This is a genomic window from Pseudomonas sp. G(2018) (assembly GCF_005502415.1).
In the GTDB taxonomy this organism is placed as follows: domain Bacteria; phylum Pseudomonadota; class Gammaproteobacteria; order Pseudomonadales; family Pseudomonadaceae; genus Aquipseudomonas.
Genome location: NZ_SCOO01000002.1, coordinates 115,344 through 173,014, shown reverse-complemented (window position 1 = coordinate 173,014; position 57,671 = coordinate 115,344). Strand labels below are relative to the sequence as shown.

The window sequence follows — 57,671 nt, the reverse complement described above, 5'->3', positions numbered from 1 at the left end:
GGCGCATTGCGCATCGTCTCCCTGCCGCTGCTCGCCGCGCTGTGCAGTCTCGCCAGCCTCGGTTGGCTGGGGCAACCGTTGACCCTGTTCAGCCTGTTCGGCCTGCTGCTGGTGACGGCGATCAGTGTCGACTATGCGATCCTCATGCGTGAACAGGTGGGCGGCGCGGCCGTGAGCCTGCTGGGCACCTTGCTGGCGGCTTTGACCACATGGCTGTCGTTCGGCCTGCTGGCGGTGTCGAGTACGCCGGCGGTGAGTAACTTCGGCCTGTCGGTCAGCCTGGGCCTGGTGTTCAGCTTCATGCTGGCCCCCTGGGCCGGTCGCCAGGTGCATGCGGCCACGGTCGCGGAGCCGACAGCATGATGATCGCCCTGTTTTGGGTAATGGCCTTGACGCTGTTTGCCGTGGCGACCCGGGTCGGTCGCCACTTCGGCCTGATCCCGATCGTCAGCCAGTTGCTGTTGGCGACCGTAGGCCTGCCGCTGCTGATGTATTTCTGGATCGAACCACAATGGCAGTTGAGCGGCGCGGTACTGGTGTCGCCGCTCTGGCTGAAGAACCTCTACAGCCTGAGTTTCGCGCTGTTGCTGGGTTATATCCTCAGCGACGTGATCGACCTGCACCTGGACCGCCAGAGCCTGAAAATCGCCCTGCCGAGTTTCTGCATTCCGTTCGCCTGCGGCTTGGCCACGGCGATCTGGCTGTTGCCGCCGCAGCCCTGGATCAGCTCCCTGGCGGTGGGCCTGCTGTTCGCCATTACCGCGATCCCGGTGCTGTACCTGTACCTGCGGCATATCGATTACCCGCCCGCCGCCACCCGCCGGCTGGTGCAGACTGCGATCCTCATCGACCTCACCTGCTGGAGCCTGTTCGCCGTCGCCCAAGGCACCCTGCACCTGAGCAGCCTGTTGCTGCCACTGGCCGGAGCCTGTCTTCCGGTACTGCTGAGGCTGCTGGGCCTGCGCCAATTGTGGCTGTACAGCCTGGGCTTTTTCGCCCTGCTGGTGGTGGCCGAACACTACAAGCTCAATGCGCTGATTTTCGGCATCGGTTATGTGCTGATCATGGCCGCACTGAAGGCGCCACTGGTACTGCCGCTGCCGGCGATCTGGATGAGCCGCTTGCAGACCTACATGGCCATTCCGTTGATCCTCACCTTCGGCATCGTGCAGATCAACGTGCACAGCGCCATGGACAGCCTCGGCTGGGTGCAATTGGCGGCGCTGCTGCTGTTGCCGATTGCCAGCAAACTGCTGGGCAACTGGCTCGGACTGGGCTGGGCCGGCGCCTCGTTCCAGGGCGCCAGCCGCTGGCGCGAAAGCGTGCTGCTGAACATTCGCGGCTTGAGCGAGATCGTGTTTCTCAACCTTTTGTTGCAACAACAACTCATCAGCCCGGCGCTGTACTTTGCGTTGATGCTGATGGGCCTGATCGCCACATTGCTGCCGGCACTGGCCGGCATGCACCGGATTCCCCTGAAAGCTGCCGTCCCGGCAAGGAGCCCTCATGCCAACCGTTGAAATGGAACATCGCCGGATCGTGGTCATCGGCGCAGGCCCTTCGGGCGCCATTGCCGCCGCACTGCTCAAGCGCAAGGGACATGATGTGCTGGTCATAGAGCGTCAGCATTTCCCACGGTTTTCCATCGGCGAAAGCCTGCTGTCCCATTGCCTGGATTTCGTCGAAGAGGCGGGCATGCTCGACGCTGTCAACGCCGCCGGCTTTCAGCTCAAGACCGGCGCCGCGTTTGCCTGGGGCGAGCGGTACAGCGCCTTCGATTTCGGCGACACCTTCACCCACGGAAAACCGACGACCTTCCAGGTCCAACGCGCTGATTTTGACCAGTTGCTGGCCGATCAAGCGGCACTGCAAGGCGTGGAAATCCGTTACGGCGAAGCCATCGTCAGCGTCGATTTCGAACACGCCAAACCGCGGCTTGGCGTGCGTCGCGAGGATGGCAGCGAATACCGCGTCGAGGCCGATTTCATGCTCGACGCCAGCGGTTACGGTCGCGTGCTGCCACGCCTGCTCGACCTCGAAGCACCGTCGAACTTCCCGGTGCGCCAGGCGGTGTTCACCCACGTCGAAGACCATATCGACCAGCCGAATTTCGACCGCACCAAGATCCTCATCACCACCCATCCGACCCACCGCGATATCTGGTTCTGGACCATCCCGTTCAGCAATGGGCGATGCTCGGTGGGCGTGGTCGCGGCCGCCGAGCATTTCGAAGGTCGCACCGATAATCTGGACGACTGCCTGCGCGGCTTCATTGCCGAGACACCAAGCCTGGCCGGCGTGCTGGACAGCGCCGTTTGGGATACGCCAGCACGTACCATCGGAGGTTACTCGGCCAACGTCAAAACCCTGCATGGGCCGGGTTTCGCGCTGCTGGGCAACGCCGCAGAATTCCTCGACCCGGTGTTCTCTTCCGGCGTCACCATCGCCATGCGTTCGGCGAGCATGGCCGCCGGGGTGTTGCACCGTCAGTTGCAAGGCGAAGCCGTCGACTGGCAAAAAGAGTTCGCCGAACCACTCAAGCGCGGCGTCGACACCTTCCGCTGCTACGTCGAAGGCTGGTACGCCGGAACCTTCCAGGACGTGATTTACCATGAGGGCGGCTCGCCGGATATCCGTCGCATGATCAGCTCGATCCTGGCCGGCTACGCCTGGGACGAACGCAACCCGTTCGTCAGCGAAGCCAGGCGTCGCTTGAAAATGATCTCGGAACTCTGTGCAAGGGATGCCACATGAGCTATTCAACCTGTGGGAGCGGGCTTGCTCGCGAAAGCGGTGCATCCTTCAACAGTGATGTTGGATGTGATGTCCTCTTCGCGAGCAGGCTCGCTCCCACAAGGGTTCCGAGTATTCTGCGATTTTTGCTTCTGGGCTGTGTTCTGCTATTGAGCGCCTGCGTCAGCCAGGCACCGCTGCCCGAGCAAACACCGAGCCTGTCGTTGCCGCTGCAATTGCATATCCAGCGACTGCAAGCCGAACAACGCCAGGATTGGGTGCTGGTGATCCAGCGTGAAGGCCCGGCCATTCGCTGGTCGATGATGGACCTGCTGGGCATTCCACAGGCGCGTCAGAAACTGGTGGATGGAGCATGGCAGGCTGATGGCCTGCTGCCGCCCAACCCGGAAGCCCGGGAGCTGTTCGCGGCGCTGTTGTTTGCGCTGACCCCGCTGAACGAATTGCCCGGCAACTATCCGCAAGCCTGGCAACATGGTGCACAACGCTCCCTGCCCGCACGCTGGGACGTGCGCTATTCACAACCGATGAGCTTTGAATTGAACTTGCCCGAAGGCCCGAAATACCAAGTCACGCCGCTGAGCGGGGAGGTACCATGACCGCCTACCTGAATGCCCTGGGGATCATCTGCTCCCTGGGCCGTGACAAACAAGAAGTTGCGCGCAACCTGTATGCCGGCGACTGCTCCGGCATGCGCGGCGCAACTGGCTGGGTGGCGCAGCGTTCGCTACCGGTGGGCGCGGTGCGTGGCGAACTGGTGCCGATTCCCGCCGAACTGTCCCGGCAAAACACCCGCAACAATCGGTTGTTGATGGAAGCCGCCCTGCAAATTCGCCCGGACATCGACCAAGCGATCCAGACCTACGGCCGCGACCGCATCGGCGTCGTTCTGGGTACCAGCACTTCGGGCATCGACGAAGCCAGCCAGGGCCTGTCCCATTACATCCGCGAGCAGCAGTTCCCGGCCGAATATGATTACCAGCAACAGGAACTCGGCGCGCCGGCCAGCTTCCTCGCCGACTGGCTGCAACTGAGCGGTCCGGACTATGTGATTTCCACCGCCTGCACCTCCAGCGCCCGAGCACTGATGAGCGCCCAACGCCTGCTCGACCTCGGCGTATGCGACGTGGTGCTGTGCGGTGGCGTCGACAGCCTGTGCAAATTGACCCTCAACGGCTTTTCGGCGCTGGAAGCGGTTTCCGATCAGCGCTGCAACCCGTTCTCGGTGAATCGCAACGGCATCAACATCGGTGAAGCGGCCGCGCTGTTCCTGATGAGCAAGCAGGCTGGCGGCAATCATCCGATTGCTCTGCTCGGCAGCGGCGCCAGCTCCGATGCACACCATATTTCCGCGCCGGAACCCTCGGGCCGGGGAGCCCAGCAGGCGATGCGCAAGGCGTTGACCCGAGCCGGGCTGCAACCACAGCAAATCAGTTACCTGAACCTGCACGGCACTGCCACCCAGCATAACGACGCCATGGAAAGTCAAGCAGTGGCCGCGTTGTTCCCGACCGGCGTGCCCTGCTCTTCTACCAAACCCATGACCGGCCACACCCTCGGCGCCGCCGGTGCGCTGGAAGCGGCGTTCTGCTGGTTGAGCCTGAGCGCAGGCAACCGCGAACAGGCTTTGCCGCCGCATGTGTGGGACGGCCAACCGGACCCTGAGCTGCCCGCCCTGAAATGGGTGACCCCGGCCGATCGCCTGGCGTCCACAGGTCCTCGCTACCTGATGAGCAACTCTTTCGCGTTCGGTGGCAACAACGTCAGCCTGATTATCGGAGACGCCCCATGACTGACTGGCCGCTCGCCGAACTGATCCCCCACGCTGGTGACATGATCCTCATCGACCGGATCCTGGCGCTCGATGAGGAGCAGATTCACACCTGCCTCACCGTCAAACCCGACGGATTGTTCAACCACCCGGACGGCAGTTTGCCGGCCTGGGTCGGCATCGAACTGATGGCCCAGAGCGTTGCCGCCTTCGCCGGTTGCCATGCACGCCAGCGTGGCGATGCGGTAGAGCTTGGCTTCCTGCTCGGCAGTCGCAAGTTCGAATGCAACGTCGAAAGCTTCCCGGCCGGCACCGAGCTGACCATCCACGGCATTCGCTCGCTGGAAGACGACAACGGCATGGGCGTGTTCGAATGCCACATCAATGCGCCTGGCATTCACGCCAGCGCCCGTCTGAACGTATATCGCCCGCCTCAGGCGGCTCAGTATCTAAATGAACCCCAAGGTTCTTCACAAGGAACACAGCCATGACTGAATCCGTACTGGTCACCGGTTCCAGCCGTGGCATCGGCCGCGCCATCGCCCTGCGCCTGGCCCAGGCCGGACATGACATCGTGCTGCACTGCCGCAGCGGCCTGACAGATGCGATGGCGGTACAGGGCGAAATCGAGGCCTTGGGGCGCAAGGCGCGCATCCTGCAATTCGACGTATCCGATCGTGCCGCCTGCAAAGCCATTCTGGAGGCCGACGTGGAAACCCACGGCGCCTATTACGGTGTGGTACTCAACGCCGGTCTGACCCGTGACGGTGCTTTTCCGGCGCTGAGCGAGGATGATTGGGATGTGGTGATGCGCACCAACCTCGACGGTTTCTACAACGTGCTGCACCCGGTGATGATGCCGATGATCCGTCGTCGCGCCGCCGGGCGGATTGTCTGCATCACCTCGGTGTCCGGTCTGATCGGCAACCGTGGCCAGGTCAACTACAGCGCCTCGAAGGCCGGGCTGATCGGCGCAGCGAAGGCGTTGGCGATCGAACTGGGCAAGCGCAAAATCACCGTCAACTGTGTCGCGCCCGGCCTGATCGACACCGCGATGCTCGATGAAAACGTGCCGGTGGAAGAACTGATGAAAATGATCCCTGCGCAGCGCATGGGCACCCCGCAAGAGGTGGCCGGCGCAGTGAATTTCCTGATGTCGGCGGAAGCCTCGTACATCACCCGGCAGGTACTGGCCGTCAATGGAGGCCTGTGTTGATGAAGCGCGTCGTCGTCACCGGCATGGCCGGCATCACATCGCTGGGCAGCGACTGGGAGACCATCGCCGGCAACTTCGCGGCCAACCGCAGCGGCATCCGCCGGATGGATGAGTGGGATCGTTTCACCGAACTCAACACCCGCCTGGCCGGGCCCATCGATGACTTCAAGGTGCCGAGCCACTGGACCCGCAAGCAGCTGCGCAGCATGGGCCGGGTCTCGCGGCTGGCGGTCGGCGCGGCGGAACAGGCGTTGGCCGACGCCGGATTGCTGGGTGACGAATCGATCAAGGACGGGCGCATGGGCGTCGCTTGTGGCTCGTCCACCGGCAGCACCGACGAGATCAAGGCGTTCGGCAACATGCTGCTCAACTCGGTGGCCGAAGGCCTGAACGCCAACTCCTACGTGCGCATGATGCCGCACACCACGGCGGCCAATATCAGCATCTTCTTCGGCCTTACCGGCCGATTGATCCCAACCTCCAGCGCCTGCACCAGCGGCAGCCAAGGTATCGGCTATGCCTACGAAGCCATCAAGTTCGGGCGCCTGCCGCTGATGCTCGCCGGTGGCGCCGAAGAGCTTTGCCCGACCGAAGCCATGGTCTTCGATGCGCTCTACGCCACCAGCCTGAAAAACAACGCCCCGCAAAGCAGTCCGCGCCCGTATGACAAAGGTCGCGATGGCCTGGTGATCGGTGAAGGCGGCGGCATGCTGGTACTCGAAGAGCTGGAACACGCCCTGGCCCGTGGCGCGCACATCCATGCAGAGATCGTTGGTTTCGGCAGCAACGCCGACGGCCAGCACACCACCCGTCCGGAGCAAGTCACCATGCGCCGGGCGATGGAACTGGCGCTGGAAGACGCCGGACTCAAACCGTCGGACATCGGCTACGTGAATGGCCACGGCACCGCCACCGAACAGGGCGACATCGCCGAAACCCTGGCCACCAGCAGCCTGTTCGGCGAGCACATGCCAATCAGCTCGCAGAAAAGCTTCCTCGGCCACACCCTCGGCGCCTGCGGTGCGCTGGAATCCTGGTTCAGCATCGAAATGCTCAACCGCGACCTCTACGCACATACCCTCAACCTCGACGAAGTCGACCCGCACTGCGGCAAACTCGACTACCTGCGCGGCGAGTTCCGGCAGATGAGCAATCAGTTTGTGATGAACAATAACTTTGCGTTTGGCGGGGTGAATACTTCGCTGATTTTCAAGCGCTGGGTGTAACGCCAGAATCGAGTAGGAGACGGATTTACATCCGTCGTCCTCTCACACCACCGTACGTACGGCTCCGTATACGGCGGTTCAAATTATGCGATTAAGCCGAGTTATCGTATCCAGTATCGAGACCAGTCCGAGTTCATCCCAGAGCTTCTTCGGCAGCGCCTGATTCATATGAGGTGCCCCCGAATTCCACCAAGGGCCTCGACCATTGAACGCTGAGTGGTAAGCGCGCTGCTCGTCTATCCCCAAACGCATCAGGTTGCGCGCCCTCGCTGAGGGCCGTTTCCATTGCCGCCAAAGAGCACAACGAAGCTTGTGACGCACCCACCCATCAAGTATCTCTAAAGCGCGTTTGCCCTGAGTGAGTTTGAAGTATCCAGCCCAACCGCGCAGCACAGGGTTTATACGCTCTATGGTATAGGCCATTTTACGTCCTCGTGCTCCGCGCAGAAGCGCCCCGAGCCGGTCGCGCAAGCGAAGCAAGCTCATCGTTGCCACTCGTAACCGTGGCTGTCGATGCCAGCTCATCCCATAGCCCAAGTAATCACACATCCACGATCCGGCTACTCGGCTCTTTTCCCGGTTCAGCGTCAGTTTCAGCCGCTGCCTCAGGAAACGCTCAACGCTAGCCATCACCCGTTCGCCTGCGCGACGACTGCGCACATAAATGTTCGCATCGTCGGCATAACGTACAAAACGATGGCCCCGCCGTTCCAATTCACAATCGAGTTCGTTGAGCAGGATGTTCGACAGCAACGGCGAGAGCGGGCCGCCTTGCGGCGTCCCTTCCTGCCGGCGACTGACGAGTCCGCCTGACATCGTTCCTGCTTCGAGATAACGACGGATCAGCGTGAGCACACATCTATCTTCGATTTGACGCTCCATGTAGGCCATCAATACATCGTGGTTGACCCGATCAAAGAACTTCTCCAGATCAAGTTCCACGCACCAGCGGTGACCCGCCGCCACATGGGCGCGGGCTGTTTCGATGGCTTGGTGAGCGCTTCTACCCGGTCGAAAGCCGTAGCTGTAGTCCGAGAACAGAGGGTCGAAGATTGGCGTGAGCTGTTGCAGCAAAGCCTGTTGAATCAGGCGATCCACGACATTGGGGATACCCAGTTGCCGTGTTCCTCCTTTGGGTTTGGGGATGTCGACGGCGCGTACACCTTGCGGGTGGTACTCGCCTGCCAGCAACCGAGCCTTGAGGATCGGCCAATACTGTTTCACGTAGCCCGCCAAGTCGGCGACCGTCATGCCATCGGCACCCGGCGCCCCCTTGTTGCTGACTACGCGTTGATACGCACGCTTGAGGTTGGCGGGTGCGAGCACCCGCGCCATCAACGTGCCCGGCTCCGCGTTCGTCCCCGTCACAGACGCCGCTGATACCTGTGCGCTGTCAGCCGTCATCCTCGGATTCTGTCCGGGACTCGGAGTAACAGTCTTCTCTGGGAGAAATTTCTGCATTTCGGTATTCAACGAGACTTTGACGCCTACTGGCGGCATAACTTGTTCGGCCCTTGGTGGCGCGGTTAACCGCCACTTACTACGGCCTCGGCTGACTTCTGCACGTTCATCCCGTCGCCTCTCGACGCTCGGTAGCACAGCGGCAAACGTGCAGATCTCCCAGGGTAATTCGCGTGACCTTCCTGCTTATGCCTGTCGGATTTACGTCGTAGCGCTCCGTGCAAGTATTGGGCTTTGATGAGCATTGCCACCTGACCCCGCTACGCCGCCTGATCCGCTTCCTGTTCGTCAGGCCAGCATTTTGCCTCGGGCTTCCTTCAGATTCGCGGTCACCCGCGACACCCTTGCCTCTGGCTAACACTTCCCCTTGCCGGGTGTGTAGAGGACTTTCACCTCCAAGTCACCAGCGTGGCCACCACAGCCAAGCTGGTTGCGCTTACGCGCAACGCGCCATGCCTGGCGCACAACGACAAAGGGCGCCTTTCGGCGCCCCTTCACAAACAGGTCGGCTTGTCATCGCCCTGTACCTGCCCGGCTCTGTGATGGCTGGTTGCCCAGGATCCTCAGAGTCTCACAAACCCCTTTCGGGAACGATCGGTGCTTAATAGGGCCTAGGGTGGATCGAGGTTGTCCAACACCCGACTCACCGCCAGTTCCCCCAACATAATCGACTGCTGAATCCCCAACAGTACCTGCCCCTGCGGCCCTTCCAGATTTTGGGCGAAGTCGCTGGCCATGACACTGGCGGAGGCCAGCGATACACAGGCGTATTCAAGCAAAGTGTGATTGTCGATATCGGGGGCGATGAGGAAGATCGGGCTGGGTTGGCGTGGCGCGTCCAGATCGGTGTCCGGTGGATTGGGCGTATGGGTCATGATTCAGTGTCCTGAAAGAGGGGGAGCCGACACCGAATCGCCAGTCATCAGAAGGGTGGCAGCTGTACGCAGGTTAGTAGACCGGGTTTTGTGAGTCCGGCGCGCCCTAAGACGCCCTGCGCACAGCGGCCATCAAGGGCAGGTACGAAAATACCTGCCTATCAGGAGCGCTAATACGCTTCACAAAACTACGGGCTACTAAACCCGATCACTGACCATCAGTGACCCGATTCAAGTTAGCGACGGCCCTCGAAGCGCACAAGCCGGCGGATTCTGGAGTAGGTGTAGGCCGCGCCGCAAGGCGCTGTAGCCTATTGGACGGATTTCAGAAATGTCTTACGGTCGATGGTGAAATATCTGGTAGATCGCGGGCTGGCTGACGCTTTTTTAGTGCTTTGTGGACGCCATCGCGGGCAAGCCCGCTCCCACAGGATTATGCACTGACCTGTGGGAGCGGACTCACCCGCGAATGACGGCGCAGCCGTCAAGATTTCAAGGGCTCAACCTTTCGCGTCAACAACTCCACAAACGCCCTGGCCATTGCCGACTTCTGATCCTTACGCTGTACCAACCACACCGCCGACACCGCCGCCGGGTCGAGTAATGGCCGATAAACCACGCCATCGATGCGCATCCGCTGATAAGACGCCGGCAGCACCGATACGCCCAACCCCGCCGCCACCAACCCGATGATGGTCATCGCCTCGCCAGCCTCCTGGGCAAAGTGCGGGCTGAAGCCGGCGTCCCGGGCCAGGCTGAGCAATTGTGCGTACAGGCCACTGCCGTAGCTGCGCGGGAAAAATACAAAAGGTTCGAGGGCCAGAGCCGACAGGAACAAGCCTTCTTCACTGTCCTTCACCAGCGGATGCTTGGAGCTGAGTACCGCGACCAGCGGCTCGCGCATCAGCTCGACCACGGTGAGCGAATCGGGCAGCCCGAGCGGCCGCATGATTCCGACCTCGATGGATTCGTCGACCAATGCATCGGCCACTTGGGTGCTGCTCATTTCCCGCAGGTTCAGGTGCACCGCCGGGAAACGCTGGCGAAACGAGAAGATCGCCTGGGGGATCGTCGAATTGAACGGCGCTGACGAGGTAAAGCCGATTTTCAGTTCGCCCAACTCACCCAACTGCGCCCGACGCGCAACATCTGCCGCCTTGTCAACTTGCGCCAGCACCAGACGCGCCTCTTCCAGGAACAACCGACCGGCCTCACTCAGCTCGACCCGACGATTGGTACGCTCGAACAATCGCGCGCCGACCTCCTGCTCCAGCGCCTGGATCTGCTGACTCAACGGTGGCTGCGAGATGCCCAGCACCTGTGCGGCGCGGCCAAAATGCAGCTCTTCGGCGACGGCGATGAAGTAGCGCAGATGACGCAGTTCCATGAACACCTCATTAGGTCGTTAAAGCTATCAAACAGGTCGAACAATATATTGGATTGAATCATTAGCCAGCTATATGCTTTTTTCATTGCCTGACCGGCTGTACCCCCTCCGAGGTCCAACGTGAAAACTGCTGTCGCTCCACTTGCCCATGAAGTTTCCCCCTCAGCGCTGGACGATGTTGCCGTCGAACTGAAGGAGATCTACATCGAAAAAGGCACGCCTGCGTTCATGCGCACGGTGCTGGCGCTGTTCTGCGGCGGCTTCGCGACTTTCGCCCTGCTCTATTGCGTGCAGCCGATGATGCCGCTGTTGTCCCTGGAGTATTCAATCAACGCGGCCCAGAGCAGCCTGATCCTCTCGGTGGCCACCGGCATGCTCGCCATTGGCCTGCTGATCACCGGCCCGATCTCTGATCGCGTCGGACGCAAACCGGTGATGGTCGCGGCACTGTTTGCCGCCGCGCTGTGCACCATGGCCAGCGCGATGATGCCGAGCTGGCATGGCGTACTCTTCATGCGCGCATTGATCGGTTTGTCATTGAGCGGCCTGGCCGCGGTCGCGATGACTTACCTGAGTGAAGAAATCCATCCGCAACACATTGGTCTCGCCATGGGCTTGTACATCGCTGGCAACGCCATCGGCGGGATGAGCGGACGCTTGATTACCGGGGTGTTGATCGATTTTGTCAGCTGGCATTCAGCGATGCTGGTGATCGGTGGCCTGGCGCTGATCGCAGCGGCGGTGTTCTGGAAAATCCTTCCCGAATCGCGCAACTTCCGCGCCCGTTCGTTGCACCCGCGCAGCCTGCTCGACGGTTTCACCATGCACTTTCGCGACGCCGGTCTGCCGCTGCTGTTCCTCGAAGCCTTTGTACTGATGGGGGCGTTCGTCACGCTGTTCAACTACATTGGCTATCGCCTGCTGGCCGAGCCGTACCACATGGAGCAGGCTTTCGTCGGCTTGCTCTCGGTGGTGTACCTGTCGGGCATCTATAGTTCGGCGAAAATCGGCTCCCTGGCCGACAAGCTGGGACGGCGCAAAGTGCTTTGGAGCACCATCGTGCTGATGATCGCCGGCCTCGCCCTGACGATGTTCACGCCGCTGCCACTGGTGATATTCGGCATGCTGGTGTTCACCTTCGGCTTCTTCGGCGCCCATTCGGTGGCCAGCAGCTGGATCGGCCGTCGCGCCACCAAGGCCAAGGGTCAGGCGTCGTCGCTATACCTGTTCAGCTATTACGCCGGGTCGAGCATCGCCGGCACGGCAGGCGGGGTGTTCTGGCATTTGGGTGGCTGGAACGGCATCGGCTTGTTCATTGGTGGGTTGTTGGTGGTGGCGTTGCTGATCGCGTTGAAGCTGGCCAAGTTGCCGCCGTTGCGCTAAAGCCGCGGAAGCTCCGGTGCCACAAGGGAAATGCGCTCGGCATCACTATCTGAGTACCACCTGCGCGTGCAGCGCCGTATCGCGCTTTTCCAGAGTCAGCGATTGCAGCGCAACACCTTCGCGCTCGATCTGGTCCAGCCACGACAACAAGGCCTTGGCGTCGCCGCTGAGTGTCAGGCGCAGCAAATCGTTGTCAGTGTCCAACTGATGCAACTCCAGCCCCGCCGTGGCAGCACTTTCGCTGAGGCGTAGCGACAGGGGTTGGTCGGTTGGTTCGGGAACACTGCTTTGGGGCCGCGCCCATTGCAGCTGAGCCGCCAGTGCCAGTTGGTGTTGATACTGGCGCTCGGCGATCGCCAGCCGTTGCTGCACCGGTTGCCAGATCAGATTGAATGCCGCGACGCTCAGGACAAAAACACCAAGCCCCCGCAATGCCCATTGTTCACGGACGGACAGGCGCTGCCAACACTGCAGGATCACTGCCTTCAATGACTTCATGCGCCCTGCTCCATGCTCAGGGTCGCCTGAATCCGATTACCTTCCTTGCTCGCGTTGTCGACCCGCACAGGCAAGCCTTGCTGTCGCCCGCGCTCGCGAAGCAGTTCCAGCTCGGCAAAGCTGTTGGCGGTCAGCTGGATTTTCCAGCCATCGCCTTCACGAAACTCGATGCGCTGGACTTCGACATGGCTGGCGCCGATGACTTGCTCGACGCGTTTGACCAGGCCGGTGATATGACCGCCCTGCGACTGCGTACGCTGGCCTTGCAGAGCCTGGAGTTGCGCGGCGAGGTCGACGATGCGAGTTTGCTGCGGGTACAACGCTTTGAACTGCTGTTCACTACGGCTGTAGAGCTGACGACTTTCACTTTCCAGATAACGGATTCGCGTTTCACGGGCACCCCAGTTCAGCAGTAACAGCATCAGTATTGCCACCCCTCCAAGCCGCCACGGCAGTGGCCTTCGCTTTTTGGCAAAGTCACCGTGCAGCAGGTTGATTGCTTGCCCATGGCCGTCAATCAGCCATTGATCGACATCCCCCTCACGCTCGTCGCGCCATTGTCTGTCCAATGACAACATCGGCCTGATGGGCGCCAATCCGTCGTTCGACAATGCCAGACGAGCCGCCAGACCGCCGCCCAGCACCCAGCGACCGAACCACCAAACGCAAAGCGCCTGATCCTGCGGCAACAGATCGGCATCGACAAAAACGGAACGCACTTGCACACCTGCCTCGGTCAATAATGCGAGTACGGCGGCAAAGCGCTCGCGGCTAATCACCATCACCGGATAGCGCCCTTGTGCGTCACGTGTACCAACGCTCAGATGCAACTTCTCCAGCGCCTCGCTCAGTTGTTCTTCAACGGCGAATGCGATGGCTTGTGCATTGGGCCGACGGGCAGAGGGCCACGGCTCGCTGCGTAGCCAACTGCACAATTCCATGGGCAACAGCAGGTCGACGGGATTGCCGTTCAGCGTCTGAGCCGCCTGATTCATAGGCATGAGCTGTCGTTGACCCGTCGATGACCACAGGCAACAGAGCCAGTCGGCCGACGGCGCGGCCAGGCTTTCGGGCGTCAGGTAGAGCCAGGTTTTCATGGTGTTTTCTCTTGGGTATTCAACGGCAGCAAACGTCGTTGCAGGACTTTCAGTTGGCGTGTCTTGGGGTCGCGTTCGACATCGGTAGCCAGGCGCAATCCACCTTGCCCCTGGGTCACCTGAACGGTGATCCGATACCAGCGACTGCTGATGCCCAGACCATGACTGCTCAAGCCCAGACCCGATAGCAACGGGTCTTGGGTAAAAGCCTGAACGCTGGACCAGGGGGATTTCGAACGCTGGCGCAGCAGGTCTTCCGCCATTGCGGGCTCGACGCCATCGAGCGTGCGCAATATCAGCGCCGACGCGGTATTGATGTTCAACACCGCGTCCGTGGGCAGCAGGGCGACCCAGGGTTCCAGTCGACGCAGCCGCTCACCATCGACACCCGCCAGCAAACGCAGCTGACTTAGCTCTCGCAATACGCCCACCTGCTCAAGCTGCAATGGCGGAAGTTGTAACCCACTCTGCAAACGCGCCCAACGATTGAGCGTGACCTGATCGATCTGGCCTTGATTCAGCAACGCATTGAGATTGAAACGCCCGGCCAGGTCCTCGATATCGACGTGGATTCGCGCGTCTTCAACTTCCAGGCCAGGCGACTGATCAGGGATCGGGTCGCTGTTTTTCTGCTGCATCCGCAACCGTGAAAGTGCCCAGGCTTCCCCACCCGTAGCGAGTTGACGCAGGTGCATCTGCTGCAATTGTTGCCCGCTGCTTTGCAGCAACAGGCGATGGCTGCGCAGCACTGTGCCGATGATCAATAGCGCCAGGCTCATGACCAGCAACACGCTGATCAACGCAACACCCCGTTGATGTGCCCTCATGGCAACGCCTCCGGCAACAACAATACCCGACGGATAGCCTCGAAACGGCCCGCCGACACCTGCATTTCCAGCGCCAGCGGCGCCTTCACGCTCTGATCGCCAAGCCAACCGGCCTGGCTATCGAACAGGCGCCAACTCAGGTGCCGAACATCATCGAGCAGCTTTTGCCGCTGCACGACCAGCGTGCCTTCACCCCGGCTCTCGCGCCACAACGCGCCGTTGTCGAGACGGTAGGTCAGAGCCTGTCGTTCGCTGCGCGGTTGATCCAGCGGGTTGCGCCAGTTGCTGCGCTGTAATTGCAGTTGCGTCAGCTCCAGCACGATCGGTTGTTCGGTGATCTGCAGCAGGTCGCGCTCGATGACGGCTACGGTACGTTGCAGGCTTCGCAACTCACGTTCATGGGCCATGATGCTCTGTTGAACGCGCACCACACCGTCGAACAGCGTCCAACTGGCCACTCCCAACAAGGCGAAGATCGCAATGGCGATCACCAGTTCGATCAAGGTGAATCCGGCCTGTTTACTCATGAGGTCCGGAAATCCAGCCACTGGCGTGGTGCAAGGTCTGGTCGCGCCCGCTCAGGTTGACGTCGATATCGACCTTGAACAGGCGCTCGTGGCTTGCCGCTCGGATGTGCTGCCGAACGACCCAATCGCGACGATCCATCCGCACAATCCGCTGCGACTGTCCAATGTCCAGGCCAGATTGCAGGCGCAGCTCATTCAATCGGTTGTCCGCCACCCACGATGCGATCAGCCGCTCCTCGACGGCGCTGGCCTGCTTCACCACGTATTGGCTCGCCGACAGCACCGCCGTCGCCAGGGTTGCGAAAATCACCAGTGCCACCATGATTTCCAGCAGCGTGAACCCCCCCATGCGCGCCATGAACAACGGTCTAACCATCGATCCGCACCTCGCCGATGCCATCGCTGGACAGGCTCAACCGGCTCTGGTCCCCGGTCTCGAACGTCAGCGTGAAAACGCTGGTTTCGTCACTGCTGAGCATCAGCAACTGAGGTGAGCCTTCGTCAGCGCCCAGGCTCACGAAATACCCGTCGTGTTTCAGTCGCGGTCGCAAGTTATCGGGCCATTGATAGAACGCCATCACCGGATCCCAGCCGCGCCTGTCAAGCCGCATTGCCCGGTAACCGTCGGTACTCAACCGTACACCGTACTCCTGACTCTCGAGCACCGCCCGCTCACGCAACTGTCGAATCATCCCCGCGAGGGCATGCGCTTCCTGCCTGGCCTGACGTGCCGGGTTCATGCCGGTGGCAAAGCTCACCATACCCACCAGCACACCGATCAACACGATCACGATCATCAATTCCAGCAAGGTAAATCCCCGACAGCGATGCGGCATGCATCACCCCCCGTTGCCGATGTCGGCCGCGTGCCCTTCGCCACCCACCACGCCATCGGAACCGAGGGAGTACAGGTCGTAGGTGCCATCGACCGATTTCACACCGGGATTGAGGTATTGATAAGGGGTACCCCACGGATCCACGGGCAGGCTTTTCAGGTAACCCTGTGGGCTCCAGTTACGCGCTGCCGGCAACCCGGAAGGACGTTTGTGCAACGCCTCCAATCCATGCTGCGTCGAGGGGTACTGGAAGTTGTCGAGGCGATACATTTCCAGCGCAGTGGCGATGGCCTGGATATCGGTTTTGGCCGCAGTGACTTTGGCCTGATCTGGACGGCTCATGAACTGGGGCACCACGATGGCCCCGAGAATACCGATGATGACCACCACCACCATGATTTCGATCAGGGTAAAACCGCGCTGGGACGTTCTGTGACGTAAAGCATTCATGGGTCAATTCACCAATTGGTTGAGGCTGAGAATGGGAAGCAGGATGGCCAGGACGATCAGCAGCACAACGGCGCCCATCAGCACGAGCATCACCGGCTCGAACAGGCTCACCACCAAGGCGATGCGCGCCGCCAGGCTGCTTTCCTGTTGCTCGGCGGCGCGGGCCAACATGCGATCGAGTTCCCCGGCCCGTTCGCCGCTGGCGATCATGTGCAGCATCATCGGCGGGATGTCACCACTCAGTTCCAGGCCACGGGTCAAAGTGCCGCCCTCGCGGACCGAGCGGGCGACATCGGCCATGCGCGCGCGAATGGTCAGGTTGCCGATCACGGCGGCGGCGATTTCCAGGGCGTCGACCAAAGGCACCGCGCTTTTACCGAGGATTGCCAGAGTGCTGGCAAACCGCGCCGCCTCCATCGCCCGCAGCACTTCGCCAATCACCGGTAGCTTCAACGCCAGACGATGCCAGCGCAGCCGCCACACCAGCTGACGCTGACTCCAACGCCAGAGACTGAGCAGCATGGCCAACCCGCCGAGCATCAGCAGACCATGATTGCGCAAACCGTCGCTCACGCTGATCAACGCCACGGTCAGCCCAGGCAACGCCTGGCCGCTATCGATGAAAATCCTCACCACGTCCGGCACTACGTAACCGAGCAGAAAGCCGACGATCACCACGCTGGTCAGCATCAGGATCAACGGGTACACCAGGGCCATCTGGATTTTCTGTCGCGAGGCCTGACGCGCCTGCGTGTAAGCCGCGAGCTGCTCGAGCACATCACCCAAATGGCCGGAGCGCTCACCGGCAGCGACGGTGGCACGAAACAATTCGGGGAACGCTTTGGGAAACAGGCCCAACGCTGTGGAAAGGGCATGGCCTTCCATCACCCGGCTGCGGACCGCCGATAACAGACCGACAACCTTTCGTTTGGCACTCTGTTTCGCTACGGCCTCAAGGGCTTCCTCAAGGGGCAAACCGGCCTGAACGAGGGTGGACAGTTGCAGCGTCAACAGCGCCAGGTCCGCGGCGCTGAGACGTCCGCCCCGTGGCTGCGCCCCTCTGTCGCCCCCCACCCTGACCTCGTGCAGTTCACGCGGCCACAAGCCTCGCTCGCGCATGAGTTGCCGCGCATGACGCGGGCTGTCGGCTTCAAGCCGGCCCTTGCAACGTCGGCCCTGTGCATCGTCAGCGCGGTACTCGAATGTCGGCACGCCTAGTCCTCCTGGGTCACGCGCAGTAACTCATCGAGACTGGTCACGCCGTCCAGCACCCGTTGGCGGCCATCCTGAAACAGGCTGCGTGACGCCTTGCGCGTTTCACCCAGCAACGCCTGCTCACTGGCGCCTTGATGAATCAGCGTCGATACGGCAGGCGTCACGCCGATCAGCTCATAGATCCCGATTCGCCCGCGATAACCGTGCTGACACTGATCGCACCCCACCGCTCGGAACAGCATCGGCGGTGCCGCAGAGTCGAGCCCCAGCCGCCGGCACGCCACTGCGTCCGCGCTGTACGACACCTTGCAATGACCACACAACCTGCGCAGTAACCGCTGGGCCAGAATGCCCACCAATGACGACGCCAGCAGATAGGCATCGACGCCCATGTCCACCAATCGCGTCACCGCGCCGACAGCACTGTTGGTGTGCAAGGTCGAAAGCACCAAATGCCCGGTCAGCGAAGCCTGGACGGCAATTTCCGCGGTCTCGCGGTCGCGGATTTCACCGACCATCACCACGTCCGGGTCCTGTCGCAAAATCGCCCGCAAACCTCGGGCGAAAGTCATGTCGACCTTTGGATTGACCGGCATCTGGCCGATCCCCGGCAGGTGGTATTCGATGGGATCTTCGACCGTAAGAATGTTGCGGGTCTGATCGTTCAGACTGCTCAGCGCGGCATACAGGCTGGTGGTTTTGCCGGAGCCGGTGGGTCCGGTAACCAGCAGGATGCCATGGGGTTTGCCCAGCAATCGGCGCAAGGCCGCGAGGATGTCGTTCGGCATGCCCAAGCGCTGCAAATCCAGGCGTCCGGCCTGTTTGTCTAGCAAGCGCAACACCACCCGTTCACCATGCGCCGACGGCAGCGTCGAGACCCGCACATCCACTTCGTGCCCGGCCAAGCGCAGCGCCATCCGTCCATCCTGGGGAACCCGTTTTTCCGCGATGTCCAGCCGCGCCATGACCTTGATCCGCGACACCAGCAGCGTTGCCAATTCACGTCTTGGCCGAAGCATTTCGCGCAATTGCCCGTCGACGCGCATACGCACCGACAGATACTGCTCGAAGGTTTCCAGATGCACGTCGGACGCATGCTCGCGTACAGCCTCGCTGAGCAACGCGTTGATCAGGCGGATGATCGGCGCATCGCCCTGTTGCTCCAGCAGGTCGGCGGTTTGCGGTACCTGGTCCACCAGGCTCAGCAGGTCAAGCTCTTCGTCCAGCCCTTGTGCAACCTGCTCGGCGGCGCTCTGCCCTTCGCGATACGCAGCCGCCAGCCGAGCCGCAAACACCTCGGGTTGCAGCAGTCGCACCCGTAGATCCTGGCCACACACGCGACGCGCTTCGGCCACGGCCGTAAGTGGCGTATCGCTGCGTATCACCAAGGTCCACTCATCGCCTTCGTGTACCAACAGAACGCCGAATCGGCGGGCAAACCCGAAAGGCAGCGGCTCGCAAACCACGGTCGAGGCCGTCATGGTGTACGGAGCGCCGGTTGGCGCAAGTCGAACAGCGGCGCATCGGACACAGGCTCGAACAACTGACGCGCATCGGCGGGTAGCAGCAACGAGTTATTGCCCTGTGCCCCCGGCTTGCTCAAGTCTCGCAGCGCGTTGTAACGCTGCTGGCTGACGTCGACCAGATCTTCCTTGCTGCGCACGATGGTGGGCCGCAAGAACACCATCAGATTGCTTTTGGTCTGGGTATCCCGGGTCCAGCGAAACAGGGCGCCGAGGTAAGGAATGTCGCGCAACAACGGCACCCCGCTTTTTTGGGTGCGCACGCTGTCGCGGATCAGGCCGCCAATCACGATGATTTCGCCATCGTCGGCCAGGATGGTGCTCTTGAGCGCCCGTTTGTTGGTGATCAGGTCAGAGGAATCAATGCCTGATACCGACGGTGCGATGTCCGACACCTCTTGTTCGACTTCCAGGCGCAAGCTCGAACCGTCGTTGATATAAGGCTTGATCTTCAGGCTGATGCCCACATCCTTGCGTTCGACCGTGGTGAACGGATTATCCGCGCCGCTGCTGCTGGTGGCGTAGGAACCGGTTTTGAACGGTACGTTCTGACCGACGATGATTTCTGCTTCCTGATTATCCAGGGTCAGAAGACTCGGCGTGGAGAGCAGATTGCTGCGGGTGTTACTGGCCAGGGCTGAAATCAACGCACCGAAACGGTCACCGCCCAGCTGCAGAATAGCGCCTTCCGGCGCCGATTTTTTCTCGTCGAATTTCAGTCCGCCGACGATGGGAATATCCGTGCCGGGGAAGTTGATGAAACCCTTGGCATCACCGGTGTTAATGCCCCATTGCACACCCACCGCTTCGGCGATGTCCCCGGAAATTTCGACGATGGCGGCATGGATCAGCACTTGCGCCCGAGGCTGATCCAGCTGCCGCACGATGCTTTCGATGATCTTGACTTGCGCCGGCTCGGCAATCAGCACCAGCGCATTCTGGCTTTCGTCGGCCTTGATCATGAAAGTCGTGCCAGAGGACGTTTCCTTCACGCCAGCAAGGGTCGCAGGCGCCTTTGTGCCCTGCCCCATGGATTCCAGAATCTCGGCCAGTTGCCTGGCATCACTATGGCGCAGGCGCAGCACACGGGCGTTGTCAGGACTCGCCGTGGCGCGGACATCGAGACCGCGAGCAAGCTCGGTCAAGCGTTGGCGGACTGCCGGGGGGCCGATGAGGATCAGGCGGTTGGTCCGATTGTCGGCCAGAACCTGGATCGCGGTGTCGGCGTTGCGTTTGCCTAGAGAAGCCCCCATCAACGAGGCCACATCGCTGGCTTGGGCGTGCTGCAATTGAACCACCGCGTGCATGTCGCCCTGCCCGGAGTCCAGTTGCCGAACCACTCGGGCAATGCGTTGAACATTGGCGGCCGTGTCCGTCACCACCAGCGCATTGGCCGACACTGACGGGCCGACATAGCCATTGACCGAGATCAGCGGTCGCACCAGCCCGGCGATGTCTGCGGCGCTGCTGGTATTGAGCTCGATGACCCGGGTGACAAATTGCGAGGCGGTGACGTTTTTTGCGGAACCGCTGCCGGCACGGGTTTTAGCTTCTGCCACTGGCGCAATCAGAATCCGGTCACCCTCGTCGATCACCGTGAAGTTGTGGGCATCGAGTACCGAATAGAACAACCGGCGAACGCCTTCGCGATCAAGGGCCTGGCGCGACATGACGGTAATGCGCCCGGAGACTCTCGGGTCCAGCACCACGGTAGTCCCGAGAATGGACGAAATTTCTTCGACGATGTCGCGCAACTCGGCGTTGTTCATCGCCAACTGCCATTTCTCTTCCTCGGCCTGCAACGTGCCCGGCAAGGTCGCTGCTGACAGCACGGCAAGAAGAAGCATGGCGCGCAGGAATTGCGCGCCAATGAAACTGTTCATGGGTTCGATCACTCTGACGGCCCAGTGAGCGGGCGTAGATAACGTGCGGAAGCGGTTGGAGCCTTTACGTTGGCTGAGGCTTCGAATGGGTGCAGGAAAGGTGCGGCGTGCGATTGCAGCGTCAATCGTTCTTCACGGCCCTTGTTCCATAACAGCACTTGATTAGCCTCGACCCGACGCAGAACGCTTCCCCCCGGCAATCGTTCGCCTACTTGATACAGACGCGAACCTTGAGCATCGGCCAGCAACGCCTTGGACAATCCATTGCTGACGACAAAACTGGCCTGCAAGGTGAACGGTTCGGCACTGACCTGCGGCGTGGCCTCGCTCGCCAAACCAAACACCATCGCCACTCCTGTCGCATCCAGTGGCATACGATCAGGTGAGGGTGTCGTCGCCGCTACGACCGATGAAGGTCGAGGTAGCAGCTCACGAAAGTGCCATTCCTGCCACACCACAAACACGGCGTAGCCCACCGATAAAACCAACAGACCAACCACACGCATTTGCCGGACGAAAAGGGTCACCACCTTCAGTGAAAAATTCACGACGGGTTACTCGATGTTCAATAGGGATTTCAACCTTCAGGCAACCCTTCATGGGCTGCCCGAAGTGCTACGGCGCGGACTTAAATCTTGTCCCAGGCCATGTGCCAGTGCGCACCAATGCCTGGTTCAAAGCCGTTGGCGGTCGGGCTGTATTGCTTGCAGTAGCCCGATGCAGGGAACGGCTTGCATTCAAAGACTTCGTTGGTCTTCGGTTGCAGCACTTTGGTGCCCGCCTTGTAGTCACTGAGACCTTCAGGGAACACAAAGTCATAGTCGGCACCGGCGCCTTCACCGGCCAGGTTGGTGGTCTGGGTATCCTGGCGGGTGGTACGGCCATCCAGAGTAGTGCCGACCAGTGTCAGGGTATGTTTGCCAGGATTACTGCGAACATCCATGACGAGATTGGTAATGCCGCTTTCCGCACGCGCAGCCGTAGAACCGACCGGCTTGTTTTTCTCGTCGAACAAGGTCGCTTCAACGTTCATCTGGCGGTTGGAGATCATGCTGAAGTCGACCTTGACCAGACCTTTTTCCAACACGTATTCGGCTTGCTGGGAAGCCACCGACATGCGCGCCGCAGCGTCTTCTTTCATGTCCAGCTGAACTTCGTAACGGGTTACGCCGCTCTCTTTTTGAGCGTACAAGCTATTGTTGCCCTTGACCGGTTCGATGGCGCCGTTTTCATCACGAACGCCAGCGCGGATGAGGGTGTGAGCCTTGTTGATGGCCTCTGCCAGCTTGAACGACCAGTTGTTCGGCAAACCTTGTTCAGCGTTATCGATGGAAATTTCAACGCTGTATTGCGGGTTTTCGCCGTTGGCCGAGAATGCGCGGGCCTTGACCTTGTCGCCGACCAGCAACTGAGTCGAAGGCGCAATGCTGCCCACGGAGGACCAGCCACCCGGCAGCTCCGGTTCCGCCAGAATGTTCACGTCCGTGGCGTTGTAAAACGCTGCATCGGTGTCGCCGACGGTCCAGATTGCAAGAATCACATGCTGACCGGATTTGTCGGCCGGGATGGTGCAATTGTGTTTGTCGCTGTTGGATGGTTTCTGATTGCCACCGTCGACAGTGCAGAACGGCGTGCTTTCGAAAGTGGCGCGCTTGAGGGATTCGTTCGGGTTCCAGCCGTTGCGGGTAATGAAGTACTCATGTTTGGTCGCAGGGTGCACCGCCGTGTAGTGCCATTGGAAATCGATCGTGCGGTCCTTGATTTCCGTCAGATGCCAGCGGGTAGCAGACTGAGCGTCCAGAGCGGAGAACAACGAGTGACCACCACTCGGAATTTTTCCGTCTACCGGCCCTTGTAACGGAGCACCACCCGTACCGGCCGGGAAACCTTTAAAAGTCTCACCGACACTTTGCGGTTCGTATTGCGCACCACCACAGTTGGTATTCAAGCCTTTCTGGCAAAGCAGCGCACGCGAGGGCGGCACTTCCAGATAGCCATGAGCAGAAGCACCTTGAGACGCCAACATTGCCGATAACAGGATCATTGAAGAAGTGCAGACAGCTAACGCACTTCCCTTGTAAGAAGTATTTTTCATCACATGAATTCCGGACTACATATCGAAGAGTAAGGCGCGAATTACTGGCGCCGATGTTTGCGATATTGCTCAGCACCGGGCTGGGCAAGGGTCCGAAACCTTACTTGGATGAATGAGTTTTCTATGTAGGGAAAGTCTCTACTAACAGCGGGAACATTCTCTCTACTTCTCCATCCTACAACGGATGAAAAAGCTTCTCACTGCAATCTACCCCAACTAAACACGAAGATTAAATACATAAAAAAACCTGCCCGGCGCGGGCCAGACAGGTTTTTCTAAAGCTTCAAAGGTTTACTCGTGATACTGCGCCGACAACTCATGCACCGCGCGCAAGAAAGCACCTGCATGCTCAGGATCGACTTCCGGCGTGATGCCATGGCCCAGGTTGAACACGTGGCCGCTTCCCTTGCCATAGCTGGCAAGGATGCGGCCGACTTCGGCGCGAATCGCTTCAGGCTTGGCGTAAAGCACGGTCGGGTCCATGTTGCCTTGCAGTGCGACTTTACTGCCGACGCGCTCACGTGCATTGCCGATATCGCAAGTCCAGTCCAGGCCCAAGGCGTCAGCGCCAGCATCGGCGATGCTTTCCAGCCACAGGCCGCCGTTCTTGGTGAACAGGATCACCGGCACCTTGCGACCTTCGTGCTCGCGGATCAGGCCGCTGACGATTTTGCGCATGTAGGCCAGGGAGAACTCCTGGTAGGCCGCCGCCGACAGGTTGCCGCCCCAGGTGTCGAAAATCTGCACCGCTTGCGCGCCAGCCATGATCTGGCCGTTGAGGTAGCTGGTGACCGACTGCGCGAGTTTATCCAGCAGCAGGTGCATGGCTTGCGGGTTGTCGTAGAGCATGGCCTTGGTCTTGCGGAAGTCTTTCGACGAGCCGCCTTCGACCATGTAGGTGGCCAGGGTCCATGGGCTGCCGGAGAAGCCGATCAGCGGCACACGACCATTGAGTTCGCGGCGGATGGTGCTGACAGCGTCCATCACGTAGCCCAGGTCTTTCTGCGGATCGGGAATCGGCAGGGCTTCGATGTCGGCCAGGGTGCTGACGACTTTCTTGAAGCGCGGACCTTCGCCGGTTTCGAAGTACAGGCCTTGGCCCATGGCATCCGGAATGGTGAGGATGTCGGAGAAGAGGATCGCCGCATCCAGCTGTGGATAACGGTCGAGCGGCTGCATCGTGACTTCGCAAGCGAACGCCGGGTTCATGCACAGGCTCATGAAATCACCGGCCTTGGCGCGGCTGGCGCGGTATTCCGGCAGGTAGCGGCCGGCTTGACGCATCATCCACACAGGGGTGACGTCTACGGGTTGCTTGAGCAGTGCGCGCAGGAAACGGTCGTTCTTCAGGGCAGTCATGTCGGCATCCGGAAAAAAAGTGCGGGCATTTTCTCAGAGGTCGACGCAAAAGGCACGGCAAGCGCCGCACCTTTTGTCTATCGGGTCAATTGGTCGCAGGGGAGCAGCTGCAAGTTTCAAGCTGCAAGCCGCAAGCGCTGTGACTTGTAGCTTGCAACTTGTAGCTTGAAGCTGGTGTCTTTAGACACCCAGATAATCCAGGATCCCTTCAGCCGCATTACGGCCTTCGAAGATCGCCGTCACCACCAGATCGGAACCGCGCACCATGTCGCCACCGGCGAAGATTTTCGGGTTGCTGGTCTGGTGCTTGTACTGACCTTGTTCCGGTGCCACGACGCGGCCCTGGCTGTCGGTCTGGATGCTGAACTGCTCGAACCACGGCGCCGGGCTCGGGCGGAAACCGAAGGCGATGACCACGGCGTCTGCCGGGATGATCTCTTCGGAACCCGGGATCGGCTCGGGGCTGCGACGGCCACGGGCGTCCGGTTCGCCGAGACGGGTCTCGACCACCTTCACGCCTTCGACCTTGTCTTCACCGACGATAGCGATCGGCTGGCGGTTGTAGAGGAATTTCACGCCTTCTTCCTTGGCGTTCTTCACCTCTTTGCGCGAGCCCGGCATGTTCGCTTCGTCACGACGATAGGCACAGGTCACCGATTTGGCACCCTGGCGGATCGATGTCCGGTTGCAGTCCATGGCCGTGTCGCCACCACCGAGTACCACGACCTTCTTGCCTTTCATGTCGACGAAATCTTCCGGCGACTTTTCAAAGCCCAGGTTGCGGTTGACGTTGGCGATCAGGAAATCCAGCGCGTCATACACGCCCGGCAGATCCTCACCGGCAAAGCCGCCTTTCATGTAGGTGTAGGTGCCCATGCCCATGAATACGGCATCGTATTCTTCGAGCAGTTGCTCCATGGTCACATCCTTGCCCACCTCGGTGTTGAGGCGGAACTCGATGCCCATGCCGGTGAAGACTTCGCGGCGATTGCTCAGCACGGTCTTTTCCAGCTTGAACTCGGGGATACCGAAGGTCAGCAGGCCGCCGATTTCCGGGTTCTTGTCGAACACCACCGGCGTCACGCCACCGCGCACCAGCACGTCGGCACAGCCCAGGCCCGCAGGACCTGCCCCGATGATGGCGACACGCTTGCCGGTCGGTTTGACCCTGGACATGTCCGGGCGCCAGCCCATGGCGAACGCGGTGTCGGTGATGTACTTCTCCACCGAACCGATGGTCACCGCGCCAAAACCGTCGTTGAGGGTGCAGGCACCCTCGCACAGCCGGTCCTGCGGGCACACCCGGCCGCAGACTTCCGGCAGGGTGTTGGTCTGGTGCGACAGCTCGGCGGCGGCGAGGATGTTGCCCTCGGCCACCAGTTTCAGCCAGTTGGGAATGAAGTTGTGCACCGGGCACTTCCATTCACAATACGGGTTACCGCAGCCCAGGCAGCGGTGGGCCTGGTCGGCCGACTGCTGGGGTTTGAACGGTTCGTAGATCTCCACGAACTCTTTCTTGCGTTGACGCAACAGTTTCTTCTTCGGATCCTTGCGCCCGACCTCGATGAACTGGAAGTCATTATTCAGACGTTCAGCCATTGTTAAAACCTCATCAAACTCTTCAGGCGCATATCACTGCGGGTTGGCACGGGTGCTGGAAAGCAACGATTTCAGGGTGGCAGCCTTGGGCTTGACCAGCCAGAAACGGCGCACGTAATCATCGAGGTTCTCGGCGAGTTCACGACCCCACTCGCTGTCGGTTTCCTCGACGTACTCGTTCAGCACGCGTTGCAGATGGCTACGGTAGGCTTCCATCGCCTCGCCGCTGATCCGCTGGATTTCCACCAGTTCGTGGTTAACCCGGTCAACGAAAGTGTTGTCCTGGTCGAGCACGTAGGCGAAACCGCCGGTCATGCCAGAGCCGAAGTTGTAACCGGTCTTGCCCAAGACGCAGACGAAACCACCGGTCATGTACTCGCAGCAGTGATCGCCAGTGCCTTCCACCACGGTGTGGGCACCGGAGTTACGCACGGCGAAACGCTCACCCGCGGTGCCGGCGGCGAACAGCTTGCCACCCGTGGCGCCGTACAGGCAGGTGTTACCGATGATGGCACTGTCCTGAGTCTTGTAGACGCTGCCCTTCGGCGGAACGATGACCAGTTTGCCGCCGGTCATGCCTTTGCCGACGTAGTCGTTGGCATCGCCTTCCAGGTACATGTTCAGGCCACCGGCGTTCCACACACCAAAGCTCTGACCAGCCGTGCCCTTGAAGCGGAAGGTGATAGGCGCGTTGGCCATGCCCTGGTTGCCGTGCTTACGGGCGATTTCGCCGGAGATCCGCGCGCCGATGGAGCGGTCGCAGTTGCAGATATCCAGTTCGAATTCGGCGCCGCTCAGGTCGTTGATTGCCGAGGTGGCCATGTCGACCATTTTCTCGGCCAGCAGGCCCTTGTCGAACGGTGGGTTGCGCTCGACGCCACAGAACTGCGGCTTGTCCGCCGGCACGTGATCGCTGCCCAGCAACGGGGTCAGGTCCAGGTGATGCTGCTTGGCGGTCTGGCCTTCGAGTACATCCAGCAGATCGGTACGGCCGATCAGCTCTTCAAGGGAGCGCACGCCCAGCTTGGCCAGCCACTCACGGGTTTCTTCGGCGACGTAGGTGAAGAAGTTCACCACCATGTCGACGGTGCCGATGTAGTGATCCTTGCGCAGCTTCTCGTTCTGAGTCGCAACGCCAGTGGCGCAGTTGTTCAGGTGGCAGATGCGCAGGTATTTGCACCCCAAGGCGATCATCGGCGCGGTGCCGAAGCCGAAGCTTTCAGCGCCGAGGATCGCAGCCTTGATCACGTCGAGGCCGGTTTTCAGGCCGCCGTCGGTCTGCACGCGAACCTTGCCGCGCAGGTCATTGCCACGCAGGGTCTGGTGAGTTTCGGCCAGGCCGAGTTCCCACGGAGCGCCCGCGTATTTGATCGAGGTCAGCGGCGAAGCACCGGTGCCGCCGTCGTAGCCGGAAATGGTGATCAGGTCGGCATAGGCCTTGGCCACACCGGCAGCAATGGTACCGACGCCCGCTTCCGCTACCAGCTTCACCGAGACCAGCGCCTTCGGATTGACTTGTTTCAGGTCGAAAATCAGCTGCGACAAGTCTTCGATCGAGTAGATGTCGTGGTGCGGCGGTGGCGAAATCAGGGTCACGCCTGGTACCGCGTAACGCAGCTTGGCGATCAGACCGTTGACCTTGCCGCCTGGCAATTGACCACCTTCGCCGGGCTTGGCGCCCTGGGCGACCTTGATCTGCAGCACTTCGGCGTTGACCAGGTACTCCGGGGTCACACCGAAACGGCCAGTGGCAACCTGCTTGATTTTCGAACTCTTGATGGTGCCGTAGCGCGCCGGGTCTTCGCCGCCTTCGCCGGAGTTGGAACGCGCACCGAGGCGGTTCATGGCTTCGGCCAGGGCTTCGTGAGCTTCCGGCGACAGGGCGCCCAGCGAGATGCCGGCGGAGTCGAAGCGCTTGAGTACCGATTCCAGCGGTTCGATCTCACTCATGTCCAGCGGCGTGTCGAGGGTTTTGACTTTGAGCAAGTCACGGATCATCGACACCGGTCGGTTGTCCACCAGCGAGGTGTATTCCTTGAACTTGCTGTAGTCGCCCTGCTGCACCGCGGCTTGCAAGGTGTTGACCACGTCCGGGTTGTACGCGTGATATTCGCCACCGTGGACGAACTTCAGCAGGCCGCCCTGCTGGATCGGCTTGCGCGGGCTCCAGGCTTCGGTGGCCAGGGCTTTCTGCTCGGCTTCGATGTCGACGAAACGCGCACCCTTGATGCGGCTCGGTACGCCCTTGAAGCTCAGATTGCAGACTTCCTCGGACAGGCCGATGGCTTCGAACAGCTGCGCACCACGGTACGAGGTGATGGTCGAAATGCCCATCTTCGACAGGATCTTGAGCAGGCCTTTGGTAATGCCCTTCCGGTAGTTCTTGAACACCTCATAGAGGTCACCCAGTACTTCACCGGTCCGGATCAGATCGCCCAGCACTTCATAAGCCAGGAACGGATAAACGGCAGAGGCGCCGAAACCGATCAGCACTGCGAAGTGATGCGGATCGCGAGCGGTCGCGGTTTCCACCAGGATGTTGGAGTCGCAGCGCAGGCCTTTTTCGGTCAGGCGGTGGTGTACCGCGCCGGTGGCCAGGGAAGCGTGGATCGGCAACTTGCCCGGGGCAATGTGACGGTCGCTCAGCACGACCTGGGTACGACCGGCGCGCACGGCTTCTTCAGCCTGATCGGCAACGTTGCGAATCGCCGCTTCGAGGCCGACGCTCTCGTCGTAGTTGAGGTCGATGATCGCGCGCTCGAAGCCCGGACGATCGAGGTTCATCAGCGAGCGCCATTTGGCCGGGGAAATGACCGGCGAGCTGAGGATCACGCGCGAAGCGTGTTCCGGCGACTCCTGGAAGATGTTGCGCTCGGCACCGAGGCAGATCTCCAGCGACATGACGATGGCTTCACGCAGCGGGTCGATCGGCGGGTTGGTGACCTGCGCGAACTGCTGGCGGAAATAGTCGTACGGCGTACGCACGCGCTGGGACAGCACGGCCATCGGCGTATCGTCGCCCATGGAACCCACGGCTTCGTAGCCTTGTTCGCCGAGCGGACGCAGCACCTGGTCGCGCTCTTCGAACGTGACCTGGTACATCTTCATGTATTGCTTGAGCTGATCGACGTCGTAGAACGCCGAACCGTGGTCGTTGTCTTCCATGGTCGCCTGGATGCGCAGGGCATTCTTGCGCAGCCATTGCTTGTACGGATGACGGGACTTCAGGCGGTTGTCGATCGCATCGGTATCGAGGATCTGACCGGTTTCGGTGTCCACGGCAAAGATCTGGCCCGGGCCAACGCGACCTTTGGCGATCACGTCTTCAGGCTGGTAGTTCCAGACACCGATTTCCGAAGCCAGGGTGATGAAACCGTTCTTGGTGGTGACCCAACGCGCCGGACGCAGACCGTTACGGTCGAGCAGGCACACCGCGTAGCGACCGTCGGTCATTACCACGCCGGCCGGACCGTCCCACGGTTCCATGTGCATCGAGTTGTATTCGTAGAACGCACGCAGATCCGGGTCCATGGTTTCGACGTTCTGCCACGCAGGCGGAATGATCATCCGCACACCACGGAACAGGTCGATGCCACCGGTGACCATCAGCTCGAGCATGTTGTCCATGCTGGAGGAGTCGGAGCCGACACGGTTGACCAGCGGACCGAGCTCTTCGAGATCGGGCATCAGGTCGTTGGCGAACTTGGTGCGACGGGCCACGGCCCAGTTGCGGTTGCCGGTGATGGTGTTGATCTCGCCGTTGTGCGCCAGGAAGCGGAACGGTTGAGCCAGCGGCCATTTCGGCAGGGTATTGGTGGAGAAGCGCTGGTGGAACACGCAGATTGCGGTTTTCAGGCGCTCATCGCTCAGGTCTGGATAGAAGGCGGTCAGATCCGCCGGCATCATCAGGCCTTTGTAAATGATGGTCTTGTGGGAAAAGCTGCAGATGTAGTGATCGACGTCGGCAGCGTTGGCCACGGACGATTTACGACGCGAACTGAACAGCTTGATCGCCATTTCCTGGTCGCTCAGGCCTTCACCGCCGATGAACACTTGCTCGATCTGCGGCAGGCGCTCAAGGGCCAGGCGGCCGAGGACGCTGGTGTCGATCGGCACTTTGCGCCAGCCGACCAATTGCAGGCCGGCGGCCAGAATCTCGCGGTTCATGTTCGCGCGAGCGGCTTCGGCTTTGACCGGGTCCTGGTTGAAGAAGACCATGCCCACGGCATATTGCTTGGGCATTTCGACGCCGAACGTTTCCTGGGCGATGGCTCGCAGGAACACGTCCGGCTTTTGAATCAGCAGACCGCAACCGTCACCGGTCTTGCCGTCGGCATTAATCCCACCGCGGTGGGTCATGCAGGTCAGGGCCTCGATGGCCGTTTGCAAAAGGGTATGACTGGGCTCGCCCTGCATATGGGCTATCAGGCCGAAACCGCAGTTATCCTTGAATTCATCTGGTTGGTACAGACCTGCTTTCATAGACACTTTCTCACCAGGCTGCCTCTTAACAAGGCAAATTTCTTTTCAATTCAACCACTTGCCATCCGCGCCGAACGTACGCCAGCTTTGCGGGGGCAAAAGGGAGGTCATTGTACACACCGACACTTGGCCTCACAAATTTGACGACGAAATGTCGCAAATCTATGTCGCATTTGTGAAAGGTTTAAAGCGATCTGCTGTGCTAGTCAAAACTTTTTTAATTTTGACCGCAACGACTCAAAGACTACTGTGACGCAGACACCACAACGCACGCGCCCCGAAGGACGCATGCGTTGCAGAAATTTTGAGGTGCCGGGAGAGAGGCGGCCTGGGTAAGGCCGCCGAATCTTCAGCGAGCTGTTGCCAGTTCCTGTTGGACACTGGCGACAGAGCGTGGCCAAGGTTTACCAGCCTGAACCTTCGCTGGCAAGGCCTTGATGGCGGTAACAGCTGCATCGCGGCTGGCGAAGCTACCGTAAGTGATGACGTAAAGCGGTTTGCCGTTGAGGACTTTCTTGAAATAACGGTACTCGCCGCCCTGCTCTTTGACGAAGCTTTGCGCGGTCGTCTCGGAGCTGGTGCCGAGGATTTGTACCACGTAATTGCCCGGCGCCTGACCGGCGTACCAGGTACCGCCGGCGGCCTTGGTCGCGGTGACCGGCTTCTCGGCAGGCTTGGCAGCAGCGGCAACGGCCGGTTTGGCTGGTGCCGGAGCAGGCTTGGCGGCAGGAGCCGGAGCCGGAGCCGGAACCGGTGCTGGCTTGGCGGTAGCGACCTGAGTCGGCGCTGGTGTCGGCTTGGCCGCTGGAGTTGGCGTTGGCGTTGGCGCCGGACCAGCCGGAGCCCCCTCAGGCGGCGCGATCGTGGTCACGGTCGGTGGCGTTGCGCTGGAGCCTTCCACCGGCACGCCATCGTCGCCCTCGGTGATGCCACCGGCGGCTTCGGCGAGCGGGCCACGCATAACCGGTTGCGAATTACCGACCAACGGCAGTGGCATCGGCTGCGTGTTGCCGGCGAATTCGACGGCCGGTGCGCCACCGTTCGACGAACCCTGGCCGAGCGGCAATTGCGCCTGTTCGTTGGCGGGTGCCCCCGTGGTCGGTGCTTTGCTGCGACCCGGCATCAGCCAGGCGGCGGCTACCGCGACCACGACGACGGCGGAAATCGCCAATACGTGTTTCTTCGGCATATTGAACCCCATACTTGGACGCTTGACCGCTGAGCGGCTGGCAATCATGGCTTCGATCATTGCATCGCGGGCGACCTGGTTGATGTTGCCAGGCCAACCGTCGGAGCTTTCGTGAATATCAGAGATCTGATCCGCGGTGAAAAGTTCGATACCCCGACCCGCGCCCTCAAGACGCTGCTCCAGATATTCGCGGGTTTCTTCTTCGGTGTAAGGCTGCAACTCGATGACGTGGAAGCGCTCTTCTTCGAGATGCAAAGCCTCAAGCTGGGCAATGAACGACGACTCGCCGAACAGGAACACATGCGGACGACCTTCCGGCGCACCGGCGGCCAGCGCCATCAAGGCTTCGAGGGCAGACTCGTCGAGCTGCTCGGCATCATCCACCAGCAAATAGACTTCCTGCCCCGTGAGAGCGAGCTGCACCACCTGATCCAGAATGGCACCGACCTCCGCCTGGGCAATGTCCAGCGCTTGGGCGACCTGACGCAGTACGCCAGCCGAATCCCCAGCGCCACGGGCGGAAACCACCACGCTCTGCACCGACTGCTTGTTGGTGCTGGCCACCAGGGCCTGACGCAGCAGGGTCTTGCCACTGCCTTGCGGGCCAGTGACTACCAGCAGCAACTGGCTGTAGCGCGCCAGGTGGTGCAACTGCCCCAGCACCGGTTTGCGCTGGGCCGGGAAAAATTTGAAGCCAGGCACCCGTGGAGCAAAAGGGTCATGACTCAACTGGTAATGGCCGAGGAAAGCCTCGTCGGCATGCAAACTAGTCATCGCGTTCTTATTAACCTTTAAGCTGAGCCAGGGCGCGGTAATCCGCTCCCAGCGTGGCCTGTAGAACCTCTTTCGGATAATCGTCGGTCACCACCGCTTCGCCCATGCGGCGCAGCAGCACCAGGCGCAATCGACCGTCGATCACTTTTTTATCAATTGCCATGTGTTCGAGGAAATCGGCTTCGCTCATCTCTTCAGGCGGGATGACCGGCAGGCCGGCGCGCTGGAACAGGCGAATGCCACGGTCGCGGTCCTGTTCGCTGATCCAGCCCAAGCGTGCGGACATTTCCAACGCCATCACGGTGCCAGCGGCAACCGCTTCGCCATGCAGCCAGACACCGTAACCCATATGGGTTTCGATGGCGTGACCAAAGGTATGCCCCAGGTTGAGCGTGGCACGCACACCGGTCTCTTTTTCGTCAGCCCCGACAACCGCCGCCTTGGCTGCGCAGGAGCGCTCGATGGCATAAGTCAGCGCTTGTTGATCAAGATTGCGCAACCGATCGACGTTATCTTCGAGCCAGGTCAGGAACGGCTCATCGCAGATCAGTCCGTACTTGATGACTTCGGCCAGACCGGCGGACAGCTCGCGGGGAGGCAGGGTCTTGAGGGAAGCAGTATCGATCAGTACCACGTTCGGCTGGTAGAAAGCGCCGACCATGTTCTTGCCCAGCGGGTGATTGATGCCGGTCTTGCCACCCACCGAAGAGTCGACTTGCGACAGCAAGGTGGTCGGGACCTGGATGAAATCGACGCCGCGCTGGTAGCAGGCGGCCGCAAAACCGGCCATGTCGCCGATCACGCCGCCACCGAGGGCGATCACTGTAGTGCGGCGGTCGTGCCGCGCGGTCAGCAGACCATCGAAAATCAGTTGCAGGGTTTCCCAGGTCTTGAAGGCCTCACCGTCGGGCAGCACCACGGAGATCACCGAGAACTGCGCGAGGCTGCGGGTCAGACGTTCGAGATAGAGCGGCGCAACGGTTTCGTTGGAGACGATGGCCACTTGCCGTCCGCGGATATGCGGGGCCAGCAGCTCGGGCTGATCCAACAAACCTTCGCCAATATGAATCGGGTAGCTGCGCTCGCCTAGATCGACCTTGAGTGTCTGCATGTGTCCCCACAGTGAAGATGGAATCAGGCATCCTGCCTTGAGTTAACAAATGTCCACGGCCTCTGCTGGTGTGACGCCGCTGTCAAACCGTTCGCCACAACCTTGAGCGGTCGTGGCAGGACGCCGAGGATAGCGCATTTCGCGCTGCCTATTAACGGGGAGGCAGCTGCTGCAAGCGTTCGAGAATATCGAGTACAACCATTCGCGGCGGCCGCTCATCGGTTTCCACCACCAGATCGGCGATTTCCCGATAAAGCGGATCACGGATAGCCAGCAAATCCCGAAGGGTCTTGGCCGGATCGGCGGTGCGCAACAGGGGCCGATTGCGATCGCGGGACGTACGACCGACCTGCTGCTCGACAGAGGCATGCAGATAGACCACACGTCCGCCGGCATGCAGCGCCCGGCGATTGGCTTCGCGCATGACTGCGCCACCGCCGGTCGCCAGCACCACACCGTCGTAATCGCAGAGTTCGGCAATCATTGCCTGCTCGCGGTCACGAAAGCCCGGTTCGCCTTCCTTGTCGAAGATCCATGGGATATTGGCGCCCGTGCGTAATTCAATTTCCTTATCGGAATCTTTGAATGGCAAGCGCAGCTCTTTGGCCAGCAACCGGCCGATGGTGCTTTTTCCAGCCCCCATCGGTCCTACAAGAATCAAATTTCGCACAGAATCAACGACTCACAGCAATCGCCTGGTTATTCATGATACGCGGTGTGAGAAACACCAACAGCTCGGATTTTTTCTCCGAAACCACGTCACGCCGGAAAAGGCGGCCAAGATACGGCACATCGCCAAGAAATGGCACCTTATCTACAACCTTGCTTTGAGTATTTGAGAAAACGCCACCAATGACGATGGTCTCGCCATCGTTGACCAGGACCTTGGCGTTGACCTCATTTTTCTTGATGGGCGGCACATCCTGCACCTTGTTCAGGTAGTCCGGTTCGTCCTTGGTGACCTTGACCTCCATGATGATCCGGTTGTCCGGAGTGATCTGCGGCGTCACTTCCAGCGACAGCGAGGCCTCCTTGAAGGACACCGAGGTAGCGCCGCTGGAACTGGCTTCCTGATAGGGAATTTCAGTGCCCTTGAGGATCTTGGCGGTCTCTTTGTCCGACGTGACCACCTTGGGTTGCGAGACGATTTCGCCGTTGCCGGTTTTTTCCATGGCCGTCAGCTCCAGATCAAGCAGCACGTTATCGGTGATGAACGCGATGCCGATCCCCGAGGTATTTCCCGCCGCACCCAGGTCGACGAACGGCGCATTGGTACTGGTACTTCCCGGCGTGCCGATGGTCGTGGAAGCGTTCGCACCATTACTGACGCCGGATGTGTTCCAGTTGCCTTTGTTCTGGATCGAACCACCCCAGCGCACCCCGAGGCTCTTGTCATAGTCGACGTTGGCTTCGACGATACGCGCCTCGATCATCACCTGTCGCACCGGGATGTCCAACTGCGCCACGATTCGACGCAGTTCATCGAGCCGATCCTGGGTCTGGTAGGCAATGATGTTGTTGGTCCGCTCATCGACAGTGATCGAACCCCGTTCGTCGACCTTTGCCTCGGCGCTGGTCACCGACTGGAACAGTTTGGCGATATCGGCCGCCTTGGCGTAATTGACCTGAAGCAATTCGCGCCGCAATGGCGCCAGCTCCTCGATCTGCTTCTGCGACTCCAGCTCCTGACGCTCCCGAGCGGCGATTTCATCGGCCGGCGCCACCAGCAGGACGTTACCGATCTTGCGCTTGTCCAACCCCTTGGTTTTCAACACCAGGTCCAACGCCTGATCCCAGGGCACGTTTTGCAAACGCAGGGTGATGCCCCCTTGCACCGTGTCACTGGCCACCAGATTAAGATTGGTGAAGTCGGCGATCAGTTGCAGTACCGAGCGCACATCAATGTCCTGGAAGTTCAGCGAGAGCTTTTCACCGCTGTAGGCGTAGCGGTCGGCATTGCGCTTTTGCAGGTCATTGACGGACATCGGGCGAATGCTGACGGTCAGCTTGTTGTCGGTCTGATAGGTCGAATAGTCGAAGGCACCGCTGGGTTCGATCGTGATCGTGGCCCTGTCACCTGTGGCGCCGGCATTGACGAACTGTACCGGCGTGGCGAAGTCCTTGACGTCCAGGCGTACGCGCAGTGGTTCAGGCAATCGGGTCCTGGCGAAACTCAGGACGATCTTGCCATCACGCTCCTGAATGTCTGGCGCAATGGATGGGTCCGACAAATCGATCACCACATTGCCTTCGCCCTGGGTGCCGCGCTGAAAATCCACTGCGCGAATGGCCTTCGTCGTCGGCGCAAGTGCACGCGACGGGGCCACAGCGGCTGGCGGCCTGGATGTCGTACTTTTGGCGCCCTGGCCCACCACCACAAACAAGTTGTTGCCTTCGACCCGTGCGTTGTAAGGGGTCAACTGGGTCAGATTGATGATCAGCCGCGTGCGATCCTTGGCTTCGACCACCGTCGCACTTCGGGCATTGCCACTGCCCAGATCGCGCGTTTTGTTCGCCAGCTGACTGACGACACCGGGCAAGTCCAGCGCGATCCGCGCAGGGGACTCCGTCGTATAGCCATGGGGCATCGGAGGTTGTTCATCGAACGCCGGCTTTAACTCGACGCGGTCCCCAGGCAGCGCGGCGACATCCAGCGCCTTGAGGTTGGCCGCTTGTACCATCGGCGACAGCAGCGCTATCCATAGCGACACTCCGAGGGTGGAGAAAATCCTGTTCATCATTCGAGTTCCACTATGTGTGTTCTTTCAAAGGAATGGTCCGCGGCCTTTCCAGCCAGGCACCTTCGCCGTCGGGGACGATTTCGACCACATCGACTTGCGAGGCACTGATGGCGACGATCCGACCATCGTTGCGCCCCAGGTAATCTCCGACTTTCAGCCGATGTACCCCGCCGGCCCCGCGCAGCAGCGCAAAGGAGCCTGTCGTATTGGCGATCGTGCCGACCATTTCAAACTGCTCGATGTTGAAACCTTCGAGGTATTGCCTGACCCGATTGGGGTCGGGCTTGACGTTGCGCGAGCCGTGTCTCTGCCCGGCCTGGTCGATTCTGAGTTGCGGGGAAAACGGACTGCGCAGGTTGGCGGCGTTATAAGTGAATGCCGGGTAAGACCGGAATGTCGGCGTTGGTTCAATCTTGCCCGGCGCCTGCAGGCGCATTTCGTTCATGTAAGCATCGAGATCACTGAAGTCATCGCTGCCACCACAACCGGCCAGGACGACCAACGCCACGACCATCGAAAAGACACGAATCGGGCTCATGGGTGCAACCCCTTGTCGTTATAGCGATAGGTCTTGGCCAGGACGCTCATGCGTAACTTCGGCCCGCCGTCGGGATTTGCCGGCGCCAGGTCAAAATCATGCAAAGTGACGATGCGCGGCAGACCGGCTACACCGCTGACGAAAGTGGCCAAGTCGTGATAGGCGCCGGTGACGGTAATCTGGATCGGCAGTTCGATGTAGAACGGCTGGGTGACTTCCGGCAACAGTTTGATCTCTTCAAACTCCAGGCCGCTGCCCAAACCGGTACGGGTGATGTCTTCAAGCAGGCCGGGCACTTCGGTGTCACTGGGCAGTTGCCGCAGCAGCACGCCAAAGGAGTTCTCCATTTCCTTCATCTGCTGGGTGTACAGCTCCAGATTCGCCGCCGTATGGGCCTTGGTGGCAAATTGTTCCTTTAGGGTCGATTCTTCCTCGCGCTTGAGATGGAGCCGACTCTCAAGCTCGCTCGTGGAAAAGCTGTAACCAACTGCCAATACCAGAACCATGAGCAGTGCACCCACTACGACCTTGATCGCGGGCGGCCAGGAACCGATGTTGCTGGTGTCCAGATCGTTGATGTCGATCTTGCGCAAGCCTTCGAACCATTCGGACAGACTCATTTTCCGTCCTCCAGGGCTGCAGGCTGAGTCTGACGAACGGTCAACTGGAAGACGTTGGCCTGGTCCAGTTGGCCGGCGGTGGTTGCCTTCACTTCCGTCAGGCTGGGCGCGTCGAACCAGTCGGAGGCATCCAGATTGCGCATCAGGTCGGAAACACGGTTATTGGATTCTGCCGCACCGGTAATGGACAGGGTCTTGCCAGCCATTTTTACTTCGGTGAAATAGACCCCTTCAGGCTGGGTCCGCGCCAACTGATCAAACATTCGCCCACTGATCGGCCGGTTGCCCTGCAGGTCCTGAATGATGCGCATGCGCTCGACCAGTTGCTGGCGACGAACCTTAAGATCACTGATCTGCTTGATCCGCTCATCGACCACGACGATCTGCTTGCCAATGTAATCGTTGCGAGCAATCTGCCGATCGATGGCGTTATTGATCGCCTGATTTGCGATCAATACAGCGCCAACCGCCCCTGCCAGTGCGCCGACCAGAATCAGTAAAAACCGCTTGCGGCGCCTTTCACGCTGCTCCTCGCGCCAGGGTAAAAGATTGATCCGCGCCATCAGTCGAAACTCCTGAGGGCGAGCCCGCAGGCGATCATCAGGGCCGGCGCGTCATTGGCCAGTGCCGAAGCGTTGACCTTGCTGCTCAGCGCCATGTCGGCAAACGGATTGGCCACCTGCGTCGGTGTGCCCAATTGCTGCTCGATCAACCGATCCAGTCCGGAGACAGACGCCGTACCGCCCGCCAACAAAATGTGGTCGACCGGGTGGTATTGACCGGAGGCAAAGAAAAACTGCAATGAACGCGAAACCTGCTGCACCAATGCCTCGCGAAACGGCTGCAACACTTCACTGATGTAATCGTCAGGCAACCCGCCCTGCTTCTTCGCCAGCCCTGCCTGCTCAACGGTCAGGCCATACCGACGCTGTATCTCTTCGGTCAATTGTCGACCGCCGAACAATTGTTCACGGGTGTAGATGATTCGCCCGTCGAGCAGCACGCTCAGGGTGGTCATGGTGGCGCCGATGTCGACCACCGCCACCAGCCCTCCCTCGGAGATTGCCGATCGATTCACCAGCAGGCCGAAGGATCGCTCCAGGGCATAGGCCTCCACGTCGACCACACGGGCGGTCAGGCCGGCCAGGGTCAGCGCCGCTTCACGGACTTCTACGTTCTCCTTGCGACAGGCCGCGAGCAGCACGCTGACCCGCTCGGGGTTGCGTGCTGATGCACCCTGAACCTCGAAGTCGATGGCGACTTCGTCCAAGGGATAAGGGATGTACTGATCGGCCTCGATCTTCAGCTGGTTTTCCATCTCGTCATCGGAAAGACCGGCATCCATTTCGATGGTCTTGGTAATCACCGCCGATCCGGAAACGGCCACGGCGACGTTCTTGAGGCTGGTTCTGGCCTTGATCAGAACACGGGTGAGCGCCTGGCCCACACCTTCGAGTTCGGCGATGTTTTTCTCGACAACCACGTTGGCAGGCAGCGGTTCGACCGCATAGGCCTCGACCCGATAGCGCTCGCCATGACGGCTCAGTTCAAGAAGTTTTACCGATGTGGAGCTGATGTCGATACCCAAAAGCGTATTGGCTTTTTTGTTGAAGAGTCCTGGCACTAGCAATTCCCTATGACTATCCGTGAGTTACGGACTCTGTAATGTGTGTTGCGTTCCATCCACCCGTCTTGACAGCAGCCTTCAATGACGCCTGCGGTGGAAAAATGCTTATAATGCCCAGCGTTTTTTTCCGGTTTTTCTCAAGCGCGGGTCGTTTTCCTTTAGCCTGAACCCTGATGCCTAATTCATTTTTTGCCCTGGATATCCAAAAGCCTTGATTCGTCTGCTGAAATTTTTCGGTTGGTCCATCGTCGCGGTTTTCTGCGGACTGCTTCTGGGTCTGAGCGGGGCGTTTCTTTACCTTAGCCCCGGTTTGCCGTCGGTGGAGGCGCTGAGAAGCATCCAGTTGCAGATTCCATTGCGGGTCTACAGCAGCGACAACAAGTTGATCGCAGAGTTTGGCGAAATGCGCCGCACTCCTATCCGTTTCGCCGACATTCCCCCCAACTTCATCAATGCGTTACTAAGTGCTGAAGACGATAACTTCGCCAATCACTATGGCGTCGACCCCAGCAGCCTGATGCGGGCCGCCACCCAGTTGGTCAAAAGCGGTCACATCCAGTCCGGCGGCAGCACCATCACCATGCAGGTAGCGAAGAACTTCTTCCTGACCAGCGAGCGCAGCTTTTCGCGCAAAACCACTGAAATCCTCCTGGCCTTGCAGATCGAACGGCAGCTGACCAAGGACGAAATCCTCGAGCTGTACGTCAACAAGATCTATCTGGGCAACCGCGCCTACGGCATCGAGGCGGCGGCGCAGGTTTACTATGGCAAGTCGATTCGTGACGTCAGCCTGGCGCAGATGGCAATGATCGCCGGCCTGCCAAAAGCCCCGTCACGCTTCAACCCGCTCGCCAACCCGGCACGCAGCAAGGAGCGTCGTGACTGGATCCTGGGGCGCATGTACAAGCTCGGAAAAATCACCGAAGCCGATTACACCGCCGCGATCAACGAACCGCTGAACGCCAGCTACCACGTGCCGACACCGGAAGTGAACGCCCCTTACATCGCCGAAATGGCTCGTGCCGAAATGGTCGGTCGCTATGGCAGCGACGCGTACACCGAAGGTTTCCGCGTCACCACCACGGTGCCGAGCAACCTTCAGGAAATGGCCAACACCGCCCTCCACGAAGGCCTGATGACCTACGATCAGCGTCATGGCTATCGCGGCCCTGAATCGCGCCTGCCGGGCAAGACCCGCGAGGCGTGGGCCACCGAACTGACCAAGCAGCGCACCATCAGCAGCCTTGAGCCGGCCATCGTCACCCAGGTCGACAAGAACGGCCTGCAGGTCCTGACTCGAACCGGCACCGAGCATGTGAACTGGGACACCATGAAGTGGGCTCGCCCGTTCCTGAACACCAACAGCATGGGACCCAATCCGAAGCAGCCGTCGGATGTAGCCCAGGTCGGCGACCTGATTCGCGTTCAGCGCCAGCCGGACAACTCGTTGAAGTTCAGCCAGATCCCGCAAGCCCAGGGCGCGCTGGTATCCCTCGACCCACAGAACGGCGCGATCCGCTCGCTGGTCGGCGGCTTTGCCTTCGAGCAGAGCAACTACAACCGGGCATTGCAGGCCAAGCGCCAGCCGGGTTCGAGCTTCAAGCCATTCGTCTACAGCGCCGCGCTGGATAACGGCTATACCGCCGCCAGCCTGGTGAACGACGCACCGATCGTGTTCGTCGATGAGTACCTGGACAAGGTCTGGCGTCCGAAAAACGACACCAACACCTTCCTCGGCCCGATCCGCCTGCGCGAAGCGTTGTACAAGTCGCGCAACCTGGTGTCGATCCGCCTGCTGCAAGCTCTGGGCGTCGACCGCACCATCGACTACATCAGCAAGTTCGGTTTCAACAAACAGGACTTGCCGCGCAACCTGTCCCTGGCCCTCGGCACCGCCACCCTGACCCCGATGGAAATCGCTACCGGCTGGAGCACTTTCGCCAACGGTGGCTACAAGATCACCCCGTACATCATCGACAAGGTCGAAAGCCGCAATGGCGATACGCTGTTTGTCGCCAATCCGCCGAGCGTTCCGAAGGGTGGCGTCGCCAGCGATGGCATCGCTGCGCCAGTCGCCGAGGCCTTTACGGTCAACGCCACGCCAGGCGAAGCACTGACCACCCAACCGGCGCCTCAGACACCCGCTGTGGCTGAACGTATCGTCGATGGCCGCACTACCTACATTCTCAACAGCATGCTTGAGGATGTGATCAAACTCGGCACCGGCCGCCGCGCCCTGGCCCTTGGCCGCAGCGACATTGCCGGCAAGACCGGCACCACCAACGAATCCAAGGACGCCTGGTTCTCCGGCTACAACGCCGATTACGTGACCACGGTCTGGACCGGTTTCGACCAGCCCGAAAGCTTGGGCCGCAAGGAATTCGGTGGTACTGTCGCGCTGCCAATCTGGATGAACTACATGGGCGCCGCGCTCAAAGACCTGCCGCCTCATACGCAACCAGAACCGGAAGGCATCCTGAGCCTGCGGGTCGACCCGGTCAGCGGCCGTGCGGCGACTCCAGGCACGCCGGGGGCTTATTTCGAACTGTTCAAGGCCGAAGACACGCCACCGTCGGTGAATGAACTGGGCAACGGCAATGCACCAGGCAGCCCGCTGCCAGCGGACGAAGCGGCGCCAATCGATTTGTTCTAGAGGAGCAGCGGCAAGCTTCAAGCTGTAAGCCACAAGAAAAAGCAAAAGCAGAGCGCCCTTCGCTTTTACTTGCAGCTTGTAGCTTGCAGCTTGAGCCCATAAAAAAACCCAGCACTTGGCTGGGTTTTTTTATGGGCGTCTGCTTTTAACCGTTAAACACGTCATCCACGCTTTTCAGCGGGTAGTTCTTCGGATACGGCAGGGTCGCCACACCCGTCTCGATCGCAGCCTTGGCCACGGCGTCGGAGATCAGGGTGATCAGGCGAGCATCCATTGGCTTCGGAATGATGTACTCACGACCGAATTCCAGTTTGATGCCGCCGTAGGCGTCGCACACTTCCTGAGGAACCGGGAGCTTGGCCAGTTCGCGCAGGGCGTTGGCCGCAGCCACTTTCATTTCTTCGTTGATGCGCTTGGCGCGTACGTCCAGGGCACCACGGAAGATGAACGGGAAGCCCAGTACGTTATTGACCTGGTTCGGGTAGTCCGAACGGCCGGTGGCCATGATCACGTCGCTACGGGTAGCGTGCGCCAGTTCCGGGGAGATTTCCGGATCCGGGTTCGAGCAAGCAAACACGATCGGGTTGGCAGCCATCGACAGCAGGCCTTCAGCGCTCAGCAGGTTCGGGCCGGACAGGCCGACGAACACGTCTGCGCCTTGCAAGGCGTCAGCCAGGGTGCGCTTGTCGGTCGCGTGAGCGAAGACAGCCTTGTACTGATTCAGATCGTCACGGCCGGAGTGGATCACGCCGGTACGGTCGATCATGTAGATGTTTTCGATGTTGGCGCCCATGCTCACCAGCAACTTCATGCAGGAGATGGCTGCCGCACCGGCACCCAGGCAGACGATCTTGGCTTCCGGCAGGGTTTTGCCGGCGATTTCCAGGGCGTTGATCATGCCGGCCGCAGTGACGATTGCGGTGCCGTGCTGGTCATCGTGGAAAACCGGAATGTCGCACTGCTCGATCAGAGCACGTTCGATCTCAAAGCACTCAGGCGCCTTGATGTCTTCCAGGTTGATGCCACCGAACGTGATGGAGATGCGCTTGACGGTGTCGATGAAGGCTTGCGGGCTTTCGGAGTCGACTTCGATGTCGAAGACGTCGATGCCGGCGAAGCGCTTGAACAGAACGCCCTTGCCTTCCATCACTGGCTTGGAAGCCAATGGGCCGAGGTTACCCAGGCCGAGAATCGCGGTGCCATCGGAAATGACTGCAACCAGGTTGCCTTTGCCGGTGTATTTGTAGGCCAGTTCAGGATCGCGGGCGATTTCGCGTACTGGTTCGGCTACGCCGGGGCTGTAGGCCAGCGACAGGTCGCGGGCGGTAGCGGTGGCCTTGGTGAGCTCGACGCTCAGCTTCCCTGGACGAGGATTGGCGTGATATTCGAGAGCGGCAGTTTTCAGATCAGACATGTGGGCATTCCGCTTTTACTGTTGGACAGACTGGTCAGCGAGGATACGCGCCTCGCAAAATCCCCACAAGACTGACCGGTCACCCCTGTCAACCGCCCTGCCCTACGACTTTTGGCCAAGAGCCGCGGAACACAAGGGATAGACTGTTCACAATCAGCGCAAAAAATGTCTACAATTTTTTATCACTGCACCACTTCAAGCATCGCTGGGTCCGTCAGCGGCAACATCCAGCGCGCCTGCCCCTCCTTGAGCCCACCGCGGCGCGAACGATCCAGTACCCAGCCGCGCGCCTCGATTTGCCTGCCTTCGAGTTTTTCAAGCGAGGCCGTATCGAAGCGAGCGAGCAAATTGGGTGCAACGCGTAATACAACCGAATCCTGCAACTCGATCCAAACGCCGCCACGATTTCGTTGAACCTTGCTCACACGGCCGCTGAGTACAGCAAAACCGGCCGTGCTGATCTGATCCGCTTTCAGTACAGGTGATTGACGCCACACACCGAGCCCGCCCTGGCGGGCGCTGCGTTCCGCAGCTTGCTGACAGCCGACCAGATCGACATTGGGAGGGACCGCCACCAGAAAACCGAGGCCTTCGGCGAGCATTTGCGCTTCGAGGTTGGCACCGTTGGCACCGTAGACGTGGGCCAGGGTCCGACCATAGCGGTCTTTGCTTTCTTTACCGGGCAGTAAAGCGACTTGCCCGTCGCTCGCCGCCACCAGGGCTTCGAGACGCCTGCGCGCAGCCACGGCGAACGGCTCATCGGAACGGCCTTGCTTGCCCAGCTCCGGCGTATTCAAGCCGATCATGCGCACATTGCGACCATCGCTCAGGCGCAGCGTATCGCCATCCACCACCCGCTGCACCGCGACGGATGTCAGGCCGCCCGGCGCCGGGCAGAAGGCCTGGGCAGCGGATAGCCAAATCACGGACACAAAAAAGGCGCCCGCGAGGGACGCCTTTTTCATCAGCATGGAAAAACCCGAATGGCTTCCCAAGTTGATCGGCCTTAGGCCTTTTTCGCGCCGAAAGCACCGAAACGGTCGGCGAAGCGCTGAACGCGGCCGCCAGTGTCCAGAGTCTTCTGCTTACCGGTGTAGAACGGGTGGCATTCGTTGCAAACGTCGATCGCCAGGGCTTTGCCGAAGGTCGAACGGGTTTCGAACTTGTTGCCGCAGCTGCAGGTAACAGCAACTGCTGGGTATTCTGGATGGATATCAGCTTTCATGGTGTCTTCCTCGGGCTAGCGTGCCGCCACCCAACACTATTGTTGAATACCGCACGTAATTAGGCCGCGGATTCTACCAGACAATCCTGATCACGCAAGCTGTCACTCAGACCGACCGTCTGCTAGGCTCCCGGCCCTATGCGCCACCCCTGTGGGAGCGAGCCTGCTCGCGAAAGCGGTGCGTCAGACGACAGTAATGCTGACTGATACTCCCTCTTCGCGAGCAGGCTCGCTCCCACAGGTTATGTGATTGCCCCCTGCTTCTATTTTCCGCTGATCGAGAATCCCCCGCGTGCCCGACGCCATTTTGCGCCTCGCCCTGCCTTCGCCCCTGCGCCGCCTGTTCGACTACCGCGCGCCGGCTGGCGTCCTGCGCGCCCAGTTGCATCCTGGCATGCGCTTGCGGGTGCCGTTCGGGCGCCGGGAGATGATCGGGATTCTGGTAGAAGTCGCCGATACCAGCGAAGTGCCAGCAGAGAAACTCAAACCGGCATTGGCACTGCTGGACGCCACGCCACCCCTGCCCCCCACGCTGTTCAAGCTGTGCCTGTGGACTGCCCAGTATTACCAGCACAGCCTCGGCGATACGCTGAGCTGGGCGCTACCGGTATTGCTGCGTCAGGGTGAACTGGCCGAAGCCCGCCAGGAACGGTTCTGGTCCGCCGCTCCCGGTGCCAGCCTCGATGATCCGCGTATCGCCCGCGCCCCGCGCCAGCGTGAAGCACTGGCAACGCTGGCCCAACATCCCCATGGTGTCGCCCATCAGTTGCTGAGCAAACTGATGCTGAGCAAGGACAGCCTCGATCTGTTGCTGGCCAAGGACCTGGTGCAAGTCGAAGTCCGCAAGCACGCCCCCAGTGCCCGTCACGAGCATTGGCTGGCCCAACCGGAATTGCCGCTCAACCCGGAACAACGCGCCGCCTGTGAGGCGATTCGCGCTGGTTTCGACAGCTACCACGCGTTCCTTCTCGCTGGCGTCACCGGCAGCGGCAAGACCGAAGTGTATTTGCAGCTGATCCGCGAAACCCTGGAGGCCGGCAAGCAGGCGCTGGTGCTGATCCCGGAAATCAACCTGGGTCCGCAAACCCTGGCGCGCTTCGAACAGCGCTTCAATGCACGCATCGCGCTGATCCATTCAGCGGTGAATGATCGCGAACGCCTCGACGCCTGGCTCGCTGCCCGCGATGGCGAGGCCGACATCATTATCGGCACCCGCTCGGCGCTGTTCACGCCAATGAAGAACCCGGGGCTGATCATCATTGATGAAGAGCACGACGGCTCTTATAAGCAGCAGGAAGGCCTGCGCTATCACGCCCGCGATCTGGCGCTGGTGCGTGCCCGGCAGGAAAACATTCCGATTGTTCTCGGCTCGGCCACACCGTCACTGGAAAGCCTGCAGAACGCCTACACCGGCCGTTACGGCCTGCTACGCCTGAATGAACGTGCCGGCGGCGCCAAGCAGCCGCGTTTCCTGCGCCTGGACGTGAAAAGCCGTCCGCTGGACAGTGGTATTTCCGGGCCGATGCAACAAGCCATCGGCCAGACCCTGGCTGCCGGCCAGCAAGTGCTGGTATTCCTCAATCGCCGCGGCTTCGCCCCGACGCTGCTTTGCCACGACTGCGGCTGGATGTCCGAATGCCAGCGCTGCGATGCACGCATGACCGTGCACCAACGCTATGGCGAACTGCGCTGCCACCATTGTGGTTATGTCGAACGCGTGCCGCGCCAATGCCCAAAGTGCAACAAGGTCGATTTGCGCCCGGTGGGGGCCGGCACCGAACGGGCCGAAGAGCGCCTGGGCATCCTGTTCCCGGACTACCCCGTATTACGGGTCGACCGGGACAGCACGTCACGCAAGGACGCAATGAATCAACTGTTCGCGACGATTCAAAAGGGTCAGCCGTGCATCCTGGTGGGCACGCAAATGCTCGCCAAGGGCCACCACTTCCCACGGGTGACCCTGGTATCGATCCTTGATGCCGATGGCGGACTATTCTCCGGTGACTTCCGCGCCAGTGAGCGTATGGCGCAATTGATCGTCCAGGTCGCCGGGCGCGCCGGGCGGGCGGAAGAGCCGGGCAAAGTGATCATCCAGACGCACCTGGCCGACCACCCACTGCTGGTGCAATTGACCGAGCAGGGTTACTTCGCCTTTGCGGAGCAGGCCTTGAGTGAACGTCGTGCGGCAGGCCTGCCGCCGTTCGCGCACCTGGCGCTGCTGCGGGCCGAAGCGCACAAACCGGGTCAGGCCGAAGGCTTTCTCGATGAAGCGTGCAGCGAGGCGGAGCGCTTGCTGGCCGAACAGAACCTGACCGGCATCGAACTGCTGGGGCCGGTGCCCGCACCGATGGAGCGCCGGGCCGGGCGCTATCGTGCGCAGTTGTTGTTACAGGCTACGGCCCGCGCACCATTGCACCGGTTGCTTGCCAGCTGGTTGCTGGTGCTGGAGCAAATGCCGAGCGGGCGGGCGGTGCGTTGGTCTTTGGATGTCGATCCCGTCGATTTGTATTGATTTAGAGATCGCCTTCGCGAGCAGGCTCGCTCCCACAAGTGTCCGCATTCCAATTGTGGGAGCGAGCCTGCTCGCGAAGAAGCCCGATTTGTCACCACATATCCATAACCCGCCCGCTATAGTTGGCAAGCCCGCCTTGGCAACGGATAATGCCCAGTTTTTCCACCAGCGCATCGAAGCGCCCGCCGCGCCTGCGGTTGAAAGAGAAGACCATGAAAGACACCATTCGCCAGCTGATCCAACAAGCCATCACCCAACTCGTCAACGAAGGTGTGTTGCCTGAAGGCCTGTCGCCGGCGATCCAGGTGGAGAACTCCCGGGACAAGACCCACGGCGACTTCGCCAGCAACATCGCCATGATGCTGGCCAAACCTGCGGGCATGAAGCCGCGCGATCTGGCAGAAAAGATCATCGCCGCGCTGCCGGCCGACGAAAACGTCACCAAGACCGAAATCGCCGGCCCGGGCTTCCTGAACTTCTTCCAGAACACCCAGGCCCTGGCCACCCGCCTGGACGCCGCCCTCGCCGATGCACACATCGGTGTACGCAAGGCCGGCCCGGTACAGCGCACGGTGGTTGACCTCTCGGCACCGAACCTGGCCAAAGAGATGCACGTCGGTCACCTGCGCTCGACCATCATTGGCGATGGCGTGGCTCGCGTTCTGGAATTCCTCGGCGATACCGTGATCCGTCAGAACCACGTCGGCGACTGGGGCACCCAGTTCGGCATGTTGATGGCTTATCTGCAGGAAAACCCGATCACCAGCGACGAGCTGTCGGACCTGGAAAACTTCTACCGCGCCGCCAAGCAACGCTTCGACGAATCCGAAGAGTTCGCCGACCGCGCCCGTGGCCTGGTGGTCAAGCTGCAGGCCGGCGATGCCGATTGCCTGGCGCTGTGGACCAAGTTCAAGGACATTTCGCTGTCCCATTGCCAGAAAATCTACGAACTGCTGAACGTCAAGCTGACCATGGCCGACGTGATGGGCGAAAGCGCCTACAACGACGACCTGATCAATGTGGTCAACGACCTGAAAGCCGCCGGCATGCTGGTCGAAAGCAACGGCGCCCAGTGCGTGTTCCTCGACGAATTCAAGAACGCCGACGGCGATCCGCTGCCGGTGATCATCGTCAAGGCTGACGGCGGCTACCTCTACGCCACCACCGACCTGGCCGCCGTGCGCTACCGCAGCGGCAAGCTCAAGGCCGATCGTGCGCTGTACTTCGTCGACCAGCGCCAGGCCCTGCACTTCCAGCAAGTGTTCGCCGTGGCGCGCAAGGCCGGTTTCGTGACGCACCCGATGGAAATGGAACACATGGGCTTCGGCACCATGAACGGCGCCGATGGCCGCCCGTTCAAGACCCGTGACGGCGGCACCGTGAAGCTGATCGACCTGCTGACCGAAGCCCAGGAACGCGCCTACACCCTGGTCAAGGACAAGAACCCGGAGCTGGCCGAGGCCGACCTGCGCAACATCGCCAAGGTCGTGGGCATCGGCGCGGTGAAGTACGCCGACCTGTCCAAGCATCGCACCAGCGACTACAGCTTCAACTTCGACCTGATGCTGAATTTCGAAGGCAACACTGCGCCGTACCTGCTGTACGCCTATACCCGTGTGGCCGGTGTATTCCGCAAACTGGGCAAGGACTTCAGCGAGGTCGAGGGCCAGATCGTTCTCGAAGCTGCGCACGAACACGAACTGGCGGCGAAACTCGCGCAGTTCGGCGAAGTGCTGAACAACGTGTCCGAGAAAGGCACACCGCACATTCTCTGCACCTACCTGTACGACGTCGCCGGCCTGTTCTCCAGCTTCTACGAGAACTGCCCGATCCTCGCCGCCGACACTCCGGAACAAATGCAGAGCCGTCTGCGCCTCGCCGCGCTGACCGGACGCACTCTCAAGCAAGGCCTGGAACTCTTGGGCCTGGAAACTCTGGAGCGTATGTAAGTTGGCCGCCAAGAAAAAACCTGCACCCAAGCGTGGCGCCAGCCGTTACCAAGCTCCAGCGAAGCAACCGATCCCGGGTTGGCTGTGGATGGCGATCGGCCTGACGGTCGGCGCCTTCATCGTGTTCCTGATGAAACTGGAGCCGGGCAAGGGCAGCGACACGGTCAAGCGCGAGAAGGTCGAGCAGCAACAGAAAGCCACCAAGATCGCCGAAGCCAACAAGACCCCGCCGAGCCCGACGCAACCGGTGAAGCCGAAGTACGACTTCTACACCCTGCTGCCGGAGTCGGAAGTCATCGTGCCGCCTGATGCCGTGCCGGAAAAAACCTTGCCGACGCCACAAGTGCCGGCCATTCCGACCACGCCGGTGACCCCGGCGGAAGCGGCGAAAATCGACACAGCCCGCGCCCAGGCCGCCCTGGCCGGGATCACGCCACCGCCAGCACCGCCCGTCACCAAGGCTGCGCCTGTGACCCGGTTCTTCCTGCAGGCCGGCTCGTTCCGCAAGGAGTCTGACGCGGATAAGGTACGCGCGCAGATCATCCTGCTCGGCCAGGCGGTGGCGGTTGAGTCCGGCACAGTGAAGGACGAGACCTGGTATCGGGTATTGGTGGGACCGTTCAGCAACCGTGAACAGCTGACCACCGCACAGAAGCAACTGTCCGGCGCAGGCTTCAGCAACCTGTTGTTACAACAACGCCAAAGTCGCTGATCCCCTTCAGAAATACCGCGTCATCGTTCATCGCCAGCAGGCTGGCTCCCACAGGTTTTGCACAGCCCCTGTGGGAGCCAGCTTGCTGGCGATGGCGTCATGTCCAACACCACATATCCCCGTTTGACAAACACCGCTCGTCCCCTCTCCCGCCCCACAGTTGAAATCCTCTCCACCACCCCCATATGTATCGGCATAAGGCATTTTCGCCCCGCTGCGTGGAGACTCTCCCCTTGACCACCATCGTTTCAGTCCGCCGCCAAGGCAAAGTCGTCATGGGCGGCGACGGCCAGGTATCCCTCGGCAATACCGTGATGAAAGGCAATGCCAAGAAGGTCCGTCGCCTGTACCACGGCGAAGTCCTTGCCGGTTTTGCCGGTGCCACGGCTGACGCCTTTACCCTTTTCGAACGTTTCGAGGGTCAGCTGGAGAAACACCAGGGCCATCTGGTTCGTGCCGCCGTCGAACTCGCCAAGGAGTGGCGCACCGATCGCACGCTCAGCCGCCTCGAAGCCATGCTCGCTGTCGCCAACAAAGACGCTTCCCTGATCATCACCGGCAATGGCGATGTGGTGGAACCTGAGCATGGCCTGATCGCCATGGGCTCCGGTGGTGCCTTTGCCCAGGCTGCCGCCAGCGCGCTGCTGAAAAAAACCGACCTGTCCGCCCGGGAAATCGTCGAGACCGCCCTCGGCATCGCCGGCGACATCTGCGTATTCACCAACCACACCCAGACCATTGAGGAGCAGGACTGCGCCAAAGGCGACGAGTAAGTCTGTTTCGGCCAAGCGCCACGACTCATCTTGTTCAAGGTCCGTCAAATATTATGTCCATGACTCCCCGTGAAATCGTCCACGAACTCAATCGCCATATCATCGGCCAGGACGATGCCAAGCGCGCCGTTGCCATTGCCCTGCGCAATCGCTGGCGCCGGATGCAGCTGCCTGAAGAGCTGCGCGTCGAAGTAACCCCGAAGAACATCCTGATGATCGGTCCGACCGGTGTCGGTAAAACCGAGATCGCCCGTCGCCTGGCCAAACTGGCCAACGCGCCGTTTATCAAGGTCGAAGCGACCAAGTTCACCGAAGTCGGCTATGTCGGCCGTGACGTCGAGTCGATCATTCGCGACCTGGCCGATGCAGCGATCAAGCTGCTGCGCGAACAGGAAATCACCAAGGTTCGCCACCGCGCCGAAGACGCCGCCGAAGAGCGCATCCTCGACGCGCTACTGCCACCGGCCCGCATGGGCTTCAGCAGCGACGATGCCCCGACGACCGATTCCAACACCCGTCAGCTGTTCCGCAAGCGTCTGCGCGAAGGTCAACTGGACGACAAGGAAATCGAGATCGAAGTCGCCGAAATGTCCGGCGTCGATATCTCCGCGCCACCGGGCATGGAAGAGATGACCAACCAGTTGCAGAGCCTGTTCGCCAACATGGGCAAGGGCAAACGCAAGAGCCGCAAGCTCAAGGTCAAGGAAGCGCTGAAACTGGTGCGCGACGAAGAAGCCAGCCGCCTGGTCAACGACGAAGAGTTGAAGGCCAAGGCGCTGGAAGCGGTCGAGCAGCACGGCATCGTGTTCATCGACGAAATCGACAAGGTCGCCAAGCGCGGCAATGTCGGTGGCGCCGATGTGTCCCGTGAAGGCGTGCAACGCGATCTGCTGCCGCTGATCGAAGGCTGCACCGTGAACACCAAACTGGGCATGGTCAAGACCGACCACATCCTGTTCATTGCTTCCGGCGCGTTCCATTTGAGCAAGCCGAGCGATCTGGTACCGGAGCTGCAAGGTCGCTTGCCGATTCGGGTAGAACTCAAAGCGCTTTCGCCACAAGACTTCGAGCGCATTCTCAGCGAGCCGCACGCATCGCTCACCGAGCAATACTGCGCGCTGCTGAAAACCGAAGGCCTGACCATCGAGTTCCAGCCGGACGGTATCAAGCGCTTGGCGGAGATCGCCTGGCAGGTCAACGAGAAAACCGAGAACATCGGTGCCCGTCGCCTGCACACCCTCCTCGAGCGCCTGCTCGAAGAAGTGTCGTTCAGCGCCGGCGACCTGGCCAGCACCCACGATGACAAGGCGATCCTGATCGACGCCGACTACGTCAACAGCCACCTGGGCGAATTGGCGCAGAACGAAGACCTGTCCCGTTATATCCTGTAAGCCATACTTACAGCGGTGATGGACCTGTGGGAGCGAGCCTGCTCGCTCCCACAAAGTCCCACATAAAACGGACACCCTAGTCATGACCCAACTCCCCACCGACATCAAGCTGCACAAAGCCTCGAAAACCCTGACGCTCAAGTACGCGTCCGGCGAGGAATACACCCTGCCCGCCGAGTTCCTGCGCGTGCACTCTCCTTCCGCCGAGGTCCAGGGCCACGGCAAACCTATCCTGCAATTTGGCAAGATCAACGTAGGCCTGTCCAAGATAGAACCGGCCGGTCAGTACGCACTGAAATTGACCTTCGACGATGGCCACGACAGCGGCCTGTTCACCTGGGAATACCTCTACGAACTGGGGCGGCGTCATGACGCACTCTGGGAGGATTATCTGGCTGAGCTCAAAGCCGCCGGAAAAACCCGCGACCCTAACGAATCTGTCGTCAAGCTAATGCTCTAACCCAAGCCTTTTGCTCATTAGAAGGCATTTTCTAATTCCATCTGTTTGAATGCTCCGCTTCGATGCCGGTGATTGGCCTGCTTGCGAAAAAAATTAAACTCGGGTAACCAATGGAGCTGGCAAGTTCCCTGCAGTGCTCTCTGCGAAGAAAAAGCAGCGATGCAGAATTAACGGTCACCCGAGCAGTAGTACCTGGAATTGGTTGTGTGACTGCACAGCGGGACCGGGTACTCGTCTCAGGACAATGGAGCGTCGTAGATGAGTAACAAGAATAACGATGACTTGAAGTATCAGGCCTCGGAAAACACCTTGGGACTGAATCCTGTCGTTGGGCTGCGTGGAAAGGATCTACTGGCTTCTGCTCGAATGGTACTCAGGCAAGCCATCAAACAACCGGTGCACAGCGCCAGGCACGTCGCGCATTTCGGCCTGGAACTCAAGAATGTGTTGTTCGGCAAGTCCGAGCTGCAACCGACCAGCGACGATCGCCGTTTCGCCGATCCGGCCTGGAGCCAGAACCCGCTCTACAAACGTTATTTGCAAACCTACCTGGCGTGGCGCAAGGAACTCCACGACTGGATCGACGACAGCAACCTCTCGGCAAAGGACGTCGCCCGCGGGCACTTCGTGATCAACCTCGTGACCGAAGCCATGGCCCCGACCAATACGGCGGCCAACCCGGCAGCGGTCAAGCGCTTCTTCGAAACCGGCGGCAAGAGCCTGCTCGACGGCCTCTCGCATCTGGCCAAGGACATGGTGCACAACGGCGGCATGCCGAGCCAGGTCAACATGGGTGCGTTTGAAGTCGGCAAGACCCTGGGCGTGACCGAAGGCGCGGTGGTGTTCCGCAACGATGTGCTGGAGCTGATCCAGTACAAACCGATCACAGAGCAGGTTCACGAACGTCCGTTGCTGGTGGTGCCGCCGCAGATCAACAAGTTCTATGTTTTCGACCTGAGCCCGGACAAGAGCCTGGCGCGCTTCTGCCTGCGCAACAACGTGCAGACCTTCATCGTCAGCTGGCGCAACCCGACCAAGGAGCAGCGTGAGTGGGGCCTGTCGACCTACATCGAGGCGCTCAAGGAAGCGGTCGATGTGGTCACCGCCATCACCGGCAGCAAAGACGTGAACATGCTCGGCGCCTGCTCCGGCGGCATCACCTGCACCGCGCTGCTGGGCCACTATGCCGCGATCGGCGAGAACAAGGTCAACGCCCTCACCCTGCTGGTGAGCGTGCTGGACACCACCCTGGACAGCGACGTAGCCCTGTTCGTCGACGAGCAAACCCTCGAGGCCGCCAAGCGCCACTCGTATCAGGCCGGTGTGCTGGAAGGTCGCGACATGGCCAAGGTCTTTGCCTGGATGCGCCCCAACGACCTGATCTGGAATTACTGGGTCAACAACTACCTGCTGGGCAACGAGCCACCGGTTTTCGACATCCTGTTCTGGAACAACGACACCACGCGATTGCCGGCAGCGTTCCACGGCGATCTGATCGAAATGTTCAAAAACAATCCATTGATCCGCCCGAATGCACTGGAGGTGTGCGGTACCGCCATCGACCTCAAGCAAGTGACGGCCGATATCTTTTCCCTGGCCGGCACCAACGACCACATCACCCCGTGGAAGTCCTGCTACAAGTCGGCGCAGTTGTTCGGCGGCAATGTCGAATTTGTGCTGTCCAGCAGCGGGCACATCCAGAGCATCCTGAACCCGCCGGGCAACCCGAAATCCCGTTACATGACCAGCACCGAAATGGCAGAGAGTGCCGAGCAGTGGCAAGAGAACTCCGCCAAGCACACCGATTCCTGGTGGCTGCACTGGCAAGCCTGGCAGGCCCAGCGCTCGGGCGAGCTGAAAAAGGCTCCGGCAAAACTGGGCAACAAGGCTTATCCGGCAGGCGAAGCATCGCCGGGTACTTACGTACATGAGCGGTAACTGACACACCCCGCCCCACTGTGGGAGCGAGCCTGCTCCCACAAGGGAGCCGGGGATGACTTAATCCACAGGGCTAGAGCATGCCGCAACCGTTCATATTCCGTACCGTCGACCTGGATGGCCAGACCCTCCGCACGGCGGTGCGCCCCGGCAAGCCTCACTTGACACCCTTGCTGATTTTCAACGGCATCGGCGCCAACCTGGAGCTGGTGTTTCCGTTCGTCGCGGCACTGGACCCGGACCTGGAAGTCATCGCATTCGACGTTCCAGGTGTCGGTGGTTCGTCGACGCCCAATCGCCCCTATCGCTTTCCCAGCCTGGCGAAGCTCACGGCACGCATGCTCGACTACCTCGACTACGGGCAGGTCAATGTGATTGGTGTGTCCTGGGGGGGCGCCCTGGCCCAACAGTTCGCCTTTGACTATCCGGAGCGCTGCAAGAAGCTTGTACTGGCTGCGACGGCGGCGGGCGCGGTGATGGTGCCGGGCAAACCGAAAGTGCTGTGGATGATGGCCAGCCCTCGACGCTACATCCAGCCTTCGCACGTGATCCGCATCGCACCGATGATCTACGGCGGTTCGTTCCGGCGTGATCCGACACTCGCTGCCAGCCACGCAGCCAAGGTGCGTTCGGCGGGCAAGCTCGGGTACTACTGGCAGCTGTTCGCCGGTCTCGGCTGGACCAGCATTCACTGGCTGCACAAGATCAACCAGCCGACCCTGGTCCTGGCCGGCGACGACGATCCGCTGATCCCGCTGGTCAACATGCGCTTGCTGGCATGGCGGATTCCCAACGCCCAGTTGCACATCATCGATGACGGCCATCTATTCCTGATTACCCGCGCCGAAGCCGTGGCGCCGATCATCATGAAGTTTCTCGAGGAGGAGCGGCAGCGTGCGGTGATGCATCCGCATCCGTCGCCACTGGGCGGTTAATCAGCCCCGTTTTTTTTCAAGAAAAGTGGACGGCAGGACGCCGCGCCGCGCAACAACCCGCTACAGCGTCTATGGTGTTCTGGTTCGGTGTTTGTATTTGGCCTGAAGACGAAGGAGTGTTGACTCATGCGCGACAAACCAGCGAGGGATTCATTACCGACTCCCGCCGCGTTCATCAATGCACAGAGTGCGATTACCGGCCTGCGGGGTCGGGATCTGTTTTCAACCCTGCGCAGCGTTGCCGCCCATGGTTTGCGCAACCCGGTGCACAGTGCCCGGCACGCCCTGAAGCTGGGCGGTCAATTGGGTCGTGTGCTGCTGGGCGAAACCCTGCACCCGACCAACCCGCATGACAGCCGCTTCGCCGACCCGGCATGGAGCCTCAACCCGTTTTATCGCCGTAGCCTGCAGGCTTACCTGAGCTGGCAGAAGCAGGTCAAAAGCTGGATCGACGAGAGCAACATGAGCCCGGACGATCGCGCTCGCGCTCACTTTGCGTTCGCCCTGCTCAATGATGCCGTGTCGCCGTCCAACAGCCTGCTCAATCCGCTGGCGATCAAGGAGATCTTCAACTCCGGCGGTAACAGCCTGGTACGCGGGATCAGCCATCTGGTGGACGACTTACTGCACAACGACGGCCTGCCACGACAGGTCACCAAGCAGGCCTTCGAGGTCGGCAAGACCGTCGCGACCACCACTGGCGCGGTAGTGTTTCGCAACGAACTGCTGGAGCTGATCCAGTACAAGCCGATGAGCGAAAAGCAGTATTCAAAACCGCTGCTGGTGGTGCCGCCGCAGATCAACAAGTACTACATTTTCGACCTGAGCCCCCACAACAGTTTCGTCCAGTTCGCGCTCAAGAATGGCCTGCAAACCTTCGTGATCAGTTGGCGCAATCCGGATGTGCGCCATCGTGAATGGGGCCTGTCGACTTACGTTGAAGCGGTGGAAGAAGCCATGAATGTCTGCCGGGCGATCACCGGTGCCCGTGAAGTCAATCTGATGGGCGCCTGTGCCGGCGGGCTGACCATTGCCGCGCTGCAAGGTCATCTGCAGGCCAAGCGTCAGCTGCGGCGGGTGTCCAGTGCGACCTACCTGGTGAGCCTGCTCGACAGCCAACTGGATACGCCGGCGACCCTGTTCGCCGACGAACAAACCCTGGAAGCCGCCAAGCGCCGCTCCTATCAGAAAGGTGTGCTCGACGGCCGGGACATGGCCAAGGTCTTTGCCTGGATGCGCCCCAACGACTTGATCTGGAGCTACTTCGTCAACAACTACCTGCTGGGCAAGGAGCCACCGGCGTTCGACATTCTCTACTGGAACAATGACAACACGCGCCTGCCGGCAGCCCTGCATGGCGACTTGCTGGACTTCTTCAAGCACAACCCGCTGAGCCATCCAGGCGGCCTCGAAGTGTGCGGCACGCCGATCGATTTGCAGAAGGTCACTGTCGACAGCTTCAGCGTGGCGGGCATCAACGACCACATCACCCCGTGGGATGCTGTCTATCGCTCGACGCTGCTGCTGGGGGGCGACCGCCGCTTCGTGCTGTCCAACAGCGGTCACGTGCAGAGCATTCTCAATCCGCCGAGCAACCCCAAGGCCAATTACGTCGAAGGCGCCAAACTGAGCAGCGACCCACGGGCCTGGTACTACGATGCCAAACAAGTCGACGGCAGTTGGTGGACGCAATGGCTGGGCTGGATTCAGGAACGCTCGGGGGCGCAAAAGGAAACCCTGATGACCCTCGGCAACCAGAACTATCCACCGATGGAGGCGGCGCCCGGTACTTACGTGCGCGTGCGCTGACGTTCAAACGACCCACGGCCGCTACCGGCCGTGGCATGACCCGAACATTAAGAAGACTGGATGAAAACCCGCGACCGCATCCTCGAATGTGCCCTGCAGTTGTTCAATCAGAAGGGCGAACCTAACGTCTCCACCATGGAAGTTGCCAACGAAATGGGCATCAGCCCGGGCAACCTCTACTACCACTTCCACGGCAAGGAGCCGTTGATACTCGGGCTGTTCGAACGCTTCCAGGCCGAACTGTCTCCCCTGCTCGATCCACCGTCCGACGTCGAACTGGCCCCCGAAGATTATTGGCTGTTCCTGCACCTGATCGTCGAACGCCTGGCCCAATACCGCTTTCTGTTCCAGGACCTGTCGAACCTGGCCGGACGCTTGCCAAAACTGGCCAAGGGTATTCGCAGCTTGCTCAATGGGCTGAAACGCACATTGGCCTCGCTGCTGGCGCGATTGAAGGCTCAGGGGCAGTTGGTCAGTGACACCCAGGCTCTGGGCCAACTGGTGGAACAAATCACCATGACTCTACTGTTCTCTCTGGACTATCAGCGGATTCTCGATCGAGAAGGTGAAGTGAGGCTGGTGGTGTACCAGATCATGATGCTGGTGGCGCCGCATCTGTTGCCGCCGATCAAAGTGGCGACGGAGCGGCTGGCACTTCAATACCTCGAAGAACACGAATAACCCTGTGGGAGCGGCGGTGCGACGATTCGACTTGCCCGCTCCCACACTGGATCTACCGTACTCAAACAAAAACGCCCGACCTTGGCAGGCCGGGCGTTTTTTTGAGCCCTGAAGAATCAGGACTGACTGGTTGGCGTCGATGGAGCTGGCGCGGCAGT

General features: G+C 60.5%; 51 protein-coding genes (2 of these 51 cut by a window edge). 20 read left to right on the top strand and 31 right to left on the bottom strand.

The window, feature by feature from the left end:
* The 8 genes from FFS64_RS02875 to FFS64_RS02840 all read left to right on the top strand — a co-directional run.
* Nucleotides 1–363 carry the 3' end of an MMPL family transporter gene (locus tag FFS64_RS02875; protein ID WP_137804146.1) on the top strand. 1,977 nt of this gene lie to the left of the window's left edge, so the window shows 363 of its 2,340 coding nt (coding positions 1,978–2,340); its start codon lies off the left edge, out of view; its stop codon occupies nt 361–363.
* Nucleotides 360–1,520, top strand: a complete 1,161-nt coding sequence (locus FFS64_RS02870) for a sodium:proton antiporter (protein ID WP_137804145.1) — start codon at nt 360–362, stop codon at nt 1,518–1,520. Before FFS64_RS02875 ends, FFS64_RS02870 begins: the two co-directional genes overlap by 4 nt.
* Entirely contained in the window at nt 1,507–2,754 is a 1,248-nt protein-coding gene (locus tag FFS64_RS02865; protein ID WP_137804144.1) for an NAD(P)/FAD-dependent oxidoreductase, read from the top strand. The genes FFS64_RS02870 and FFS64_RS02865 overlap by 14 nt, the downstream gene beginning before the upstream one ends.
* Before the next feature lie 113 nt (nt 2,755–2,867).
* Entirely contained in the window at nt 2,868–3,350 is a 483-nt protein-coding gene (locus FFS64_RS02860) for a hypothetical protein (RefSeq protein WP_137804248.1), read from the top strand.
* On the top strand, nt 3,347–4,543 hold the full coding sequence (locus FFS64_RS02855) for a beta-ketoacyl-[acyl-carrier-protein] synthase family protein (RefSeq protein WP_137804143.1): 1,197 nt from the start codon (nt 3,347–3,349) through the stop codon (nt 4,541–4,543). Before FFS64_RS02860 ends, FFS64_RS02855 begins: the two co-directional genes overlap by 4 nt.
* Nucleotides 4,540–5,013, top strand: a complete 474-nt coding sequence (locus tag FFS64_RS02850) for a hotdog family protein (protein ID WP_137804142.1) — start codon at nt 4,540–4,542, stop codon at nt 5,011–5,013. The genes FFS64_RS02855 and FFS64_RS02850 overlap by 4 nt, the downstream gene beginning before the upstream one ends.
* The gene (gene fabG / locus FFS64_RS02845; RefSeq protein WP_137804141.1) at nt 5,010–5,738 is read left to right on the top strand and encodes a 3-oxoacyl-ACP reductase FabG; all 729 of its coding nucleotides are present in this window, start codon (nt 5,010–5,012) and stop codon (nt 5,736–5,738) included. The genes FFS64_RS02850 and fabG overlap by 4 nt, the downstream gene beginning before the upstream one ends.
* Nucleotides 5,738–6,964: a beta-ketoacyl-ACP synthase gene (locus tag FFS64_RS02840; protein WP_137804140.1), complete on the top strand. Its 1,227-nt coding sequence runs from the start codon at nt 5,738–5,740 to the stop codon at nt 6,962–6,964. Before fabG ends, FFS64_RS02840 begins: the two co-directional genes overlap by 1 nt.
* 78 nt (nt 6,965–7,042) lie before the next feature.
* Here the strand turns inward: FFS64_RS02840 and ltrA are convergent, their stop codons facing one another.
* From ltrA to FFS64_RS02825, 3 genes are all read right to left on the bottom strand, one after another.
* The gene (gene ltrA, locus FFS64_RS02835) at nt 7,043–8,464 is read right to left on the bottom strand and encodes a group II intron reverse transcriptase/maturase (RefSeq protein ID WP_137804139.1); all 1,422 of its coding nucleotides are present in this window, start codon (nt 8,462–8,464) and stop codon (nt 7,043–7,045) included.
* Nucleotides 8,465–9,036: 572 nt separating this feature from the next.
* The gene (locus tag FFS64_RS02830) at nt 9,037–9,300 is read right to left on the bottom strand and encodes a DUF6124 family protein (protein ID WP_137804138.1); all 264 of its coding nucleotides are present in this window, start codon (nt 9,298–9,300) and stop codon (nt 9,037–9,039) included.
* Between the two features lie 484 nt (nt 9,301–9,784).
* Nucleotides 9,785–10,687: a LysR family transcriptional regulator gene (locus tag FFS64_RS02825; protein WP_137804137.1), complete on the bottom strand. Its 903-nt coding sequence runs from the start codon at nt 10,685–10,687 to the stop codon at nt 9,785–9,787.
* A gap of 168 nt (nt 10,688–10,855) precedes the next feature.
* On the opposite strand from FFS64_RS02825, the gene FFS64_RS02820 reads away from it, so the two are divergent.
* The gene (locus FFS64_RS02820) at nt 10,856–12,070 is read left to right on the top strand and encodes an MFS transporter (RefSeq protein WP_372242161.1); all 1,215 of its coding nucleotides are present in this window, start codon (nt 10,856–10,858) and stop codon (nt 12,068–12,070) included.
* 45 nt (nt 12,071–12,115) lie between these two features.
* Here the strand turns inward: FFS64_RS02820 and gspM are convergent, their stop codons facing one another.
* The 23 genes from gspM to FFS64_RS02700 all read right to left on the bottom strand — a co-directional run bounded on the left by gspM (nt 12,116) and on the right by FFS64_RS02700 (nt 39,058).
* On the bottom strand, nt 12,116–12,547 hold the full coding sequence (gene gspM / locus FFS64_RS02815; protein ID WP_137804247.1) for a type II secretion system protein GspM: 432 nt from the start codon (nt 12,545–12,547) through the stop codon (nt 12,116–12,118).
* Between the two features lie 17 nt (nt 12,548–12,564).
* Nucleotides 12,565–13,665: a type II secretion system protein GspL gene (gspL, locus tag FFS64_RS02810; protein WP_137804135.1), complete on the bottom strand. Its 1,101-nt coding sequence runs from the start codon at nt 13,663–13,665 to the stop codon at nt 12,565–12,567.
* Nucleotides 13,662–14,492: a general secretion pathway protein GspK gene (locus tag FFS64_RS02805; RefSeq protein ID WP_137804134.1), complete on the bottom strand. Its 831-nt coding sequence runs from the start codon at nt 14,490–14,492 to the stop codon at nt 13,662–13,664. The genes gspL and FFS64_RS02805 overlap by 4 nt, the downstream gene beginning before the upstream one ends.
* Entirely contained in the window at nt 14,489–15,019 is a 531-nt protein-coding gene (locus FFS64_RS02800) for a type II secretion system protein GspJ (RefSeq protein WP_137804133.1), read from the bottom strand. The genes FFS64_RS02805 and FFS64_RS02800 overlap by 4 nt, the downstream gene beginning before the upstream one ends.
* Complete coding sequence (gene gspI / locus FFS64_RS02795) at nt 15,012–15,395, bottom strand: type II secretion system minor pseudopilin GspI (protein ID WP_256660395.1); 384 nt, start codon at nt 15,393–15,395, stop codon at nt 15,012–15,014. The genes FFS64_RS02800 and gspI overlap by 8 nt, the downstream gene beginning before the upstream one ends.
* Nucleotides 15,388–15,855, bottom strand: coding sequence for a type II secretion system minor pseudopilin GspH (gene gspH / locus FFS64_RS02790; protein WP_137804132.1), 468 nt, complete (start codon nt 15,853–15,855; stop codon nt 15,388–15,390). The genes gspI and gspH overlap by 8 nt, the downstream gene beginning before the upstream one ends.
* Before the next feature lie 3 nt (nt 15,856–15,858).
* Entirely contained in the window at nt 15,859–16,305 is a 447-nt protein-coding gene (gene gspG, locus FFS64_RS02785) for a type II secretion system major pseudopilin GspG (protein WP_137804131.1), read from the bottom strand.
* 3 nt (nt 16,306–16,308) lie between these two features.
* Nucleotides 16,309–17,517, bottom strand: coding sequence for a type II secretion system inner membrane protein GspF (gene gspF / locus FFS64_RS02780; RefSeq protein ID WP_137804130.1), 1,209 nt, complete (start codon nt 17,515–17,517; stop codon nt 16,309–16,311).
* Between the two features lie 2 nt (nt 17,518–17,519).
* Nucleotides 17,520–19,001, bottom strand: a complete 1,482-nt coding sequence (gene gspE / locus FFS64_RS02775) for a type II secretion system ATPase GspE (RefSeq protein WP_137804129.1) — start codon at nt 18,999–19,001, stop codon at nt 17,520–17,522.
* Entirely contained in the window at nt 18,998–20,926 is a 1,929-nt protein-coding gene (gene gspD, locus FFS64_RS02770; RefSeq protein WP_137804128.1) for a type II secretion system secretin GspD, read from the bottom strand. Before gspD ends, gspE begins: the two co-directional genes overlap by 4 nt.
* Before the next feature lie 8 nt (nt 20,927–20,934).
* A complete protein-coding gene (locus FFS64_RS02765) occupies nt 20,935–21,474 on the bottom strand; it encodes a type II secretion system protein N (protein WP_256660394.1) in 540 nt (179 codons plus the stop codon).
* Nucleotides 21,475–21,554: 80 nt separating this feature from the next.
* On the bottom strand, nt 21,555–23,021 hold the full coding sequence (gene gbpA / locus FFS64_RS02760; protein WP_137804127.1) for an N-acetylglucosamine-binding protein GbpA: 1,467 nt from the start codon (nt 23,019–23,021) through the stop codon (nt 21,555–21,557).
* Nucleotides 23,022–23,312: 291 nt separating this feature from the next.
* A complete protein-coding gene (hemE, locus tag FFS64_RS02755; RefSeq protein ID WP_137804126.1) occupies nt 23,313–24,380 on the bottom strand; it encodes a uroporphyrinogen decarboxylase in 1,068 nt (355 codons plus the stop codon).
* Nucleotides 24,381–24,560: 180 nt separating this feature from the next.
* Nucleotides 24,561–25,979, bottom strand: a complete 1,419-nt coding sequence (locus FFS64_RS02750) for an FAD-dependent oxidoreductase (protein ID WP_137804125.1) — start codon at nt 25,977–25,979, stop codon at nt 24,561–24,563.
* 33 nt (nt 25,980–26,012) lie between these two features.
* Nucleotides 26,013–30,461, bottom strand: a complete 4,449-nt coding sequence (gene gltB / locus FFS64_RS02745) for a glutamate synthase large subunit (RefSeq protein WP_137804124.1) — start codon at nt 30,459–30,461, stop codon at nt 26,013–26,015.
* A 349-nt stretch (nt 30,462–30,810) separates the two neighbouring features.
* On the bottom strand, nt 30,811–32,424 hold the full coding sequence (locus FFS64_RS02735) for an AAA family ATPase (protein WP_137804123.1): 1,614 nt from the start codon (nt 32,422–32,424) through the stop codon (nt 30,811–30,813).
* Between the two features lie 10 nt (nt 32,425–32,434).
* Nucleotides 32,435–33,535 carry a 3-dehydroquinate synthase gene (gene aroB / locus FFS64_RS02730; RefSeq protein WP_137804122.1) on the bottom strand — a complete coding sequence of 367 codons (1,101 nt, stop codon included), beginning with the start codon at nt 33,533–33,535 and terminating at the stop codon, nt 32,435–32,437.
* Between the two features lie 151 nt (nt 33,536–33,686).
* The gene (gene aroK / locus FFS64_RS02725; RefSeq protein ID WP_056725695.1) at nt 33,687–34,205 is read right to left on the bottom strand and encodes a shikimate kinase AroK; all 519 of its coding nucleotides are present in this window, start codon (nt 34,203–34,205) and stop codon (nt 33,687–33,689) included.
* Nucleotides 34,206–34,209: 4 nt separating this feature from the next.
* Complete coding sequence (pilQ, locus tag FFS64_RS02720; RefSeq protein ID WP_137804244.1) at nt 34,210–36,273, bottom strand: type IV pilus secretin PilQ; 2,064 nt, start codon at nt 36,271–36,273, stop codon at nt 34,210–34,212.
* Nucleotides 36,274–36,286: 13 nt separating this feature from the next.
* Nucleotides 36,287–36,814, bottom strand: coding sequence for a pilus assembly protein PilP (locus FFS64_RS02715; RefSeq protein ID WP_137804121.1), 528 nt, complete (start codon nt 36,812–36,814; stop codon nt 36,287–36,289).
* Nucleotides 36,811–37,434 carry a type 4a pilus biogenesis protein PilO gene (gene pilO, locus FFS64_RS02710; RefSeq protein WP_137804120.1) on the bottom strand — a complete coding sequence of 208 codons (624 nt, stop codon included), beginning with the start codon at nt 37,432–37,434 and terminating at the stop codon, nt 36,811–36,813. The genes FFS64_RS02715 and pilO overlap by 4 nt, the downstream gene beginning before the upstream one ends.
* Nucleotides 37,431–37,997 (bottom strand): PilN domain-containing protein, encoded by a 567-nt coding sequence (locus FFS64_RS02705; protein WP_137804119.1) that lies wholly within the window; start codon nt 37,995–37,997, stop codon nt 37,431–37,433. The genes pilO and FFS64_RS02705 overlap by 4 nt, the downstream gene beginning before the upstream one ends.
* Nucleotides 37,997–39,058, bottom strand: coding sequence for a pilus assembly protein PilM (locus FFS64_RS02700; protein ID WP_137804118.1), 1,062 nt, complete (start codon nt 39,056–39,058; stop codon nt 37,997–37,999). Before FFS64_RS02700 ends, FFS64_RS02705 begins: the two co-directional genes overlap by 1 nt.
* Before the next feature lie 217 nt (nt 39,059–39,275).
* Between FFS64_RS02700 and FFS64_RS02695 the strand changes: the two genes are divergently transcribed.
* A complete protein-coding gene (locus FFS64_RS02695; protein WP_372242160.1) occupies nt 39,276–41,714 on the top strand; it encodes a penicillin-binding protein 1A in 2,439 nt (812 codons plus the stop codon).
* 145 nt (nt 41,715–41,859) lie between these two features.
* On the opposite strand, the gene FFS64_RS02690 is transcribed toward FFS64_RS02695, so the two are convergent.
* From FFS64_RS02690 to rpmE, 3 genes are all read right to left on the bottom strand, one after another.
* Nucleotides 41,860–43,128: a malic enzyme-like NAD(P)-binding protein gene (locus FFS64_RS02690; protein ID WP_095192240.1), complete on the bottom strand. Its 1,269-nt coding sequence runs from the start codon at nt 43,126–43,128 to the stop codon at nt 41,860–41,862.
* Between the two features lie 182 nt (nt 43,129–43,310).
* Nucleotides 43,311–44,099, bottom strand: a complete 789-nt coding sequence (locus FFS64_RS02685) for a thermonuclease family protein (protein WP_137804116.1) — start codon at nt 44,097–44,099, stop codon at nt 43,311–43,313.
* 35 nt (nt 44,100–44,134) lie between these two features.
* Nucleotides 44,135–44,353: a 50S ribosomal protein L31 gene (rpmE, locus tag FFS64_RS02680; RefSeq protein WP_008047849.1), complete on the bottom strand. Its 219-nt coding sequence runs from the start codon at nt 44,351–44,353 to the stop codon at nt 44,135–44,137.
* A gap of 292 nt (nt 44,354–44,645) precedes the next feature.
* On the opposite strand from rpmE, the gene FFS64_RS02675 reads away from it, so the two are divergent.
* Nucleotides 44,646–46,865 carry a primosomal protein N' gene (locus FFS64_RS02675; protein ID WP_137804115.1) on the top strand — a complete coding sequence of 740 codons (2,220 nt, stop codon included), beginning with the start codon at nt 44,646–44,648 and terminating at the stop codon, nt 46,863–46,865.
* A gap of 91 nt (nt 46,866–46,956) precedes the next feature.
* Here the strand turns inward: FFS64_RS02675 and FFS64_RS31590 are convergent, their stop codons facing one another.
* Nucleotides 46,957–47,079 carry a hypothetical protein gene (locus tag FFS64_RS31590; RefSeq protein ID WP_256660392.1) on the bottom strand — a complete coding sequence of 41 codons (123 nt, stop codon included), beginning with the start codon at nt 47,077–47,079 and terminating at the stop codon, nt 46,957–46,959.
* On the opposite strand from FFS64_RS31590, the gene argS reads away from it, so the two are divergent.
* From argS to FFS64_RS02630, 9 genes are all read left to right on the top strand, one after another.
* Entirely contained in the window at nt 47,078–48,814 is a 1,737-nt protein-coding gene (gene argS / locus FFS64_RS02670; protein ID WP_095192243.1) for an arginine--tRNA ligase, read from the top strand. The two genes, FFS64_RS31590 and argS, sit on opposite strands and share 2 nt — an antisense overlap.
* Nucleotide 48,815: 1 nt before the next feature.
* Entirely contained in the window at nt 48,816–49,526 is a 711-nt protein-coding gene (locus FFS64_RS02665; protein WP_095192244.1) for an SPOR domain-containing protein, read from the top strand.
* 233 nt (nt 49,527–49,759) lie between these two features.
* Nucleotides 49,760–50,299, top strand: a complete 540-nt coding sequence (hslV, locus tag FFS64_RS02660) for an ATP-dependent protease subunit HslV (protein WP_095192245.1) — start codon at nt 49,760–49,762, stop codon at nt 50,297–50,299.
* Between the two features lie 53 nt (nt 50,300–50,352).
* On the top strand, nt 50,353–51,690 hold the full coding sequence (gene hslU / locus FFS64_RS02655; protein ID WP_137804114.1) for an ATP-dependent protease ATPase subunit HslU: 1,338 nt from the start codon (nt 50,353–50,355) through the stop codon (nt 51,688–51,690).
* Between the two features lie 82 nt (nt 51,691–51,772).
* Complete coding sequence (locus tag FFS64_RS02650) at nt 51,773–52,150, top strand: gamma-butyrobetaine hydroxylase-like domain-containing protein (RefSeq protein ID WP_046816950.1); 378 nt, start codon at nt 51,773–51,775, stop codon at nt 52,148–52,150.
* 258 nt (nt 52,151–52,408) lie between these two features.
* Nucleotides 52,409–54,088 carry a class II poly(R)-hydroxyalkanoic acid synthase gene (phaC, locus tag FFS64_RS02645; RefSeq protein WP_137804113.1) on the top strand — a complete coding sequence of 560 codons (1,680 nt, stop codon included), beginning with the start codon at nt 52,409–52,411 and terminating at the stop codon, nt 54,086–54,088.
* 80 nt (nt 54,089–54,168) lie between these two features.
* Complete coding sequence (gene phaZ, locus FFS64_RS02640) at nt 54,169–55,023, top strand: poly(3-hydroxyalkanoate) depolymerase (RefSeq protein WP_137804112.1); 855 nt, start codon at nt 54,169–54,171, stop codon at nt 55,021–55,023.
* A gap of 126 nt (nt 55,024–55,149) precedes the next feature.
* Entirely contained in the window at nt 55,150–56,832 is a 1,683-nt protein-coding gene (gene phaC / locus FFS64_RS02635; RefSeq protein ID WP_137804111.1) for a class II poly(R)-hydroxyalkanoic acid synthase, read from the top strand.
* 60 nt (nt 56,833–56,892) lie between these two features.
* Nucleotides 56,893–57,513, top strand: a complete 621-nt coding sequence (locus FFS64_RS02630; protein WP_137804110.1) for a TetR/AcrR family transcriptional regulator — start codon at nt 56,893–56,895, stop codon at nt 57,511–57,513.
* 116 nt (nt 57,514–57,629) lie between these two features.
* Here FFS64_RS02630 and FFS64_RS02625 read toward each other — a convergent pair whose 3' ends face one another.
* Nucleotides 57,630–57,671: the 3' portion of a phasin family protein gene (locus tag FFS64_RS02625; protein ID WP_137804109.1), read on the bottom strand. 807 nt of this gene lie beyond the right edge of the window; only the last 42 of its 849 coding nucleotides appear in the window; its start codon lies off the right edge, out of view — the gene reads right to left on this strand; the stop codon is at nt 57,630–57,632.

Coding starts and splice junctions, on each gene's coding strand:
- FFS64_RS02870 (WP_137804145.1), top strand. CDS start 360: ATGATGATCGCCCTGTTTTGGGTAATGGCCTTGACGCTGTTTGCCGTG.
- FFS64_RS02865 (WP_137804144.1), top strand. CDS start 1,507: ATGCCAACCGTTGAAATGGAACATCGCCGGATCGTGGTCATCGGCGCA.
- FFS64_RS02855 (WP_137804143.1), top strand. CDS start 3,347: ATGACCGCCTACCTGAATGCCCTGGGGATCATCTGCTCCCTGGGCCGT.
- FFS64_RS02850 (WP_137804142.1), top strand. CDS start 4,540: ATGACTGACTGGCCGCTCGCCGAACTGATCCCCCACGCTGGTGACATG.
- fabG (WP_137804141.1), top strand. CDS start 5,010: ATGACTGAATCCGTACTGGTCACCGGTTCCAGCCGTGGCATCGGCCGC.
- FFS64_RS02840 (WP_137804140.1), top strand. CDS start 5,738: ATGAAGCGCGTCGTCGTCACCGGCATGGCCGGCATCACATCGCTGGGC.
- ltrA (WP_137804139.1), bottom strand. CDS start 8,464: ATGCCGCCAGTAGGCGTCAAAGTCTCGTTGAATACCGAAATGCAGAAA.
- FFS64_RS02830 (WP_137804138.1), bottom strand. CDS start 9,300: ATGACCCATACGCCCAATCCACCGGACACCGATCTGGACGCGCCACGC.
- FFS64_RS02825 (WP_137804137.1), bottom strand. CDS start 10,687: ATGGAACTGCGTCATCTGCGCTACTTCATCGCCGTCGCCGAAGAGCTG.
- gspL (WP_137804135.1), bottom strand. CDS start 13,665: ATGAAAACCTGGCTCTACCTGACGCCCGAAAGCCTGGCCGCGCCGTCG.
- FFS64_RS02805 (WP_137804134.1), bottom strand. CDS start 14,492: ATGAGGGCACATCAACGGGGTGTTGCGTTGATCAGCGTGTTGCTGGTC.
- FFS64_RS02800 (WP_137804133.1), bottom strand. CDS start 15,019: ATGAGTAAACAGGCCGGATTCACCTTGATCGAACTGGTGATCGCCATT.
- gspI (WP_256660395.1), bottom strand. CDS start 15,395: ATGGTTAGACCGTTGTTCATGGCGCGCATGGGGGGGTTCACGCTGCTG.
- gspH (WP_137804132.1), bottom strand. CDS start 15,855: ATGCCGCATCGCTGTCGGGGATTTACCTTGCTGGAATTGATGATCGTG.
- gspG (WP_137804131.1), bottom strand. CDS start 16,305: ATGAATGCTTTACGTCACAGAACGTCCCAGCGCGGTTTTACCCTGATC.
- gspE (WP_137804129.1), bottom strand. CDS start 19,001: ATGACGGCCTCGACCGTGGTTTGCGAGCCGCTGCCTTTCGGGTTTGCC.
- gspD (WP_137804128.1), bottom strand. CDS start 20,926: ATGAACAGTTTCATTGGCGCGCAATTCCTGCGCGCCATGCTTCTTCTT.
- gbpA (WP_137804127.1), bottom strand. CDS start 23,021: ATGAAAAATACTTCTTACAAGGGAAGTGCGTTAGCTGTCTGCACTTCT.
- hemE (WP_137804126.1), bottom strand. CDS start 24,380: ATGACTGCCCTGAAGAACGACCGTTTCCTGCGCGCACTGCTCAAGCAA.
- FFS64_RS02750 (WP_137804125.1), bottom strand. CDS start 25,979: ATGGCTGAACGTCTGAATAATGACTTCCAGTTCATCGAGGTCGGGCGC.
- gltB (WP_137804124.1), bottom strand. CDS start 30,461: ATGAAAGCAGGTCTGTACCAACCAGATGAATTCAAGGATAACTGCGGT.
- FFS64_RS02735 (WP_137804123.1), bottom strand. CDS start 32,424: ATGACTAGTTTGCATGCCGACGAGGCTTTCCTCGGCCATTACCAGTTG.
- aroB (WP_137804122.1), bottom strand. CDS start 33,535: ATGCAGACACTCAAGGTCGATCTAGGCGAGCGCAGCTACCCGATTCAT.
- pilQ (WP_137804244.1), bottom strand. CDS start 36,273: ATGAACAGGATTTTCTCCACCCTCGGAGTGTCGCTATGGATAGCGCTG.
- FFS64_RS02715 (WP_137804121.1), bottom strand. CDS start 36,814: ATGAGCCCGATTCGTGTCTTTTCGATGGTCGTGGCGTTGGTCGTCCTG.
- pilO (WP_137804120.1), bottom strand. CDS start 37,434: ATGAGTCTGTCCGAATGGTTCGAAGGCTTGCGCAAGATCGACATCAAC.
- FFS64_RS02705 (WP_137804119.1), bottom strand. CDS start 37,997: ATGGCGCGGATCAATCTTTTACCCTGGCGCGAGGAGCAGCGTGAAAGG.
- FFS64_RS02690 (WP_095192240.1), bottom strand. CDS start 43,128: ATGTCTGATCTGAAAACTGCCGCTCTCGAATATCACGCCAATCCTCGT.
- FFS64_RS02685 (WP_137804116.1), bottom strand. CDS start 44,099: ATGCTGATGAAAAAGGCGTCCCTCGCGGGCGCCTTTTTTGTGTCCGTG.
- rpmE (WP_008047849.1), bottom strand. CDS start 44,353: ATGAAAGCTGATATCCATCCAGAATACCCAGCAGTTGCTGTTACCTGC.
- argS (WP_095192243.1), top strand. CDS start 47,078: ATGAAAGACACCATTCGCCAGCTGATCCAACAAGCCATCACCCAACTC.
- FFS64_RS31590 (WP_256660392.1), bottom strand. CDS start 47,079: ATGGTCTTCTCTTTCAACCGCAGGCGCGGCGGGCGCTTCGATGCGCTG.
- hslU (WP_137804114.1), top strand. CDS start 50,353: ATGTCCATGACTCCCCGTGAAATCGTCCACGAACTCAATCGCCATATC.
- FFS64_RS02650 (WP_046816950.1), top strand. CDS start 51,773: ATGACCCAACTCCCCACCGACATCAAGCTGCACAAAGCCTCGAAAACC.
- phaC (WP_137804113.1), top strand. CDS start 52,409: ATGAGTAACAAGAATAACGATGACTTGAAGTATCAGGCCTCGGAAAAC.
- phaZ (WP_137804112.1), top strand. CDS start 54,169: ATGCCGCAACCGTTCATATTCCGTACCGTCGACCTGGATGGCCAGACC.
- phaC (WP_137804111.1), top strand. CDS start 55,150: ATGCGCGACAAACCAGCGAGGGATTCATTACCGACTCCCGCCGCGTTC.
- FFS64_RS02630 (WP_137804110.1), top strand. CDS start 56,893: ATGAAAACCCGCGACCGCATCCTCGAATGTGCCCTGCAGTTGTTCAAT.